Source organism: Solibacillus sp. iso_87, assembly GCF_056173085.1.
On record NZ_CM149656.1, the window covers coordinates 2,740,553 to 2,798,223 of the forward strand.

Annotated in this window: 51 protein-coding genes and 1 other annotated feature (1 of these 52 cut by a window edge); of the genes, 12 read left to right on the plus strand and 39 right to left on the minus strand. The window is 38.2% G+C overall.

The window, feature by feature from the left end; translation table 11 throughout:
• From AC0VXV_RS14030 to zapA, 6 genes are all read right to left on the minus strand, one after another.
• Nucleotides 1-1,223 carry the 5' portion of a long-chain-fatty-acid--CoA ligase gene (locus tag AC0VXV_RS14030; RefSeq protein ID WP_475528829.1) on the minus strand. The gene continues 469 nt to the left of window position 1, outside the view, so the window shows 1,223 of its 1,692 coding nt (coding positions 1-1,223); the start codon lies at nucleotides 1,221-1,223; its stop codon lies off the left edge, out of view.
• A 418-nt stretch (nucleotides 1,224-1,641) separates the two neighbouring features.
• A complete protein-coding gene (locus AC0VXV_RS14035; RefSeq protein ID WP_475528830.1) occupies nucleotides 1,642-2,055 on the minus strand; it encodes a DUF350 domain-containing protein in 414 nt (137 codons plus the stop codon).
• Between the two features lie 70 nt (nucleotides 2,056-2,125).
• On the minus strand, nucleotides 2,126-4,492 hold the full coding sequence (locus tag AC0VXV_RS14040) for an endonuclease MutS2 (protein ID WP_475528831.1): 2,367 nt from the start codon (nucleotides 4,490-4,492) through the stop codon (nucleotides 2,126-2,128).
• A 14-nt stretch (nucleotides 4,493-4,506) separates the two neighbouring features.
• Nucleotides 4,507-6,222 (minus strand): DNA polymerase/3'-5' exonuclease PolX, encoded by a 1,716-nt coding sequence (gene polX / locus AC0VXV_RS14045; RefSeq protein ID WP_475531469.1) that lies wholly within the window; start codon nucleotides 6,220-6,222, stop codon nucleotides 4,507-4,509.
• Between the two features lie 215 nt (nucleotides 6,223-6,437).
• Nucleotides 6,438-6,977 carry a CvpA family protein gene (locus AC0VXV_RS14050; RefSeq protein ID WP_339172432.1) on the minus strand — a complete coding sequence of 180 codons (540 nt, stop codon included), beginning with the start codon at nucleotides 6,975-6,977 and terminating at the stop codon, nucleotides 6,438-6,440.
• A gap of 5 nt (nucleotides 6,978-6,982) precedes the next feature.
• Nucleotides 6,983-7,243, minus strand: a complete 261-nt coding sequence (gene zapA, locus AC0VXV_RS14055; protein ID WP_008405018.1) for a cell division protein ZapA — start codon at nucleotides 7,241-7,243, stop codon at nucleotides 6,983-6,985.
• Between the two features lie 263 nt (nucleotides 7,244-7,506).
• Here zapA and rnhC point away from each other — a divergent pair, with 263 nt between their 5' ends.
• On the plus strand, nucleotides 7,507-8,436 hold the full coding sequence (rnhC, locus tag AC0VXV_RS14060) for a ribonuclease HIII (RefSeq protein WP_475528832.1): 930 nt from the start codon (nucleotides 7,507-7,509) through the stop codon (nucleotides 8,434-8,436).
• 37 nt (nucleotides 8,437-8,473) lie between these two features.
• Here rnhC and AC0VXV_RS14065 read toward each other — a convergent pair whose 3' ends face one another.
• Nucleotides 8,474-8,845, minus strand: a complete 372-nt coding sequence (locus AC0VXV_RS14065) for a VOC family protein (RefSeq protein WP_475528833.1) — start codon at nucleotides 8,843-8,845, stop codon at nucleotides 8,474-8,476.
• Nucleotides 8,846-8,940: 95 nt separating this feature from the next.
• A complete protein-coding gene (locus AC0VXV_RS14070; RefSeq protein WP_475528834.1) occupies nucleotides 8,941-10,464 on the minus strand; it encodes a DHA2 family efflux MFS transporter permease subunit in 1,524 nt (507 codons plus the stop codon).
• A 230-nt stretch (nucleotides 10,465-10,694) separates the two neighbouring features.
• Here AC0VXV_RS14070 and AC0VXV_RS14075 point away from each other — a divergent pair, with 230 nt between their 5' ends.
• Nucleotides 10,695-11,588 carry a TetR/AcrR family transcriptional regulator gene (locus AC0VXV_RS14075; protein ID WP_475528836.1) on the plus strand — a complete coding sequence of 298 codons (894 nt, stop codon included), beginning with the start codon at nucleotides 10,695-10,697 and terminating at the stop codon, nucleotides 11,586-11,588.
• A gap of 73 nt (nucleotides 11,589-11,661) precedes the next feature.
• Here AC0VXV_RS14075 and AC0VXV_RS14080 read toward each other — a convergent pair whose 3' ends face one another.
• Entirely contained in the window at nucleotides 11,662-13,107 is a 1,446-nt protein-coding gene (locus tag AC0VXV_RS14080; RefSeq protein ID WP_475528837.1) for a DEAD/DEAH box helicase, read from the minus strand.
• Nucleotides 13,108-13,129: 22 nt separating this feature from the next.
• A complete protein-coding gene (locus AC0VXV_RS14085; protein ID WP_475528838.1) occupies nucleotides 13,130-14,023 on the minus strand; it encodes a LysR family transcriptional regulator in 894 nt (297 codons plus the stop codon).
• Between the two features lie 153 nt (nucleotides 14,024-14,176).
• On the opposite strand from AC0VXV_RS14085, the gene AC0VXV_RS14090 reads away from it, so the two are divergent.
• Complete coding sequence (locus tag AC0VXV_RS14090; protein ID WP_475528839.1) at nucleotides 14,177-15,367, plus strand: coenzyme F420-0:L-glutamate ligase; 1,191 nt, start codon at nucleotides 14,177-14,179, stop codon at nucleotides 15,365-15,367.
• A 138-nt stretch (nucleotides 15,368-15,505) separates the two neighbouring features.
• On the opposite strand, the gene AC0VXV_RS14095 is transcribed toward AC0VXV_RS14090, so the two are convergent.
• The 4 genes from AC0VXV_RS14095 to AC0VXV_RS14110 form a co-directional block, all read right to left on the minus strand.
• A complete protein-coding gene (locus tag AC0VXV_RS14095) occupies nucleotides 15,506-16,393 on the minus strand; it encodes a glycine betaine ABC transporter substrate-binding protein (RefSeq protein WP_475528840.1) in 888 nt (295 codons plus the stop codon).
• Nucleotide 16,394: 1 nt separating this feature from the next.
• Nucleotides 16,395-17,258: an ABC transporter permease gene (locus AC0VXV_RS14100; protein ID WP_475528842.1), complete on the minus strand. Its 864-nt coding sequence runs from the start codon at nucleotides 17,256-17,258 to the stop codon at nucleotides 16,395-16,397.
• On the minus strand, nucleotides 17,251-18,450 hold the full coding sequence (locus AC0VXV_RS14105; RefSeq protein WP_475528844.1) for a quaternary amine ABC transporter ATP-binding protein: 1,200 nt from the start codon (nucleotides 18,448-18,450) through the stop codon (nucleotides 17,251-17,253). Before AC0VXV_RS14105 ends, AC0VXV_RS14100 begins: the two co-directional genes overlap by 8 nt.
• A 226-nt stretch (nucleotides 18,451-18,676) precedes the next feature.
• Nucleotides 18,677-19,327 (minus strand): GntR family transcriptional regulator, encoded by a 651-nt coding sequence (locus AC0VXV_RS14110; protein WP_475528845.1) that lies wholly within the window; start codon nucleotides 19,325-19,327, stop codon nucleotides 18,677-18,679.
• Between the two features lie 318 nt (nucleotides 19,328-19,645).
• On the opposite strand from AC0VXV_RS14110, the gene AC0VXV_RS14115 reads away from it, so the two are divergent.
• Both AC0VXV_RS14115 and AC0VXV_RS14120 read left to right on the plus strand, forming a co-directional pair.
• Nucleotides 19,646-21,040 carry an amino acid permease gene (locus tag AC0VXV_RS14115; protein WP_475528846.1) on the plus strand — a complete coding sequence of 465 codons (1,395 nt, stop codon included), beginning with the start codon at nucleotides 19,646-19,648 and terminating at the stop codon, nucleotides 21,038-21,040.
• A 222-nt stretch (nucleotides 21,041-21,262) separates the two neighbouring features.
• Nucleotides 21,263-21,802: an ECF transporter S component gene (locus tag AC0VXV_RS14120; protein WP_475528848.1), complete on the plus strand. Its 540-nt coding sequence runs from the start codon at nucleotides 21,263-21,265 to the stop codon at nucleotides 21,800-21,802.
• Nucleotides 21,803-21,842: 40 nt separating this feature from the next.
• Here AC0VXV_RS14120 and AC0VXV_RS14125 read toward each other — a convergent pair whose 3' ends face one another.
• Nucleotides 21,843-22,382 (minus strand): hydrolase, encoded by a 540-nt coding sequence (locus AC0VXV_RS14125; RefSeq protein ID WP_340801969.1) that lies wholly within the window; start codon nucleotides 22,380-22,382, stop codon nucleotides 21,843-21,845.
• A 126-nt stretch (nucleotides 22,383-22,508) separates the two neighbouring features.
• Between AC0VXV_RS14125 and AC0VXV_RS14130 the strand changes: the two genes are divergently transcribed.
• On the plus strand, nucleotides 22,509-22,985 hold the full coding sequence (locus tag AC0VXV_RS14130) for a nucleoside-diphosphate sugar epimerase (RefSeq protein WP_475528849.1): 477 nt from the start codon (nucleotides 22,509-22,511) through the stop codon (nucleotides 22,983-22,985).
• Between the two features lie 44 nt (nucleotides 22,986-23,029).
• Here the strand turns inward: AC0VXV_RS14130 and pheT are convergent, their stop codons facing one another.
• From pheT to AC0VXV_RS14165, 7 genes are all read right to left on the minus strand, one after another.
• Nucleotides 23,030-25,435, minus strand: coding sequence for a phenylalanine--tRNA ligase subunit beta (gene pheT, locus AC0VXV_RS14135; RefSeq protein ID WP_475528851.1), 2,406 nt, complete (start codon nucleotides 25,433-25,435; stop codon nucleotides 23,030-23,032).
• A gap of 17 nt (nucleotides 25,436-25,452) precedes the next feature.
• Nucleotides 25,453-26,490, minus strand: a complete 1,038-nt coding sequence (pheS, locus tag AC0VXV_RS14140; protein ID WP_475528852.1) for a phenylalanine--tRNA ligase subunit alpha — start codon at nucleotides 26,488-26,490, stop codon at nucleotides 25,453-25,455.
• A 126-nt stretch (nucleotides 26,491-26,616) separates the two neighbouring features.
• Nucleotides 26,617-26,846, minus strand: a binding site (T-box leader).
• Between the two features lie 68 nt (nucleotides 26,847-26,914).
• Nucleotides 26,915-27,196 carry a cytochrome aa3 quinol oxidase subunit IV gene (gene qoxD, locus AC0VXV_RS14145; protein ID WP_475528853.1) on the minus strand — a complete coding sequence of 94 codons (282 nt, stop codon included), beginning with the start codon at nucleotides 27,194-27,196 and terminating at the stop codon, nucleotides 26,915-26,917.
• A gap of 3 nt (nucleotides 27,197-27,199) precedes the next feature.
• On the minus strand, nucleotides 27,200-27,799 hold the full coding sequence (gene qoxC / locus AC0VXV_RS14150) for a cytochrome aa3 quinol oxidase subunit III (RefSeq protein ID WP_475528854.1): 600 nt from the start codon (nucleotides 27,797-27,799) through the stop codon (nucleotides 27,200-27,202).
• Nucleotides 27,799-29,763 (minus strand): cytochrome aa3 quinol oxidase subunit I, encoded by a 1,965-nt coding sequence (qoxB, locus tag AC0VXV_RS14155; RefSeq protein ID WP_475528856.1) that lies wholly within the window; start codon nucleotides 29,761-29,763, stop codon nucleotides 27,799-27,801. Before qoxB ends, qoxC begins: the two co-directional genes overlap by 1 nt.
• 37 nt (nucleotides 29,764-29,800) lie before the next feature.
• Complete coding sequence (qoxA, locus tag AC0VXV_RS14160) at nucleotides 29,801-30,688, minus strand: cytochrome aa3 quinol oxidase subunit II (protein ID WP_475528857.1); 888 nt, start codon at nucleotides 30,686-30,688, stop codon at nucleotides 29,801-29,803.
• A 603-nt stretch (nucleotides 30,689-31,291) separates the two neighbouring features.
• Nucleotides 31,292-32,053, minus strand: coding sequence for a TrmH family RNA methyltransferase (locus AC0VXV_RS14165; protein ID WP_475528858.1), 762 nt, complete (start codon nucleotides 32,051-32,053; stop codon nucleotides 31,292-31,294).
• A 124-nt stretch (nucleotides 32,054-32,177) separates the two neighbouring features.
• Between AC0VXV_RS14165 and sspI the strand changes: the two genes are divergently transcribed.
• Nucleotides 32,178-32,387: a small acid-soluble spore protein SspI gene (sspI, locus tag AC0VXV_RS14170; RefSeq protein WP_079528326.1), complete on the plus strand. Its 210-nt coding sequence runs from the start codon at nucleotides 32,178-32,180 to the stop codon at nucleotides 32,385-32,387.
• A gap of 269 nt (nucleotides 32,388-32,656) precedes the next feature.
• On the opposite strand, the gene argF is transcribed toward sspI, so the two are convergent.
• The gene (gene argF, locus AC0VXV_RS14175) at nucleotides 32,657-33,622 is read right to left on the minus strand and encodes an ornithine carbamoyltransferase (protein ID WP_475531470.1); all 966 of its coding nucleotides are present in this window, start codon (nucleotides 33,620-33,622) and stop codon (nucleotides 32,657-32,659) included.
• A 281-nt stretch (nucleotides 33,623-33,903) separates the two neighbouring features.
• Here argF and AC0VXV_RS14180 point away from each other — a divergent pair, with 281 nt between their 5' ends.
• Nucleotides 33,904-34,356, plus strand: a complete 453-nt coding sequence (locus AC0VXV_RS14180; protein ID WP_475528860.1) for a CoxG family protein — start codon at nucleotides 33,904-33,906, stop codon at nucleotides 34,354-34,356.
• Nucleotides 34,357-34,405: 49 nt separating this feature from the next.
• On the opposite strand, the gene AC0VXV_RS14185 is transcribed toward AC0VXV_RS14180, so the two are convergent.
• The 9 genes from AC0VXV_RS14185 to AC0VXV_RS14225 all read right to left on the minus strand — a co-directional run bounded on the left by AC0VXV_RS14185 (nucleotide 34,406) and on the right by AC0VXV_RS14225 (nucleotide 48,633).
• Nucleotides 34,406-34,924, minus strand: a complete 519-nt coding sequence (locus AC0VXV_RS14185) for a 4'-phosphopantetheinyl transferase family protein (protein ID WP_475528861.1) — start codon at nucleotides 34,922-34,924, stop codon at nucleotides 34,406-34,408.
• A gap of 20 nt (nucleotides 34,925-34,944) precedes the next feature.
• A complete protein-coding gene (locus AC0VXV_RS14190; protein ID WP_475528862.1) occupies nucleotides 34,945-37,902 on the minus strand; it encodes an amino acid adenylation domain-containing protein in 2,958 nt (985 codons plus the stop codon).
• Between the two features lie 108 nt (nucleotides 37,903-38,010).
• The gene (locus tag AC0VXV_RS14195; RefSeq protein WP_475528863.1) at nucleotides 38,011-39,756 is read right to left on the minus strand and encodes a methyl-accepting chemotaxis protein; all 1,746 of its coding nucleotides are present in this window, start codon (nucleotides 39,754-39,756) and stop codon (nucleotides 38,011-38,013) included.
• 385 nt (nucleotides 39,757-40,141) lie between these two features.
• Nucleotides 40,142-41,272, minus strand: a complete 1,131-nt coding sequence (locus AC0VXV_RS14200) for a Ger(x)C family spore germination protein (protein WP_475528865.1) — start codon at nucleotides 41,270-41,272, stop codon at nucleotides 40,142-40,144.
• Nucleotides 41,269-42,381 (minus strand): GerAB/ArcD/ProY family transporter, encoded by a 1,113-nt coding sequence (locus AC0VXV_RS14205; protein ID WP_475528867.1) that lies wholly within the window; start codon nucleotides 42,379-42,381, stop codon nucleotides 41,269-41,271. Before AC0VXV_RS14205 ends, AC0VXV_RS14200 begins: the two co-directional genes overlap by 4 nt.
• Complete coding sequence (locus tag AC0VXV_RS14210; protein WP_475528868.1) at nucleotides 42,378-43,982, minus strand: spore germination protein; 1,605 nt, start codon at nucleotides 43,980-43,982, stop codon at nucleotides 42,378-42,380. The genes AC0VXV_RS14205 and AC0VXV_RS14210 overlap by 4 nt, the downstream gene beginning before the upstream one ends.
• Nucleotides 43,983-44,258: 276 nt before the next feature.
• On the minus strand, nucleotides 44,259-46,283 hold the full coding sequence (locus AC0VXV_RS14215) for a bifunctional diguanylate cyclase/phosphodiesterase (RefSeq protein WP_475531471.1): 2,025 nt from the start codon (nucleotides 46,281-46,283) through the stop codon (nucleotides 44,259-44,261).
• Between the two features lie 694 nt (nucleotides 46,284-46,977).
• The gene (locus AC0VXV_RS14220; protein ID WP_475528870.1) at nucleotides 46,978-48,066 is read right to left on the minus strand and encodes a M42 family metallopeptidase; all 1,089 of its coding nucleotides are present in this window, start codon (nucleotides 48,064-48,066) and stop codon (nucleotides 46,978-46,980) included.
• A gap of 84 nt (nucleotides 48,067-48,150) precedes the next feature.
• Nucleotides 48,151-48,633, minus strand: a complete 483-nt coding sequence (locus AC0VXV_RS14225; protein ID WP_475528872.1) for a dUTP diphosphatase — start codon at nucleotides 48,631-48,633, stop codon at nucleotides 48,151-48,153.
• Between the two features lie 90 nt (nucleotides 48,634-48,723).
• On the opposite strand from AC0VXV_RS14225, the gene AC0VXV_RS14230 reads away from it, so the two are divergent.
• The 3 genes from AC0VXV_RS14230 to AC0VXV_RS14240 all read left to right on the plus strand — a co-directional run bounded on the left by AC0VXV_RS14230 (nucleotide 48,724) and on the right by AC0VXV_RS14240 (nucleotide 50,925).
• On the plus strand, nucleotides 48,724-49,104 hold the full coding sequence (locus AC0VXV_RS14230; protein WP_350477946.1) for a sigma-w pathway protein ysdB: 381 nt from the start codon (nucleotides 48,724-48,726) through the stop codon (nucleotides 49,102-49,104).
• 88 nt (nucleotides 49,105-49,192) lie between these two features.
• A complete protein-coding gene (locus tag AC0VXV_RS14235) occupies nucleotides 49,193-49,870 on the plus strand; it encodes an ABC transporter ATP-binding protein (RefSeq protein ID WP_475528874.1) in 678 nt (225 codons plus the stop codon).
• A gap of 2 nt (nucleotides 49,871-49,872) precedes the next feature.
• Nucleotides 49,873-50,925, plus strand: coding sequence for an ABC transporter permease (locus AC0VXV_RS14240; protein WP_475528876.1), 1,053 nt, complete (start codon nucleotides 49,873-49,875; stop codon nucleotides 50,923-50,925).
• 37 nt (nucleotides 50,926-50,962) lie between these two features.
• On the opposite strand, the gene AC0VXV_RS14245 is transcribed toward AC0VXV_RS14240, so the two are convergent.
• From AC0VXV_RS14245 to infC, 5 genes are all read right to left on the minus strand, one after another.
• Entirely contained in the window at nucleotides 50,963-51,553 is a 591-nt protein-coding gene (locus AC0VXV_RS14245; protein WP_475528878.1) for a peroxidase-related enzyme, read from the minus strand.
• A gap of 128 nt (nucleotides 51,554-51,681) precedes the next feature.
• Entirely contained in the window at nucleotides 51,682-51,942 is a 261-nt protein-coding gene (locus tag AC0VXV_RS14250; protein ID WP_475528879.1) for a DUF1294 domain-containing protein, read from the minus strand.
• Nucleotides 51,943-52,075: 133 nt separating this feature from the next.
• Nucleotides 52,076-52,435 carry a 50S ribosomal protein L20 gene (gene rplT / locus AC0VXV_RS14255; protein WP_079528354.1) on the minus strand — a complete coding sequence of 120 codons (360 nt, stop codon included), beginning with the start codon at nucleotides 52,433-52,435 and terminating at the stop codon, nucleotides 52,076-52,078.
• Nucleotides 52,436-52,510: 75 nt separating this feature from the next.
• Nucleotides 52,511-52,711 carry a 50S ribosomal protein L35 gene (gene rpmI / locus AC0VXV_RS14260; protein WP_008407727.1) on the minus strand — a complete coding sequence of 67 codons (201 nt, stop codon included), beginning with the start codon at nucleotides 52,709-52,711 and terminating at the stop codon, nucleotides 52,511-52,513.
• Between the two features lie 35 nt (nucleotides 52,712-52,746).
• The gene (gene infC, locus AC0VXV_RS14265; protein WP_139377776.1) at nucleotides 52,747-53,250 is read right to left on the minus strand and encodes a translation initiation factor IF-3; all 504 of its coding nucleotides are present in this window, start codon (nucleotides 53,248-53,250) and stop codon (nucleotides 52,747-52,749) included.
• Nucleotides 53,251-53,707: 457 nt separating this feature from the next.
• Between infC and AC0VXV_RS14270 the strand changes: the two genes are divergently transcribed.
• Nucleotides 53,708-54,541, plus strand: a complete 834-nt coding sequence (locus tag AC0VXV_RS14270; RefSeq protein WP_475528880.1) for a manganese catalase — start codon at nucleotides 53,708-53,710, stop codon at nucleotides 54,539-54,541.
• A 68-nt stretch (nucleotides 54,542-54,609) separates the two neighbouring features.
• Here the strand turns inward: AC0VXV_RS14270 and AC0VXV_RS14275 are convergent, their stop codons facing one another.
• Complete coding sequence (locus AC0VXV_RS14275; RefSeq protein ID WP_475528881.1) at nucleotides 54,610-55,434, minus strand: manganese catalase; 825 nt, start codon at nucleotides 55,432-55,434, stop codon at nucleotides 54,610-54,612.
• A 131-nt stretch (nucleotides 55,435-55,565) separates the two neighbouring features.
• Complete coding sequence (thrS, locus tag AC0VXV_RS14280) at nucleotides 55,566-57,497, minus strand: threonine--tRNA ligase (protein ID WP_475528882.1); 1,932 nt, start codon at nucleotides 57,495-57,497, stop codon at nucleotides 55,566-55,568.
• Nucleotides 57,498-57,671 lie beyond the last annotated feature (174 nt).

Below are 57,671 nucleotides of genomic sequence, written 5' to 3' on the forward strand. Positions count from 1 at the left end.
ACCGCTATTTCGCCGATTTCACCTACAGGCAACACTTCCGATTCACCTGAACGTAATATAACCGCTTCTGTATTCGGCCAAGGTAAGCCGATTGAACCGTTAATACGGTGATCCCAAATTGGATTGGCATGTGTAACTGGAGAAGTTTCGGTTAAGCCGTATCCTTCTACTAAACGCCCGCCTGTCAATTCTTCAAACTTTTCCTGAACTTCCAGTGGCAATGCAGCAGAACCGCTTAAACACGCTTTAATTGACGATAAATCATATTTTGCTAAATCCGGGTGATTCAACAACCCAATATACATTGTTGGGGCGCCGGGGAATAAAGTTGGTTTTTGTTTATCAATTGTTTTCAACGCTTGCTCTGCATCAAATTTCGGAAGCAATACCATCTTGCCTTGCTGCATGACAGATAAAATTAATACCGTTGTCATACCGTATACATGGAAGAATGGAAGTATTCCTATAATTGTCTCTTCACCCTTTTTACATTTATACATCCATGCATCACACATTAATGTATTTGCAATCAAGTTTTTATGCGTTAACATAACACCTTTCGGGTAACCTGTTGTCCCGCCAGTGTATTGCAATAACGCCAAATCATTTTCAAAATCAAATTCTTGCTCGATTTTATCCAATTTACCCATTTTCATGATTTCTGTGAACAGGTGATTCGTTCCGCTATGTTCTACCTTTACACTAAAACCGTATTGTTTCTTTTGGATGAACGGATACACTAAGTTTTTTGGGAATGGCAAATAGTCTTTAATTCCTGAAACAATGACATTTTCAATATTAGTCTCATGTAATATTTTCATTGCCCTTGGGTATAAAATATCCATCACTAAAATTACTTTTGCTCCGGAATCCGCCATCTGATATTGCAGCTCCCGTTCTGTATAAAGCGGATTCGTCTGTACGACAACCCCACCGGCATACATCGTACCATAATAGGCGATGACTGCTTGCGGACAGTTCGGCAGCATAATTGCTACTCGATCCCCCTTCTCCACCCCTAGAGAATGCAGGTAGTTCGCAAACTTCAACGCTGATTCATAAAGCTCTTTGTACGTAAGCTCGCGCCCCATGAAGTGGATTGCCACTTTATTAGGCATTGACTCAAATGCTTGTGTTAAAAACTTGTGTACAGGAATTTCCGGCAGCTCAATAGAATGTGGTACTTCTTTCGGATAGCTTGCCAACCAAACCTTTTCTGTCATAAAACTCCTCCCCTTTGCTAAAGCTTTACTTGTTTACATCATTATAATGAAAATTGGAAATGGTTTCAAACTATTTTCATAGATATACACATTATCTTCTCGTTTATGCACATATTTCCTCATTATTTGTTTTGACTTTTATAGTATTATTGAATTTAAAACATATAGGACTATTCGTTTAGTATGGAAATATACTTTTTCAAAAAAGTTTTTAAATAGTTTAAATTTGTTAACAGTCTAAATAAAGATTAGATTATTCGTTTGATATAATCAGCTGATGAAAAAAGCAAATGAACTAACTGAATGCTAGTTCATTTGCTTTTATGTTTAGAGTGTCATCATGTAGTAAATGCCGACTGCCAGAAAGATGAAACAGACGACGAGTAAGATTTTCGATAATGTTTCCATGTGTATGCTCCTATGAAATACTTGCTCCGATAACAAATGACAAACCGAGAGAAATTGTAAATGAGATAAATCCAACTGAACGGTTGTCAGCAGCAATCTCCTCATCCACATTAAATCTTGGTGTTAAAAACTCAAATAAAAAATAGGCAAAAATCAATAACGTAAAACCAAACAAACCCCAACCGAGCATTTCAATAAATGATGTATGCTGATTAATTGAATATCTGAAAATATTACAGACGCCTAAAATTTTTCCTCCAGTAGCTAAAGCGACCGCGACATTTCCCTTTTTTATTTCATCCCAATTTTTATACTTTGTTACGACCTCAAATAAAATCATCGATACGAATAGGCAAAGGACTACCACACTAAAATAGCCTGCTGTTTCTACGAGAGGATGGTGCCAAAAGTCTGATCCTAGCAATCCATTTTACCCCCTTTAGTTATTTTCTTTCTATGTTTAATATTAGCGCATCATTTAAAAGGAGCAACAACTATTTTAGTTCTACGACTGTAACACCGAATCCGCCTTCGCCCGCTTCACCATATCGGTATGATTTTACACGCTTATGGTTTTTCAGGAAGTTTTGAATCCCTTGGCGTAATGCACCAGTCCCTTTACCGTGAATAATCGATACACGCGGATAGTTCGCTAATAACGCATCATCCAAATATTTTTCTGTGCGAATAAGTGCTTCTTCATATCTTTCTCCACGTAAATCAAGTTCCAGTTTCACGATACTGTTGCGATTTTTCACATTCATCATCGGACGAGTAGCCTGCTCTTTTTCTGGTTTCACATACTCTAAATCAGATTCGGGCAGTTTCATTTTCAAAATACCGATTTGAACAACCCACTCATTTCCTGCTTTTTGCAGAAGTGTACCTTTTTGACCGTAGCTTAATACTTTCACTTCATCGCCCACTTGCAGATTTTGCTTACGCTCACGGGCAGCGACAGCCTTTTGAAGCACTTTATTGTTATCAATCGGTGCTGCATTATCTAGACGCTTCTTAGCATCGATTAACTCATGCTCTTTCACCGATAATGCGGCATTTTCTTTCATCTTTCTTAACTCTGCAATAATCGATTCCGCTTCTTTCTTCGCCTCATCGACAATTTTGCGAGCCTTATCTTTCGCTTTTTTCTCCAGGTTTTCCTTTTTCTCATCATAAATACGAAGACGTTCTTCCAGCTCTGCACGGATTTTTTGTGCGTCTTCCAGTAAAAGATGAGCTTCGTCCGCTTCACGTTCAGATCGTAATCTGCTTTCTTCAAGTGAAGCAATCATAGACTCTACTTCATGACGGTCAGTACCCGTAAAGGATTTTGCATGGTCAATAACATTTGAACTTAATCCAAGGCGTTTGGAAATTTCAAATGCATTTGAACGACCCGGCACTCCAATAAGCAATCGATAAGTCGGGCTGAGTGTTTCAATGTCGAACTCTACACTCGCATTGACAACAGATGGACGGTTATAGCCATATGCCTTCAGCTCCGGATAGTGAGAAGTCGCCATAACACGCGCACCGCGATCGACTGTTTCATCCAATATAGCAATTGCGAGTGCTGCACCTTCCTGCGGATCAGTACCTGCGCCAAGCTCATCGAATAAAATTAACGATTTTTCGTTAAATTTGCTTAAAATGTCTACTATATTCACCATATGAGAAGAGAAAGTTGATAATGACTGTTCAATTGACTGTTCATCACCAATATCAGCAAAAATTTGTTCAAACACGGCCAATTCTGAACCATCCAGTGCCGGAACAGGCAGTCCGCACTGTGCCATGATTGTACACAGACCCACTGTTTTCAATGTTACTGTTTTACCGCCGGTGTTTGGTCCCGTAATAACAATTGCTGTAACATCTCGTCCAAATTCAATTGTATTTGCAACTGCTTCTTCAATTGGCAATAGCGGGTGTCGTGCACGGACTAGTCGTGTATAACCATCTTTATTCATTTTTGGCATTGTGCATTTATTTGCTTGTCCGTATTTCCCTTTTGCTAAAATAACGTCCAGTTCCCCAAGTAACTGCACAAGAACAAATATTTCATGACCAACTTCCTGTACCTTTAATGTAAGCTCGGATAAAATACGCTCGATTTCAGCCTTTTCTTTCACTTTTAGACGCTGTACTTCATTGTTCGCTTGAATGACTGCATCAGGCTCGATAAACAATGTTTGGCCTGAAGCTGACTGATCGTGGACGATCCCGCCATAATGTGAACGATACTCTTGTTTAACAGGGATTACAAAGCGGTCATTACGAATCGTAATAATCGCGTCAGACAGCATTTTTGTTGCATTCGATCCACGTGTGAGACTTTCCAGCTTTTGACGCACTTTAGATTCTTCTGAACGCAATGACTGGCGAATTGAGCGTAATGCAGGACTCGCTGAATCAAGCACCGTACCATTATCATCGATACAATCATTAATTTCGTGCTGCAATGCCGTCAAGACAGGCATTTGTTCTTTACGTTCGATAAAGTGAGGGATTTCAATGATATTTTCTGATTCGATATCTTCAATGAAATTCCGTAAAATACGGCTTGCTCGTATTGTGCTTGCGATTTCCATTAATTCCATCGGGCTGAGCATACCGCCGATTTGTGAGCGTCGTGCATGTGGACGTACATCAAAAATGCCGCCCAACGGCACATTGCCTTTCACACGCAAAATCGCGAGTCCTTCATCCATTTCTTCCAGGAGTTCGACAACTGTATCGTAATCTGTTTCCGGTACAAGTTCATCGATCGCTTGTTTTCCGATAGAGTTTGTACAAAATGCCGCTACTTGCTCGCGTACTTTATGAAATTCTAGTGTTTTCAATGCTCGTTGTTCGATCATGAGAACACCTCCTATTACTTTTCTTTATTTTTCGCAATAAATGCTTCGAACTTTTCCTTTGACCATGTGTTGACGATCAGGTCTTTTTTCAGCCATGCTTTTTGCGCGTACTTGACACCGATGTCCATAAAGCGCAGTTGGTCAATTGCATGGGCGTCTGTATTGATGGCGATTGGTACATTTTTCTCCATTGCCAGCATTAAATATTCGATGCTTAAGTCCAGGCGGTATGGATTAGCATTGAGTTCCAATATTTTGCCATGTTCTGCTGCCCATTCGATCAATAACGGTACGTCCGGGTCATAGCCTCCGCGCTGCCCGACGATACGGCCTGTCGGGTGAGCAATCATATGGACGTACGGATTTTCTACCGCTGTTTTTAAGCGCGCCATAATTTTGTCCTGCGATTGTGTAAAACTTGAATGAATCGATGCAATAACAAAATCCAGTTCTTTTAAAACATCATCTCCAAAGTCTAATGTTCCATCTGGCAGAATATCCATTTCCGTACCTCTGTATAGTCGGAAATTTGGATTTGCTTCGTTAAATGCATAAATATCAAGCTTTTGCTGCTCAAGTCGTTCAGGTGTTAATCCATTCGCCACTTTTAAATATTGAGAGTGATCGGTAATGACTGCATGTGAATATCCGATATCCATTAAAGCTTGCCCCATCTCGCTGACTGAATGCGCGCCATCTGACCAAGTTGTATGCATATGAAGATCCGCTACGATATCTTCCAGCTTCACTAACCCGCTTAGCTCATCCAAACGATCCAGCTCTTTCCCGCTTTCCCGCACAGTTGGAGGAATAAAAGGTAAGTTAAAATGCTCAAAAAATGCTTCTTCCGACTCAAATGTTTCGACAGTGCCGTCTTCCTGCTCGACACCATATTCACTAATTTTCTTACCCATTGATTTTGCAAGCTGACGCATGCGTACATTATGGTCTTTCGAGCCAGTGAAATGATGAAGTGCTGTTGCAAATTCTTCTCGCGTCACTAAACGGAAATCTACACTTACCGGTTCTTCACGGTCCAATATGACGGACACTTTTGTATCCCCTGCCGCAACGGTTTCCAATATTGCGAGGCGCGTTAAAATCGCTTCACGTACAACTTCATATTCCTTCGTTGCCACGATAAAATCCACATCTTTACTCGTTTCCGCAACTCGTCGAAAGCTCCCTGCAACCGAGAACAGCTCTACTTCAGGCAAACCTGCTAAAAGCTCGTTAACTTCCAATACGACAGGCTCAAGCTGCCAAATAGGTAATCGTTCAGCGCGGGAACCAAATGTTTCAAGTTCTTTTAAAATTTTCTCCTCTGTTTTTGCCGCAAACCCAGCAAGCCCTCTTACTTGTCCTGCCTCACAAGCTGCCTTTAATGTGGTTGCATCAACTATGTTCAGTTCCTGATACAATTTGGCAAGCTTTTTACCACCTAAACCCGGTAGTTTCATCAACGGAACAAGCCCTTTCGGTACGACTGACTCCAGCTCTTTCAATACAGTAGATTCCCCGATTTCCATCAGCTCTGTAATAACCGAAGCAGTTCCTTTTCCGATCCCTTTAATTGCTGTAATATCATCTATTTCGCTTAGGCTTCGCTCATCTGCTTCAAGTGCCGCTGCCGCTTTTCGGAAGGCGGATACTTTAAACGGATTTTCTGCCTGTAACTCCATATATAAAGCTATTTTTTCTAATGTACGAATAATAATTTTTTTGTTCATCATTGTCTCTCCTTTAAAAAAGCTCCTCCCGAAAATCGAGAGAAGCATTCGCATGATTTTCAAATCAATTACGCCTCGGCATAATGGTGTCCTGAACCGGCTAAAGATCCACGGTGCGCGGATAAGTCAGCTGTTTTAGCATAATGCGATGCTTTTAGGTTGACTTCTTTCTTTAGTAACTCCTTTTCCGAATTTAGGACACCCGCTGAAATAAGTTAATTTTTTTGAATATACCACCAATTTTGGAACATGCTCGTAATAAGCGGTGTATGCTCAAGTATGAGTCCTGCCAAAATTGAGCTGTCGATGAATGTTTGAATCGATTCCACCGGCAGTAATGCCACAACATACAGTCCAATAAATAGTACAAGATACATTTCGATAAATCCAAGAACTGCACCTAATACGTAGTTTAACGAACTCAATACAGGTAAATACGTTAAAAAATCAAACATTGATCCGACAATTTGGAGGGCAATCTTCACTGCAAAGAAAATAATGGCAAACGCAAAGACCCGATAAAATGTACGGTCAACATCGAGTGAATCCAGAACGAGCGTCATTGTTGAACCTTCTGTAAATCCAGGATACGGAATCCATAAAACAAACTTTTCTGCTAGCGGCTTATAATAAATAATCGCTACAATGAGGGCAATAATAAAACTTCCGATATTAATAAGCTGAACAACGAACCCTCGTTTCGCTCCAACTATAAGACTAATGATAAAGACTGCGAGAATAATTAAATCCAACATGTATGTCAACCCTTCAAATGTTTCAATTGTATTTCTAGTTTTTCAAATTGCTCTTTTAATAATAGATAGTCGTGCACAGAATTAACGGCTGTTAATACAGCTAGCTTCGCTGTATCTAAAGATGGATTATGGGCACTGATTTCCCGCATTTTGTCGTCCACTAATGAAGCAACAAGACGCATATGGACCGATGATTCTGTTCCTACCATTTTATATGTATTACCATATATTTCTACGGAAATGCGATTCTTTTCTTGCTCAGCCAAAATAATCCCTCCAGAAAAAATAAGTGAACAGTAACGAATAAACTTTTTTCGTTCTTTGCCCAATAAAAGATTGAAAGCAAACCTGATTGATTCTATTATATAACGATGCCATTTTCCTATTGTACATCATAACATTTCCAATTTCACTATCGCAACACCATGTCCCGAATGTTCCAGTGAAAGAAGCATACATATGTGAGTTCCCCTTTCTTATTCAAAAAGCTATACTACATAGTAATACATTGTTTTTGAAAGGATCGATTATGACAAATATCGTTTTACTTTGCACTGCTGAACAACAGCAATCAATTCAACATTTCTATAAAGACGCTCTTATTGAACGAAAGGCTCCTGGCGTTATTTTTGCGGTAAAACTTGCCGATACGGCCATTACTGCATATAAATCAGGAAAAGTCATGTTTCAAGGGGCTGGTGCAGAACGTGAAGCCGCACGCTGGGGGCAAGCAGATGCTCCAAGTACTAAAATCGCCTCCACTAAGGGCGATACACTTCCGGAAAATTTTGCGGCATTATCTGTTTTAGGCTCAGATGAGACTGGAACAGGCGATTACTTTGGTCCTGTAACTGTTGCCGCTGTCTATGTTCCCGCAGATAAAATAGCGCTCGTCCAGGAACTTGGTGTAAAGGATTCGAAACAATTGACTGATGACTATATGCGTCAAATTGCTCCGGATTTAATGAAAGTGTGCGTTCACAGTATTTTGACGCTCCGCAATGATAAATACAATGCAATCCAGGCACGCGGGTACTCGCAGGGGAAAATAAAAGCGCTGCTGCACAATCAAGCATTAAAGCATGTGTTGATAAAAATAGCACCGGAAACCCCTCAGTATATTTTAATCGATCAATTTGCAGAGCGCGGAATTTACTATAATCACATAAAAAATGAAAAAGAAATTGTCCGCCAAAATGTCCTGTTCTCAACTAAAGCGGAAAATCTGCATGTAGCAGTCGCTACTGCCTCGATTTTGGCGCGTTATGCATTTCTTAAAGAAATGGATCGTCTTGCAAAAGTGACAGGGTTCCCTCTTCAAAAAGGAGCGAGCGGCAAAGTCGATGAAATGGCCGCTAAAATTTGGTTAAAGCATGGCGAAGAGACACTTCGTTCTATGACGAAATGGCATTTTGCCAATACTGAAAAAGCACGCAAACTTCTGCAAAAGAGAAAATAGAAAAGGAGCTGCCGCCATTATTGGCACAGCTCCATTTTTATTTTTCCATAATTGCAAAATAATTTTCCTCATCATCGGCAAAGTTGAACACTTTCCCGAAAGGCATCTTCATGAACTCCCCAACCGTAATTCCCTTTGCTTTAAAATCTTCATACAGTTCCTCTAAATTTTGTGCATAAAACATTAATGAAGGCGTAGATAAATTCAATTCAGGAGACATTTCTTCTATTTTCTTTTTATCATGCAATACAATGCTTGTCTGCACTTCATCTTTTGGTGCAACCGTAATAATTCGCATGCCGTTATTGATGTCGGAAACTACAGTAAACCCTAATTTTTCAGTCCAAAACTTTTTTGACTGTTCCTGGTCTTCTACATACAACATGACTTGCCCTAATTGTTCAATCATTTTTCGAACTCCTTTTTATACAGCGTACTTTACCTTACCCAAGTATAACAAATAAAAAAACGGCAGGAGATAAAATCTCCCGCCGTAGCATTATTTTATTTTTCTTCTGGTACATTTCCCATAAAGTCTTCACGTTTCGTTACGTCTACACGCTTAATAAATAGCGCTAAAATTAAAGCTACGACTGTAATACCTGCTGCTACGAAGAAACTGAAGGTAATCCCGTCAAGCATTGCCTGTTGCATTACTTGTGCTTGGGCTTGTGCAATTTGCTCAGCAGTCGGTTGTACTGCAGATGAAGCATTCGCTTGCATATCTGCTGCAATTTCAGCTGCTCGAGTTTTTGTATGTGAGTTGAAAACTGTTACTAAAACAGCTGTACCAATTGCCCCGGCTACTTGCTGAGCTGTATTGTTCATCGCTGTACCATGCGGATTTAAACGGTTTGGCAATGCATTTAAACCGTTCGTCATAATTGGCATCATAACCATTGAAATACCTAACATACGAATTGTGTAAACCGAAATAATAAATAAGTAAGATGAATCAACTTCCAAATAACCTAATCCGACAGTTGCTAATGTAGTAATCGTTAATCCGATAACAGCTAAAATACGCGGTCCGAATTGATCAAATAATTTCCCTGTAATCGGTGACATAATCCCCATTACTATGGCACCTGGTAACATCATTAAACCTGCTTCAAACGGTTCGATTCCGCGAACATTCTGCACATAGGCAGGTGTTAAAATCATCCCAGAGAACATCGCTACAGATAATACCATTGATACGACAGAAGCTAAAGCATATGAAGGATATGTGTAAATACGTAAATCCAGTAAAGGCTGCTCTAAACGGAATTGTCGAATGATAAACCACGCCAAACCAATTGCCCCTACAGTAATCGTTCCCCATACTTCAATTGCTGACCAGCCAGCTGAACTAGCTGTACTGAAGCCGTATAATAATCCGCCAAAACCGATTGTAGACAATACAATTGAAAGTATATCGATTTTAGCATCACGGTTTGGAAGGACATCTTCCAATTTCCAAACTGCCAATAATAGTGATAAAACGGCAATCGGAAGAATCATTTTGAACAGTACGCTCCAGTCATAATGTTCAACAATCCATCCAGATAAAGTCGGTCCGATTGCTGGTGCCAATACCATAACTAGTCCGAACATCCCCATCGCCTGCCCGCGTTTTTCAACCGGGAAGCTGATCAGCATAACGTTCATTAAAATCGGTGCCATCGTTGCTGCACCAGCTGCCTGAATCATACGACCTGCTAGTAAAAATCCGAAGGTAGGCGCAAATGAAGCCAATGCTGTACCGATAACGAAAATTGCCATAGATAAAATGAATAAAGGACGTGTTCTGAACTTCGTAATTAAATATGCAGAAGCCGGAACCAATACCCCGCTCACTAGCATGTAGCCTGTCGCTAACCATTGTACTGTCGAATAATCTTTAATATCAAAGGCAGCCATAATAGATGGTAATGCTACGTTTAATAATGTGTTATTTAAAAATGCTACAAACGCCCCAACAAATAATACAGCTATCATTAAATATGGGGGTTTTTTAAATGTTTTTACATCTTGTGTCTGTTCCATAATTTTATTTCCCTTCTTTAATCTTTCAATCTTCCTATTTCTGTACTCGAACTATTTTATACTCAGAGTCCAATAAATTCAACAATTTTATACTCGCAGTCTAAAAACGTTGCGAATACGCGCTTTAAACAGTAGAATGAGAGTACAATTTGGAGTATACAGTATAAAAAAATTCACTTTTATTACGTTATATGCACAGCAAATCGTTTTAATTGTTATGGAGGAAGTTCATGAATCAACGAAAAAGACAGGTGCTTGATAGTGCATTGCAGCTTTTTATCGAAAAAGGCTTTCATGAAACATCAATACAGGACATTTTAGACAAAGCGCTTATTTCAAAAGGGACATTTTATAATTATTTCTCATCTAAAGTGGAATGTTTTAAGTCGATTATGGAACAGACCCGATACGAAGCAAGCTTATTGCGCCATGAAATGCTGCTAAATCAAGATATTACCGATGAAAACTTATTATTGGAACAAATTCTCGTTCTTATGCAAATCAATAAAAAGCAAAACTTAGTATCCGTGTTCGAAAATATCTTTCAATCGAATGACAAGGAGCTCCGTCAATTATTGGAACGCTATCGCCTATTGGAAATTGAGTGGGTATCCAATCGTTTCATAGATATTTTTGGCGAGGAAGTCCGCCCTTATTCTCTTGAGATTGCCATTTTATATTTTGCGATGGTTCACCATTTAACCTATTCCCACCGTCTCTTCTACAGTGAAATGATCGACCACAAGAAAATATTGCAAATTGCATTACGGAACGTTAAAGCAATTTATCCTATTATGTTGGAAAATGGCGAAATCCTCATTACACAGGATGCACTTCAGCTAGTCGAAGAGAAAAAAATTTACCAGTCGATTACGAAGCACGATTTAATCGAAAAGGTCCAAGGTTTCCTTGACCAGTTAAAACTGGATACTGACAATGAGGTTGGGGCTCAATTCACTGAAAGTATTCTGGACGAACTGCAGCGTAAAGAGTTACGTCTCGCTGTTATCGAAACTTTGCTTAAGCCTTTCCGTGAAGCTTTTATTAACACACCGCATGCCGGAGAAAATGTCGAACTTGCAAATTTATTATGGTACTTTATCAAAAACGGGTACCAGAAATAATACCCGCATCTGATTCCCTCACCAATTAAAAAAAGTCGTATTGAACGGTGATCTGGTTCAATACGACTTTTTATTAGTTATTGCTCGTTGAGATGTGCACTTTCAATTGCTTGCCCTTAATCGGCGTTGTTTTCATCGCTTTTAACACGAGATTACCTTTACCATTTAGAATTTCCACGAATGTAGACGTATCCAGAATCGTAATAATGCCGATATCTGCCGCGGTCATACCCGGAATTTTTGCAATCGTTCCGACAAAATCAACAGCACGCAGCTTTTTCTTCTTACCGCCATTAAAATAGAGCTTCGTAATGTTTGCATCGACTTTGGCATTCTTTTGTTTTTTCTTTTGTGGTCGGCTTTGCATCTTTTTGTCAAACGCCTCGGCCTTTGCTTCTACTTCTTCATGTGTCGGCAAGTCCATCTTTGGAATCGTAAATCCGATCAGTTCCTCAATCCCCGTCAGGAAGTCATGTTCATATGGGGTCACAAACGTAACAGCCTTCCCTTCCTTGCCGGCACGTCCTGTTCGACCGGTACGATGTACATACGCTTCCTTTTCCATCGGTAAATCATAGTTAATTACTAAAGAAATGTTCTCGATATCAATACCGCGCGCCGCAACATCTGTTGCCACCAAATAGCGGAAGTCTCCGCGCTTATAATCATTCATGACAAGTAGACGAGTTGACTGTTCCATACCGCCATGCAGCTTATCGACACTGTATTCTCGGTCATATAAATAATCGTGCAGGGCATCGACACGATCTTTCGTACGACAGAAAATAATGCACGTATCCGGATTTTCCACAACCGCAATTTTTTCGACAGCAGCTGTTTTTTCCTCGTTCTGTACTTCAATAACCGCATGCTCAATTTTTGGCACAGCCTCTTCTGAATGGACTTCGATATCAATCGGGTCTTTTAAATAATTGGATGCCAGTTTTTTTATCGTTTCAGGTACTGTCGCTGAAAACAGCATCATTACTTCACGATGTTCCACATGAGCCAATATCGCTTCAACTTGCTCGATAAAGCCCATGTTTAGCATTTCATCTGCTTCATCAAGGACAACATAGCGAATTTTATCAAGCTTCAATGTTCCCTTTTCGATATGGTCCAGTACGCGTCCCGGAGTACCAACTGCAATATGTGTTTTCTGTTTTAATTCGTCCTGCTGATAACGGAATGGCTGTTTTCCGTATAATGCGGTAGCTTTAATACGTTTGTAACGTCCAATATTGGTAAACTCTTCTTTAACTTGGACAGCCAATTCACGTGTCGGTGTTAACACTAGTGCTTGTGGCTTGTTTTCAATCCAATCGATATTTTCGCAAATCGGAATCGCAAATGCAGCAGTTTTTCCGCTTCCTGTTTGTGCTTTAACAATTAGATCTTGTTCTTTTAATGCATGGGGCAACACTTTTTGCTGAACTTTAGTCGGTGTGCTGTAATCCAAATCTTTAAGCGCACGCTGTAATTCAGGTGATAATAGATAGTCGTTAAAATTAGTTGTCATATTTATTCCTCATTTTCTTCTATTAATGAATGATTCCCGGATCAACAATAGCGATAAATTTTCTTGTTGCTTTTGAAAGTGAAACATTTTTTAAATGGACAATTCCTAAATTGCGCTTAGGAATTGGCTGTTGGAGCTCAATTTCATATAAAAGCCCTTTATCAAAGTAATCGGTCGCAAACTCCTTTGTTACACTTGCGACACCTAAATTAATTTTTGCAAATTCCAATACTAAATCATGTGAGCCTAACTCGAATTCAGGTGAAATTGTATAGCCTTGTTCTTTTAAATAGTTTTCCACATAATTTCGAGAGTTTGCCTTTTTCTCCAAAAAAATTAACGGCAGCTTCATGAGCATATCAAGGCGAATTGGCTTTTTTGATAAATTTTTATATTTTTGTCCGCAGACAAATATATCATGAATTTCCTTACAAGGGATAACTTGAAGTTGTGGATCATGAATCGGCAAGTTGCATATGCCCAAATCCGCTTCCCCTGATTTAATAAAAGCTAATATTTCATTCGTTGTACCGTTTAAAACCTTTAGTTTAATGCCAGGATATTTAATATGGAATGCCTCTAGATAAGGCAGTAAAAAGTATCTTGAAATCGTATCCCCAACCCCGATGCGTAAAACGCCTGTTCGTAGATTTTTAAATTCGGCAATTTTTTCTTCACCCGCGTCTAAAATGCCAAGAGCGGAGTTGACATATTCGTGTAACAATTCGCCTTCTTCAGTTAATGTTACCCCTTTTGGTGTTCTGTTAAATAAAACAGTACCAAGTTCTTTCTCAAGTTTTGAAATAGACTGGCTAACGGCCGGCTGTGTCATATATAAAGCAGCTGCTGCCTTTGAAAAACTTTTACTTCGACTTACTTCATTGAATATGCGATATGCTTCCAACTTTATAATCATATAACCCTCACTTATATCTGATATTAGAATTATTAATTTCACTTATATCACATGAACAGGTTATAGTAAACATTGTGAGATTACTTATGTTTTGCTTAATAGTAAGCAAAAGCAATTAAAATATAACTTACAGCTATTGAAGGAGAGATTATTTTGGAACGTGTAGTAGGGACGGTTGTACGAGGTCTTCGTGGCCCAATTATTAATGAAGGGGACGATATTGTTCAAATCGTTGTTGATACAGCGTTAAATGCTGCAAAAACAGAAGGCTTTGAAATTGAGGATCGTGATATTGTGACAGTGACAGAATCTGTTGTTGCACGTGCACAAGGTAACTACGCTAAAATTTCAGATATTGCATCTGATGTAAAATCAAAATTCGGTGATGACACTGTTGGTGTGATTTTCCCTATTCTTTCGCGTAACCGCTTCTCTAACATTTTAAAAGGAATTGCTGCAGGTACAAAGAAAATCGTTCTAATGCTAAGCTACCCATCTGACGAAGTGGGCAACCATTTAGTATCATTGGATGAGCTTGATGAAAAAGGTATCAACCCTTGGACAGATGTGCTGACAGAAGCTGAATTCCGTGGTCATTTCGGTTTTAACAAACATACATTTACAGGTGTGGACTACATCGAATATTATAAAGAATTAATCGTTGAACAAGGTGCGGAAGTTGAAGTCATCTTCTCGAACAATGCAAAAACGATTTTAGATTATACGAAAAGCATTTTAACTTGCGATATTCACTCTCGCTTCCGTACAAAACGTATTTTAAAAGCTGCTGGAGCAGAAAAAGTTTATGGCCTTGACAATATTTTAGCTGAATCTGTAAACGGATCTGGTTCTAACTCTAATTACGGATTACTTGGATCAAACAAATCGACAGAAGATAGCGTGAAATTATTCCCGGATAACTGTCAACCGATCGTTGATGACATTCAGGCAAAAATTTTAGCGGCTACAGGTAAACTTGTAGAAGTAATGATCTACGGTGACGGCGCATTTAAAGATCCAGTAGGCCAAATTTGGGAACTTGCAGACCCTGTTGTATCACCTGCTTACACGCCAGGTCTTGACGGTACTCCGAACGAAATTAAGTTGAAGTATTTAGCGGACAATGATTTCGCAAACTTGCATGGTGAAGAGCTGAAAGAAGCAATCAAAGAATATATCAACAACAAAGAAGAAGATTTAACTGGTAATATGGCTGCGCAAGGTACAACACCTCGTAAGCTGACTGATTTAATCGGTTCATTATCTGACTTAACTTCTGGTTCAGGCGATAAAGGAACTCCAATGATCTACATCCAAGGCTATTTCGATAACTATACAAAATAAAAACAAAAAGACTCAATTTCCGTTAGCGGAAGTTGAGTCTTTTATTTCGTATTTAAATAGATAAAAATAAAACGGTGCAAATTTCAAAATTTGCACCGTTACTTTATTTAAGCTAAGTCTTTTATAGACTGTATTGATTTACTTCTCAATACCTTCTGTCCACCTATTCACAACGTCTTGGTTTTCTTTAACCCATTGTTGTGCTGCTTCTTCAGGTTTTGTTCCTGAGTAAATGTTCAGCATGACTTCTTCGATATCTTCTGTTGTCCATTCAAAGGCATCTAAAATCTTGAATGCATCAGGTGACTCTTGTTCCAAGTTTTGACGTACAAATGTGTGAATGCTTTCTTCTCCGCCAAATACACCTTCAGGGTCTTCCAAATATTTCAAATCATAGTTGGCAAATTTCCAGTGTGGGCTCCAGCCTGTCACAACGATGTCTTCCTCATTTTTAATTGCCTGTTCTAAAGCTACTGTCATCGCACCTGATGAAGATGGTTGTAATGACCAAGATTCTAGGTTTGGATATGTTTCAAGTGCTCTTTCTGCAGCCGCAACAACACCTGCACCTGCTTCAATACCTGTAATTGTTGATGCAGCTTCTGTAGTTAAATCAGCAATTGATGTTGCTTCCATATAACTTGGTACAACTAAGCCGATTTTTGCACCTTGTAAGTTTGGTCCTAAATCTTCTACATCTGCACCGTATTTTTCATACTGTGAAGCATGTGTAGCAGGTAACCAGCCAGATACCATTGCATCTGCTTCACCTTTAGAAACTGCTTCCCACATGATGGCATTGTCCAATGGTGTAATGTCAACTTTATAGCCGACACTTTCAAGTACTTCTGCCACTACATACGTAGAAGCAACCTCTGAATCCCATTCTACATAGGCTAACTCAATTGAACCTAAATCTTCTGATGATGACGTTTCTTTTTTCTCTGTTGTATCATCTCCACACGCAGCTAATAATAGCGCTGCGCTCATTGCTGTTGCTGCAGGCATCCATTTCATTTTTTTCATTTTACTTTCCCCCATTTGATTTTTGCTTATTTAAACTTTGTGTTAAACGGTCTACAATAATAGCGAAGATTACTAGACTTATCCCCGCAACAAATCCATTACCGATTTGTGCTCGTTGTAGAGCAGATAAAACTTCACGACCTAAACCTGGTGCACCAATCATTGATGCAATAACTACCATTGATAGCGATAATAGTACCGTTTGGTTAATACCGGCCATAATCGTAGATTTTGAAAGTGGCAATTCTACTTTCACTAATTTTTGAGTGAATGTACTACCATAAGAATCCGCCGCTTCGATTAAATGGGTCGGAACTTGACGGATACCGAGATTTGTAAAACGTACAGTTGGTGGTAATGCGAAGATAACTGAAGCAAATACACCTGGTACTACACCAATTCCGAAAAATGCTACGGCTGGAATTAAATAAACGAATCCAGGCATTGTTTGCATAAAGTCTAAAATTGGTTTTAAAATTTCTTCTACTACTTTTGATTTCGACATCAGAATGCCAAGTGGTATACCAATTACAATCGCGATTAAACTAGAAAATAGCACGAGTGTAAATGTATTCATAAGCTGATCCCATAAGCCCTGGTTTAATATGAACAGTAAACCAATGATAGAAAAGATGGCTAAGCCGAATTTTTTGCCTGTTGCAAAAAATGCTAGCACGGCAATGATTAAAATAAATACATACGGCGGAATAGCTGTTAATGCGGATGTAACAAGATCCATCATATCTTCACCGTTGTTTTGAATGAAACGGAATTGGGCTGAAAAAGTGTCTGTTACAAGATCCATCAAATCTTCTACTTTTTCCGCTACCGGTAATGGGGTTGCTAAATTTAAAATTTTACTCATTGTCTACACCTCCGTTTTTTTCAGAGGCTAACGACTCTAAAACAACTCCACGGATTAGTACACCGCGCAGTTTCCCCTCTTCGACTACAGCAACTGGTGTCGGAGAATCGGAAATAACCGACAAAATTTCCTGTATAACTGTAGATGGTTCAACAATCGGCATATCATTGCGTAAAATTGATTGCAGTGATTTTTCACCGGATTGCGCAAGCTCCAGTGCCTCATTTGCAGTAATATAGCCTAAATATTTTCGGGCTTTATCTACTGCCAGCAGGACACTTACTTTATCTTCTCTCATACGCTGCAACGCAACTTTTGGCCCTTCATGGTCAATTTGAATTGTCATTGGACGAATCATTGCATTTTCCGCCGTCAATACTTTCGAACGGTCTACATCTTCCAGGAATGAACGGACATACTCATTTGCAGGGTTAGTCAAAATTTCTTCCCCTGTTCCTACCTGCATGATCTTTCCATCCTTCATAATGGCAATACGATCACCAATACGAAGGGCTTCATTTAAATCATGTGTAATAAAGACAATTGTTTTTTGTAAATTAGCTTGTAACTCCAATAGCTCATCTTGCATCTCTTTACGAATGAGCGGATCAAGAGCAGAAAAAGCTTCATCCATTAATATGATTTCTGTATCATTTGCCAACGCCCGTGCAAGTCCTACACGCTGCTGCATACCACCTGATAATTGTTCTGGATACTGGTCTTTATAGGAGAGCAACCCTGCATTCTGTAAAGCCTTTTCTGCTTTTAATCGTCTTTCCTCTTTTGGAACGCCTCTTACTTCCAGGCCATACTCTGCATTTTGTAAAATAGTACGTTGCGGGAATAACGCGAAGTTTTGAAACACCATGCTCATTTTTTCCCTGCGAACAAGCTGCAGGCTCTTTTTATTGAGCTTTGTAATATTTTGATCATCTATATAAATATCACCACTCGTTGGTTGAATGAGACGATTGAGTAAACGGATTAATGTAGACTTCCCACTTCCTGAGAGCCCCATAATTACGAAAATCTCACCCTCTTCAATTGTCAAACTAGCTTCATATACACCTACAGTAGCATTTGTCTCTTTTAATATCTGTTCTTTGGATTTTTCTTGCTTCACTAGCTTTAATGCCTGTGATGTATTTTTTCCAAATACTTTAGTGACTCGGTCAATTTTAATTTTCCCCATAATCCACTTCCTAATATAATTAATTTCACGCTAGTAACAACTTTATATTTATCTCGGGTTGTTAAAAGCAACAACTTTTATATTAATGTACGTTGTTACTATTGTCAAATAAGAATTGATTTTTTTGCTCCTACACCTAGAAATAAGGTCCCTTAAACAGAAAAAACTACTCCCGAAATACAACGAGGGAGTAGTTTGTTTTTATTATAAATTTGACGACCTTTATCTATTCTGATCGAAAGTTGTTACTTTCTAGCTGTAAAAAGTGTTTTACATTCGAATAACATTCTTCTTTACCAATAAAAAATAATGTATCTCCAGCAGAGAGTGTTGCGTATGGACCAGGCGAAACAATTAGTTCATGATCTTTTTTGATGCCAATTATTGTAGCACCCGTTTCCTGCCAGAAATTGATCTCGCCAACATTTTTCGATAGAAATGGGCAATTTTCAGTAATATCAATTTGAAAAGGTACAAACGGGTTTATCGATTGATAGCGGCTAGTCCGGTTGACCATTTCTCCTAAAGTATCCTGGAAATGACGCAACTCATCAATTTGGCGTTCAATACTGTCGGTTAATTGTTTTTGTAAATCTCTTATCGATTTAACGCCTGTTAACCGTTGAATGTATTTAGCCGCGTTTTCATAGGAAACGATGACAACACCGCTTCCCTTTGTCGCTTCTACTATATTTAGATCCTGCAGAACGGCAATCGCTCGTCTCGCTGTTTCCGATGAAACACTGTATTGAGATGCCAGCGATGAACGGGCATAAATCTTTTCCCCGACAACATATTTTTTTTCAACAATTTTAGCGGCAATATCTTCTGCTATTACTTGATATTTAGGCTGCTTAATTTGGATTTTCTTCTCCATTATTTGCACTCCTTTGTGCTGTGTTCAGTATGCATAAGCGAAGTTCCTATATTTATACTATATCGAAATTATATACCTTTTTTTAAAAACAACAAATAGTTCGCTGATTTTATACAGTTTCCTTTAAATACACTTCATTAAATTTAGGTATTTTTTTCTGTTAAATACTAACAATAACATTATTATCTTTTTATTCGAGTTATTTCTCATTTTTTCGACAAAACCAATACTTTAGCACTTTAACTTAATAAACTTGTTTATTATTCAGGAAAATGATGATAAAATTTTGATTATTGTAAATTAGAAATAGGTGTAAAAATGGAAAAATTATTTAGAAAAAAACCAATTAATGACCTTTTACTTAAAAGTGGAAACATGCAGTTACCTAAAACAATCGGTCCTTTTGATTTGATTATGTTAGGTGTCGGTGCCATTGTCGGTACTGGCATTTTCATTTTACCCGGGACGGTCTCTGCGCTTCATGCAGGCCCCGGAATTGTCTTCTCCTTTACGATTGCTGCAGTCGTTTGTGCATTAGCCGCACTATGCTATTCTGAATTTTCTTCTACTGTACCCGTTGCAGGTAGTGCCTATTCATATAGCTATATCGTTTTTGGAGAAATCATAGCTTGGCTTGTCGGCTGGGCATTATTATTGGAATACGGTCTCGCAACTGCTGCTGTAGCAACAGGCTGGTCAGGTTATTTCGTTTCACTGCTGGAAGGGTTGAGTATCCATTTGCCGGTCGCTTTGACAGGGGCATTCAGTCCTGAAAACGGTACTTATATTAACTTGCCTGCGATATGTATTATCTTTGCAATAGGTGCTTTACTGTCATTAGGAATGAAAGAATCGACACGTTTCAATGCATTATTGGTGGCAATTAAACTTGGCGTTATTTTATTGTTCATTGTAGTAGGTGTCTTTTATGTGAAGCCGGATAACTGGACACCCTTCCTTCCATTTGGAATAAGCGGTGTTTTCACAGGTGCCGCGCTCGTATTTTTTGCTTACTTAGGGTTTGATGCCGTCTCTTCTGCTGCCGCGGAAGTAAAAAATCCCCAGCGGAATATGCCAATCGGAATTATCGGTTCTCTGCTTGTCTGTACAGTATTATATGTTGTAGTTTCACTTGTACTGACAGGGATTGTTCCATATACAGACCTGAATGTAACCGATCCTGTATCTTATGCGATGCAAGTAATCGATCAGGAATGGGCAGCGGGAATTATATCAATCGGTGCTGTCATAGGCATGATGACCGTTATATTAGTCATGATGTACGGCGGGACACGATTGTTGATGGCATTTGCACGTGATGGCTTAATGCCTAAAATGCTGGCAAAATTAAGTGAAAAGCGCAAAATGCCTGCAAAAAACACTTGGCTGTTTACAGTGATTATTTCATTTTTTGCAGGATTTGTTCCATTGGATTTGTTGGCGGAACTTGTAAATATGGGTACACTGGTCGCATTTATTTTCGTTTCTGCCGGTATTTTATATTTGCGTAAAAATAAAGACTTGCCGCTAGATCGGTTCAAAGTACCTTTTTATCCCGTTTTACCAATCTTATCATTTATTTTATGTATTTTTCTGATTACACAACTTTCCATGCACACATGGATTGCTTGCGGTATTTGGTTTATCATCGGTATAATCGTTTATTTTACGTATGGAATAAAACATTCTACGATGAATTTTAAATCTAAATAGTAGAACAGAGTTGGAGCAATAGACGCTCTATATAAAAAGCGCAGCAAATTAGTTCCCATAATTTGCTGCGCTTTTATTTTTTTGAGAAATTCCCCATCGTATTTGAGAAAAGCAGTATGTAAATTTTCTGACCTTATTAAATTGTTTGTTTTTGGACCTTTTACAGATGCCAACGAATTGCTAATATGAGAGATAATTTCAAGCAAGGGAGCGTCAATTATTATGGAATCATCACGAACAATCACCACTTCATCAGAGAAAACTAAAGATTTAATTATTACGAGCCTACTAATTTCACTCGTATTCGTAGCCACATTTTTTATTAATATCCGTTTGCCGATAGCTGCAAATGGGGGGCTCGTGCATTTAGGTTCTGCCATGCTTTTTATTATCGCAATTTTATTTGGTCCTAAGAAGGGTGCAATGGCCGGAGCATTCGGTATGGCACTGTTTGATATTTTATCTGGCTGGACATTATGGGCACCATTTACATTCATTACACGGGGTTTGCAAGGCTATATTGTAGGTAAAATTGCTACAATGCATGGAAAAAATGGTGGAAGCATTATTTACAACTTTGCGGCTATCGTTATCTCGATTCCATTTATGCTTGGCGGTTATTATATTTGTGAACGTGTTCTCTATGGAAACTTGGTCATTCCACTTGCTTCAATTCCAGGAAACCTCGTTCAAAATGCAGTAGGTCTTCTCATTGCACTACCTGTATGTATCGCTTTGAAAAAACTGCCTCTTTTCAAATAAAAAATTGGTTAGCGCTCAATTGCCGCTAACCAATCTAATTTTATTTTACTAACTTGCTGATTGCTTTAAATGTATCGCCTTTTGCTACTTGTTGCATTTCGAATAATGCCATTTCTACACTAGTTACTTGAGCACCAAGCTGCATCATTTTTTGGATGCCTACTTCTCGGTTACTTGCAGTTCGTGATGATACACAGTCTGCCAGCACTTCGACTTCATAACCGTTTTCCAGTAATTGAGCAGCTGTTTGATATACACAAATGTGGGCTTCAATTCCGGCCAAAAGAATCTTTTTACGTCCTGTTTGCTGTAATGCTTGTACAAATTCCTCAGTATCATAAGCACTGAATGTAATTTTCTCAATCGGTTTTTCATCTGTTAAATGCTCCGCAACTCGCTCATCTGTCGGACCAAGCCCTTTCGGATATTGCTCAAGCCATAAAATAGGTAATTCCAATAATTTTGCACCTTGTACCATTGTCGCGATATTACCTACAACGAGTGCGCTTTCCTCAACAACTTGCGCCAATTTCCCCTGAATATCAATCAGTACTAATACTGCTTCTTCTTTTTTTAACATGAATATACCTCCCCTAAGTTGCCTTCTTCTCTATTATACTGAACTTTTCCACTAAATGAATAGTAGATCCTCCATTGAAACGAAATGCATGACAATGTATAGTGAAAAGAGAAATGGAGGATTTACATGTTGCGTCTTAGTTGGCTCATAAGTATGGGCATCAGTTTGTTTGGAGTATTAATCATTCAGCACTTTTTTACGGTAAAACCGGACGATGTTGCAAATGGAGGAAATCTTGGCGCACTAGGTTTAGCACTAGTTGCACCATTTATTATACTTAGTTTATTTATTACGTTTCGCTTCTTTACTGAATGCGCAAGAAACGCCAAAGATCAACTTATGCGTATGATTTATTTAGTATTTGGAGTTGCGCTGTTAATCGCGTTCATCTATTATGCCATTGATTTTTCAAACAATGTGTATGCATCCCTTGGCGGTGATACGAAGATACCCGGTTCCACAATCTATCGTTTCCCCCTATTAAATGAGTATACGAATCACGTTTTTCTTAATTTTTATACGTTTGGAATTGTCCATACATTAAGTGCTTTAGTCGGTGCTGCTACAGGAATGGTCAAGCCTGCCAAACAATCCCCGCAATAACAAAACCCGAATGGTCATTGAACCATTCGGGTTTTTATTGTTAATTAGCGTACTTCTGCACCAGCTGCTGCTAATGCTTTTAATACTTTATTGTGCGCTGCAACTACTTCTTCGTCTGTTAATGTACGCTCTGGGTCGAAGTATGTCAATGAGAAGGCAACTGATTTTTTACCAGCCGTCATTTTCTCCCCTGCATAAACATCAAATACTTTTACTTCTTTCAATAAAGAAGTTCCTGCACCTTTAATAATGCTGACAATTTCACCAGCTGGATCTGCTACATTCAATTCTAATGCGATATCACGACTCATTGCCGGGAAGCGCGGAATCATTGAATAAACAAGCTCTTCTTGTGTTGCACTTAAAATAGCATTCAAGTTCAATTCAGCTACATAAGTTTCTTTTACATCATATGCTTTTTGTTCTTGCGGATGAAGTTGGGCAATGACACCCACTTTTTCGCCATCTAATAATACATCAGCTGTACGACCAGGATGTAAGCCGTCTACTTGCGCTTTTACATAGCTTACGCGAGATGTTAAGCCTAATTTTGCAAATACCGCTTCTACAATACCTTTTGCAACGAAGAAATCAACATTTTTCTTTTCGCCCTGCCATGTATTATCAATCCATTTACCTGTTAACACAAGTGCTAAGTGCTCTTCTTCAAACGGTAGCTCTTCAGCAGTTTGTCCAAGGAATACTGAACCAATTTCATATAATGCTACTGTTTCCGCTTGACGGGCTACGTTATAGCTTGCTGCCTCTACTAAATGAGGAATTAAGCTTTGGCGTAATGTTGAGCGTTCTTCAGACATAGGCATTAATAATTTTGTCGTCTCTTCAGCTTTTAATGCAAACTTTTGAGCGTGCGCTGCTGAAGTTAATGAGTAAGTTACCGCTTGATATAGACCGGCACCTTCCATAACGTTGCGTACAATACGGCGTCCTGCTTGATATGGCGTTAAGCGGCCAACTTGATCACTCGCCGGTAAGCTTACAGGAATCTCATCATAACCATACATACGTGCAATTTCTTCAACGATATCTTCCGGAATTTTAATATCTTGACGTCGCGTCGGAGCATCAATGATCAATAAGCCATTTGCTGCCTCCACATCAAATTTTAAACGCTCTAAAATAGACAGCATATCCTCTAAAGAAATCTTCATACCTAAACGACCGTTAATAAAGTCAGGTGATACAACAACACGAGCAGCTGATTTATCGAGTTCATCAACTAGCACTGTACCTTCAAGTACTTCCCCGCCTGCTAATTCAGCAAGTAATTGTGCTGCACGCTCTGCTGCAGGAAGGACACGGTTCGGATCAACACCTTTTTCAAAACGCGCTGAAGAATCCGAACGTAAGCCGATTTCTTTTGAAGTACGACGCACAGAAGCCGGATTGAAGTATGCAGATTCGATTACTACTGTCGTTGTAGTATTTGATACTTCTGATTTAGCACCGCCCATAACACCTGCAACCGCTTCAGCTTTTTGACCATTTGTAATGACAAGATTGTGGCTAGCCAATTTACGCTCCTGATCATCAAGCGTTGTCATCACTTCGCCATCATGAGCCATACGCGTCACAATTTCACCAGTTGCCAATTTATCGTAGTCAAATGCATGTAATGGTTGACCGTATTCCATTAATACGTAGTTTGTAATATCAACTACGTTATTATGTGGTCGTACTCCTGCAGACATAAGCGCATGCTGCAGCCATAATGGAGATTCTTTTACTTCAATATTTTTTACAACTTTTGCTGCGTATATCGGGTTGGCTTCTTTATCTTCTACCGTTAATTTTAGAACGTCTTCCGCTTTTTCAGCTGAAGCTGTATAATCGATTTCCGGTAATTTTACATCTTGGGATAAAATCGCAGCTACTTCATAAGCAACACCAAGCATGCTCATTGCATCCGAACGGTTTGGTGTTAAACCAAGCTCAAGCACTGTATCACGTAAGCCTAAAACTTCCAATGCATCTGTCCCTGGAATTGAATCGGCAGGTAATACATAAATCCCATCCGCATAAGCTTTTGGCACAAGACGGCCTTCAATGCCCAACTCTTGAAGTGAACAAATCATCCCGTTTGATTCTTGTCCGCGTAACTTCGCTTTTTTAATTTTAATGCCGCCTGGCAATTTTGCCCCTGGACGCGCTACGATGACTTTTTGACCAGCATCAACGTTTGGTGCGCCACACACGATTTGTTGAAGCTCTTCTTCCCCAACGTCCACTTGACACACATTTAATTTATCTGCTTCCGGATGTTTTTCTTTTGATACAACATGACCAACAACAACATTTGACATGCCTAGTGAACGGTCAATTACTGCATCAACTTCAATCCCCGCACGCGTAATTTTTTCTGCTAATTCATTTGCTTCTAAAGAAGAAATGTCTACATATTGACTTAACCATTTTAATGAAACTAACATTTATATTGTCCTCCTTCTTACACTTCTGCCTGGTGGAATTGTGATAAGAAGCGTGTGTCATTTGTATAGAAATGACGAATATCATCCACACCGTATTTTAACATTGCGATACGTTCTGCACCGATACCGAAAGCGAAACCTGAAAGCTTAGTTGAATCGTAGCCAGCCATTTCAAGTACGTTCGGGTGTACCATACCGGCACCTAAGATTTCGATCCAGCCAGTTTGTTTACATACATTACAGCCTTTTCCTGAACATTTATGACAAGAAACGTCCACTTCTACAGATGGCTCTGTGAATGGGAAGAATGATGGACGAAGACGGATTTCGCGTTCTGCTCCGAACATTTTCTTCGCTAATGCATCAAGAGTTCCTTTTAAGTCAGACATGCGGATATTTTCACCGATTACAAGGCCTTCAATTTGCATGAATTGGTGTGAGTGTGTTGCATCGTCTGTGTCACGTCGGAAAACTTTACCTGGACAAATTACACGAATTGGTTCGCCTTTTTTAGCTTCCATTGTACGTGCCTGAACTGGTGACGTATGCGTACGTAATAATGTTTCTTCTGAAATATAGAAAGAATCCTGCATGTCACGGGCCGGGTGACCTTTTGGCAAGTTCATTGCTTCAAAGTTATAGTAGTCTTTCTCTACTTCTGGTCCTTCTACGATTTCGTAGCCCATTCCTAAAAACAGGTCTTCGATTTCTTCGATTACACGTGTTAACAGGTGACGGTTTCCTGTACGCACTTTAGCGCCTGGTAACGTAACATCGATTGACTCGTTTTCAAGCTGCGCTAAAATTGCTGCTTCTTCTAATACAGTAACCTTCTTCTCAAGTTCGGCTGTTACATTTTCGCGCACAGTGTTAACTAGTGCACCCATTTTCGGGCGTTCTTCTGCAGAAAGTTTCCCCATTCCTTTTAGTAAGTCCGTGATTGGTCCTTTTTTACCTAAGTACGCAACTCGAACGTCGTTTAATGCTTTTAAGTCAGCTGCATCGGCAATTTTAGCTAATGCTTCTTGCTCCAATTGCTTTAATTGTTGTTCCATTTACAAAGTCCTCCTAAATAAAATTCAGCGTCATAGTGCCTGCTTTGACCCCGTTGCTTTAACAAATTTACATATACGCACTATAATAATCACCATTTTTGAAAATAAAAAATCCTCGTCCCCTAAGAAAGGGACGAGGACGAGTTTCGCGGTACCACCCTAGTTATTGCATAAAGCAATCACTTCATTGGAGCTAACGACTATGTCTAGCCGGCAATCCTTTCACCACAAGTGGATCCCGGATGCTGCTCGCGGGGTGAACTTCACTATACAATTTGTTAGCAAGCTTTCAGTCATTGGCTTGCATTCCCTAAAACAAATGTTGTATACCTACTCTTCCCGGTCAACGCATTTCGTAATATATTCTCCAACTAGTTTAATGTATTTTTGTACATTTATCAACTAGCTAAAGTGCTTTTCATCATTACATATCCCAAAGAAGGATTAATAAAGAACCTAAAACAGTCAATACTACTAAACCGATTCCGTATACGATGTTCGAGTAGATAGCCCACTTGTCATTTGTTTCACCAGCATGCATGAATACCATGAACTGTAAACCTGCTTGAATGAATGCTGTTACTAAAAGGATAACCATTCCAGTTGTGAATGACATATCTGTGAAGTAAACAAGCATTGCAATCACTGTTAAAATCAGTGAAAATACGAAGCCCATAATTTGGCCGATTGGAAAGAACTTAGCCATAGATTACATCATTCCTTTCAAGTAAATGAAACTGAAGATGAAGATCCAAACAACATCCAGGAAGTGCCAGTATAGTGAGAATATAAATGTTTTCCCAGCTGTTACTGAGTTAAGTCCACGTTTAGCGATTTGGATCATAATGAAGATTCCCCAGAATAAACCGAACGTTACGTGAAGACCGTGTGTTCCTAACGTTGTTAATAAAGCAGATGTGAAGGCACTAGTTGTAATACCTGCACCAACATGTACGTAGTGTATAAATTCATATACCTCTACAGAAATGAACGCTGCACCAAGTAATAATGTAATACCCATAAATGACAATGTGGCTTTTTTACTGCCAAGGCGCATCGCATGAATGGCTAAACCGATTGTAAAACTTGATGTTAAAAGAATGAATGTCTCTGCCAATACTGGACCGATTTCGAAAATCTCAGCAGGAGTCGGGCCATTACCTGTACGACCCGAAAGGACAAAGTATGATGCGAATAATGTACCGAATAACATAATTTCCGCACCTAGGAAAGTCCAGAATCCGAAGATTTTCAGGTTATTTTCCTCTGTTGAATATTCCAATGGAACATTGTTATTAACTTTACCCATTATTTCGCACCTCCTTCTTTTTCATATTTTTTCTCGATTAATTCAACTTCTTCTTTATGGATATGGTAGCCATGGTCGTCTTCTAGAGAACGGTAACCCATGCAAGCTAAAATACCGATTAAGCTGATGATAGCTAAAGTAAACATACTGAATACTAGAGCGAAACCACCGATGAAGAAGAACACTGATAAAATAAATGTTTGACCAGAGTTATTTGGCATGTGAATATCTTGAATTTCACCTTTGAATAACTTTGTGCCATTTTTCTTAGAATCCCAGAATGCTTCTGAATTTGAATCAGTTACGTCTGGAGTAATTGCAAAGTTATAGTGTGGAATTGGTGTATGTGTCGCCCACTCAAGACCACGTGCATCCCATGGATCTGAACCGATGTCGCGTGGAGAGTTTTTGAAACTGTACCAAATGTTCCATACTAGCATTATGAATGAAACAGACATGATTCCGGCACCGATGAACGATACCATGTTTAATGTACTGAAACCTGAAGCTTCAGAGAAAGTGTACATACGACGTGCTTGACCATCTAAACCAGTGATATACATTGGAATGAATGCAAGTACGAAACCGAATGACATTACCCAAACTGTTGCTTTACCAATACGTTCGTTTAACATGAAACCGAACATTTTTGGCCAATAGAACGTTAAACCAGCTAACATCGCGTAAACAACACCAGGGATGATTACGTTATGGAAGTGGGCTACTAAGAACATTGTGTTGTGATATTGGTAGTCTGCTGCTGACATCGCAAGCATAACCCCAGTTACACCACCAAGTGTGAATAAAGGAATAAAGTGCATTGCATATAACATTGGTGTTGTAATAACAATTTTCCCTTTATAAAGTGTGAATAACCAGTTGAAAATTTTAACCCCTGTCGGGATCGCAATTGCCATTGTTGTGATCGAGAAGATCGAGTTCGTGAATGCACCTTGACCCATTGTAAAGAAGTGGTGAGTCCATACAGCGAACGAGAATACTGAAATTAAGATCATTGACCAAACCATTGATGTGTAGCCATATAAGTTACGACGTGCGAATGTCGAAATAACTTCAGAGAAAATACCGAATGCCGGTAAAATTAAGATATAAACTTCAGGGTGACCCCAAACCCAGAACAGGTTGGCCCAAAGCATGTCCATACCACCGTCGCCGATAGCAAAGAATTTAGTATCCCATATACGATCCAACGTACCCATAGCTAATGCTACTGTTAATACCGGGAACGCGAATACGATGATTAAGTTTGCAATAAGTGCTGACCAAGTGAACATTGGCATTTTGAATAATGTCATGCCTGGTGCACGCATTTTCATGATAGTCGTAATGAAGTTAATACCTGTCATTAACGTACCAAGTCCGGCAATTTGCAGAGCCAGCATGTAATAGTTTGTACCAACCGATGTGCTGAACTCATTATCCGCTAACGGGAAATATGAAGTCCATCCAGCATCAGGAGATCCACCAACGATGAATGAGATATTAAATAATCCCATACCCATGAAGAATAACCAGAATGCCAAGTTGTTTAAACGTGGGAACGCAACGTCACGTGCCCCGATTTGTAAAGGTACTAAAAAGTTAAAGAAGAATGTAATGAATGGCATTGCCATGAATAAAATCATGACTACCCCGTGAGTTGTAAATACTTCGTTATAGTGCTGTGCGTCTAAGAAACCGTTTTCTGGAACAGCTAGCTGTAAACGCATCATTACGGCATCGACACCGCCGCGGAATAGCATAACCAAAGCGACGATTAAATACATGATACCAATTTTTTTATGGTCAACAGTTGTAATCCATTCACGCCATAAATAGCCCCACAATTTAAAATAAGTAACGATCGCTACTAACGCGATTGACCCTAAAACTATAGAAGCCATTGCGATATAAATTAATGTGCTTGGGTGTGGAACTGCAAACTGTGCAAAGAATTCCGACATAGTAGTACTCCTTTCGAAAAGTTGTTACTTTCAAAAATTAGTGTGAAGAGTGATCCTCTTCATCTTCTTTTTCTTCGTCTGAAGATTCATGGTTGTGTTCCGGAGCTGGTGAGAACTCTAGATGTGTACCAGTATAAGTTGATTTACCAAGATGACCTGGCTCTAATAATTCGTCAAACTTCTCTTCTGTTAATGGAGCAGCCGTTTCATGAACTTCTGTTACCCATTCATCAAATTCAGTTTGAGTTAATGCTGTTACATCAAAAATATTTTCTGCTGTACCACGACCTGAGAAGTTCGCGTTACGTCCCCAGAATTCGCCTGGGTTATCAGCAGCTAAGTGTAATGTTGTTACCATGTCTGCCATTGCGTATTTCTGACCACCAAGTTGTGGAATCCAGAAACTTGTAATTGGACCATAAGAATAAAGTTTGAATTCAATTGCACGTCCAGCAGGAATGTATAGGTAGTTTACTGTTTCAATACCTTGTTCTGGATAGCTGAAGTGCCATTTCCAGTTAGATGATGATGCATAAATAACTAAAGGTTCCTGATCTTCATATTCTTGAGGAACATTCTCAACAATGTAGTTACTCTTAACAGAAACAAATGATAAGAAAATAACGATGATTACAGGAATACCAATCATAATTGTTTCTACAAGCCAGTGACCATGAATATGCGGTGGCTCGTAATTTGGACTTTGTTTTGATGCACGGTATTTAAATAACATAAACACCAAAATTGCTAATACTGCTAGAACAATCCCTGACATTAGGTAAATTAATAACATTGTGTCATCGGCTTGTCTTTGAGCTTGAGGACCTTTAGGATCAAGTACTGCTAACTTATCGTTACAGCCTGCTAATAGGATAGCACCTAGTCCCATGAAAGAGAGTAATGTTCCCTTCATATTTACTTTCATAGTTGGACTCCTTTCCAATTAAATAAAGCTTGTTAGATTTTGCTTAAGCGCTTTCATGTGAGAGCGAAAATAAAATAATGACGATAGTGCTACTACGAATGAATAATTTCACTTATTACCATTTACACTATGCATATAGTGGCAAATAGCCAGACCATCAATTCATCACCATTTAGAACCTTTAAATTGAATCCATAATTAACAGTTTGCTCACTATTTGAAAAAGCATTATTTTATTTTTTTGTTGTGACAACTTAAGGCGCCTGTCTAACCTACTTAGATTTTAGTTAAACATCAAATAAGTGTCAAAACATCAAATTGGAAAATACCCTTATTTCTGCCATTTTTCGAGCGATTCTTTTTTAATATTTTAAAATAATGACAACAAATGCAGTAAAACAAAGCAATTACGAGCTAAAAGGTGCTTTCATTTCAAAAATGACATTTCTATGAACTCGTTAAAGTTCATATTTTGCGACTAATCAGAAAGCGCAATATGTTTCATATTATGGGTTTTATTTCCGCTTTTTACCTATTAATTTAAAAGAAATGGGATTTTATAAGTACTTACTTACAAAATCCCCCGTTTAACTTTTCACCTGGTTATTTTACAAATGCATACAATAAAATTCCTGTTGCCACCGCAACATTCAGTGATTCTGCGCCACCGAAAATAGGAATGATGACGTTCTGGTCTGTTTTTGCCAAAATTTGCGGATTAATGCCACTTCCTTCATTACCCACAATTAATGCAAATGAATCACTTGGCTCCAATTTTTTATAAGAAATCGATTCATCCAATGAAGTACCATATACACGAACACCATCAGCCTGCAGATTTTCCACCCATTCCAACAAGTCACCACGTACGACTGGAATATGGAAATGAGAGCCTTGTGCAGAACGCAAAGATTTCGGGTTAAATGCATCGACACTGCCTTTCCCTAATATAACTGCATCAATTCCAGCTGCATCTGCAGTTCTAATCATTGTGCCGATATTTCCCGGATCTTGAACCGCATCGACTAAAAGCACTTTGCGCCAATTGAATTGTTCATCTTCGGAAATTTGGCGTTGCTTACAATGAGCAAATACCCCTTGGGAATTTTCAGTTTCCGCAATTTCTTTTGAAACTGCATCATTTACGTGTACTAATACCACTTCATCTATTGCCCATAATAATGGCAGATCAACACCATCACGTACAATGATTTGCACGATTTGATCTTTATGTTTTAACGCTTCTTCCACTAGATGAAAACCTTCTACTATATACTCTCCTGTTTTTTCACGTTCTTTACGTTGTGTAACAAGCTTTTTCCAATGCTTCACTAGCGCATTTTGTGTCGATTCGATTCTTTTCATAATTTCCCGTCCTTTTTTTACGTACTCGATTGTATATTTTATCACAATTATTTTGTAATCCATAATGCAATGCCATGTATAAAGTTTATTATTTTGAACAAAGTATGGGAAAAGGAGGTTTCATATGGATTTTCAAATTCGACAAGCAATTACTGCCAATGTAATGGGTTCAGATGCCGCTGAATTTCAGGATATCGTCAATGATGCAATTGCACGGGGCGAGGAACATTTACTTCCAGGCCTTGGTGTATTCCTGGAGAAATGGTGGAACGGTGCAAGCGAAAATGAGCGAAATGAATTTTCACAAAAACTTGCAAAACAATTTGTCAGCTAACTTTTAGCGTAACCACCCATCATTCAATTATGATTCCAGACAAAAAAGCAATCCAGCGTCTCCCGGATTGCTTTTTCTATGTAGTGATGGGGCATTCCATCTTGAATACAGACATCACTTGTAGTTCTTCACGAATCGTCACAGCGTCTCCCGTTGTTATTCATGTTGGACTACTACATTATTTATTTGCCCTTCCTGCCCACAAATAATGTATGGTTCACAGCGGCGACTACAACCCGTAGTATAAAGCCAACTGCCTGTTGCTTGTTTTACGCCAGTAAAGATACTAAAACTGCTTTTTGTGCATGCAGGCGATTTTCTGCTTGCTCAAATATATAAGAATTTGGGCCGTCAATAACTGACGTCGCAACTTCTTCCTCTCGATGTGCCGGTAAACAATGAAGGAACATATAATCCGGCTTTGCATGGGCAACCAATTCATCATTAATCTGGTATTTCGCAAAATCCTTCAGTCGTTTTTGAGTCTCTTCTTCCTGCCCCATAGATGTCCAAACATCTGCATAAACAGCATCTGCATTTGTAACAGCTGCTACTGGGTCATTCGTTACAACAATTGTACTGCCGTTACGAGAAGCAATCTCTTGTGCTTTCTCAATAATACGCGTATCGCATTCATATCCTGGTGGTGTTGCAACGGCTACATGCATACCAACATGTGCTGCAGCAACAATAAGTGCATGTGCTACATTATTGCCATCACCTACATAAGCAATTTTTAATCCTTTCAATTCCCCTTTATTTTCGGCAATTGTTTCAAGATCAGCTAATGCCTGACATGGATGATCAAGATCCGTTAACCCGTTAATGACCGGAATCGATGCGTTATCAGCCAATTCTTCAACCATCGTATGAGAGTTGGCACGAATCATGATTCCGTCTAAATAACCTGACAATACTCTTCCTGTATCGGAGATTGGTTCACCACGTCCAATTTGCATATCACGTGCATTCATATACATGCCATATCCCCCGAGCTGCTGCATGCCTACTTCAAAAGATACACGTGTACGCGTTGAGCTTTTTTCAAAGATCATGCCGAGTGTTTTACCTTCCAATAATCGTGGACATTTGCCCGCTTTAGTTATTGTTTTCAACTGTGTCGCAAGTTCCAGCAGTTGCTTCACTTCTTCACTCGTATAGTCAAGCAGTGTTAATAAGTCTTTTCCTTGCAAACTTTCAACGGGCTTTAATTGCACCTCTTCTAATAACTTCATCATTACACACCTCTGTGAGCTTTATGTTGGTTTTATTATACAAATGAATAAATATAAAATCAAGTGAATTATTATAAATTTTTCAAATTAATTTAATTGTTCAATAATTACACCATTCCTATAATACGAAAATTTCACTTAAACGATATTTTTTTCTGTTTATTAGAGAAAATTTTCGTTTTATATTGAATTCCCATTCATTTTTTAGCATACTATTTACAGCAGTATTTTTTGGAAATAATTTACTTGATATGCTAATTGATTTTTTAGGAGGAATTGTTATGCCGAACGCTATCCATACAGTGGAATTACCATTATCAAACGATGTAATTTGGAATTTTCTAAAGGACTACAATAATTGGGCACCATTAATCCCAGGTTATATCGAGCACGAAGCACAACATGATACACAGTTCATTTGGACTTTACTGGCAGATTTAGGGTTCACGAAAAAAAAGATTACACTTCAAGTCGATATTACAGATTCTATTGAGCCAACTGATGTAAAGTTTAACATTAAAGGATTGTCCGACAATTTTGACGGTAATGGCTATTTTAACATTGCAGCAGGCAATAACGAATCCGTTCAAGTTACAGGAAGCCTGGATCTATCTGCCGGCGGTTTTATGGGGATGATGATCAACCCTGTATTGGAAAGTTTCGTACCTAAAGCGACGACCGATTTGACTAACTCAATTGAAACAAAGCTTACTGCACTACATGATGTAAAATAAACAAAAAACCATTAACTTTCCCGATAACCGGAAAATTAATGGTTTTTGCTCATTTTATTTGACGTTGGCATATGATGCACTCAATTTCCTCATCATATTCACTGCAGATACTAATACAAACTTCATCCATAAATAATGTAGTCACAGTAAATTTCGTCTTTTGATAACTGCTAAACTCATTCATCTTTTCATGAATGCCTTCTCCCGTACATTTTAATATAGCTTCTTTTCTCGTCCAAACTTCTGAAAACGCCGTGCCGTTACCTATACTTCTTTTTTCCTCTTCATGTAACACCCAGTCATGAAGGTGTTCATCATAAAATAGATTTTCTTCCTCTATATCCACACCAACTTGACCTCGATCGCTTAAAACATAGACAAGTGTTGTATCATTATGGGACCAATTGATATAGTAAGGGGCATCCACAAAGTAAGGTTTACCAGTAGCGCATTTTTTAATTGTAAATAAACCTAATTGTTCTTCAATCAGCGATAGTGCCCATGTGCTTTTTGCACTATTTCGGTTCACTTTTAATGTCCAATTATGAATTATATATAGCTTCAACATACATTTTCATCATGCCAAATTTATACAAGCACAGCCTCTTTGATAAATTGCTGTTCATAAGCATATTCGATCAGCTTTCCAATATACGCTTTATTTACAGTTGGCAAGTTTTTAATTTTTAGAAGCTGCATCGTTTTCCGGCTGTCAAAGATAGCATTCGAATCGTTCGCACCGTCCCCGTCCAATTGTGCAATGGCAAGGTTTTTTACTTCCTCGGTCATGCCGTCACTTAAAATATAACTTTCGTAATAATCTTTATCGACCAGTTCAATCTCTAAATCAAGCTCATTTAAGAGTCCCACAAATTCTTCAAACGGAATCGGTTCCGTATGACATACATGGTATACACGAACAGACTGCTCTTTGGCTACTACGGATTTCACGATTACATCCGCAGCAAAATCAACTGGTGTGAAATCCACCATCCATTGAACTTTTGGTGCTTTATTAACTAAAATCATCAGCTTCAGCATACGATAAAATGCATTTTCATGAATATTATTTTGGAATTGTCCGTCACTATATCGTCCCGATAGATTACCCATACGGTAGACGAAGACTTGTTTCCCTGCATTTGCCTGATCTAAAATCCACTTTTCCGCCTTCAATTTTGTATCTGTGTAGACACTTTCAAGCTCCAATTGTTCCTGGATTTCTTTCATACCCTTTACCTTTTCCCATTTTCCCTCTGTTAGTAAATCCTGGACAACCCCAACAGTTGAAATATGGTGGAAAACGATAGTTGAATTAAATTCGACAAGGTCAAAAATATTCTTCGTTCCTTGTACATTTACTTTTTCAAAATGTTCTCGGTCACCGAAGTGTCGAACATCCGCTGCCGAATGGATAATGGCATCGAGATTTTTTGAAAGCGCAGAAAAGGCTTCTTTTGATAAACCTAAGTACGGCTTTGTTAAATCACCGTTAACAATTGTCAGTTGTGCACTGATATCACGGTTAAAATATTGCAGCATTATTTGCTTGATGCGCTCTTTTGCATTGTCGCCACGAACTACTACATAGACATTTTTTCCTTCCTCCAGCAATTGATAAGCGATATGACTTCCTAAAAAACCTGTCGCTCCTGTGACCAATACTGTTTTCACTTCGTGCAATTTTTCATCGATTGACATAACTGGCCATTCTGTTAGGTTTGTAAATTCGCCAGTAAACTGCTCTACTTCATTTATTGTGCTATGAAGGACTTTTTCGGCTAATTTTTCAACTGTTTTTAAATCGAAGAAATCTTTAATCGTTAATGTCGGATAGATTTGTTTTACGTTCGCCAATATTTCAATAATTTTAAGCGAGTGCCCACCTATATCAAACAGATTATCTGTTACACTAATTCCATCGATTTTCAATACCTTTTCCCATACCGCGACAAGGTCTTTTTCGACTTGGTTACGCGGGGCGATTATTTCCCGAGAACTTGTTAAAGAGACGCGCTCCGCCTCGATTTTTTCCAGTGCTTTACGGTCTACCTTACCAGTCGGCGCAAATGGAATATCCTCTAGCTGTTTGAGCTTTGATGGAATCATATAGCTCGGTAAATCATTTTTTAACGAATCGATAATTATTGTATAGTCCATTTGTTGTACTGATGTGAAGAAGGCTTTCAAGTTTTGATCGTCGCCTTCTTTTTCAACAACCACAACCGCATTGTTTACAAACTGAATTTCATTCATCTTAGTTTCAATTTCCGCAATTTCAATTCGATGACCGCGTATTTTAACTTGCGTATCCTTTCTTGAAACAAACTCGATATTGCCGTCACTTAACTGCTTCACAAGATCCCCTGTTTTATAAACAATTCCTTCATAAAGACCTTTATCAAATAGATTTTCAATAAACACTTCATTTGTTTTTTCTTTATTATTCAAGTAGCCTAAAGAAATCCCGACTGAAGCTACCCATAACTCTCCGATTTCATTTTCAGCGCAAAGCTGTCCCTGTTCATTGACGATATATACTTTATTTCCTGGTAATTGCTTGCCGATTGGCACACTATATACATCTTGCGCAAGGTCTCTCGGCACTTCATAAGCTGTTGCCATTACCGTAATTTCCGTTGGGCCGTATAAATTGAAAAATCTTGTCCGATCACCTACTACCGATTTAAAGTTTCTCGCTAAATCTCCTGTTAGAAGCTCCCCTCCAACACCTACAAGTTTAACCGAAGCAAATAAATCCGAGTTTTCAGCTGTTAAATGATTCACAATCCGGTTAAAGAATACAGTCGGTAATACTGGAATGATTGTAATACCCTCGTTTTTTACTACATCCAGGAAATTGTTTTCGGACATTCTTTCTTCGTCATCGATTAAGTATAATAATGAACCTGTTAATAACGATAAAAATGTATCTAAAACAGATGCATCAAAACTGTATGTTGCAAACTGCAAAATTTTATCTTGTTTCATAACTTGCCAATCATTTTGCATATAATCGACCAAGTTCAGAATTCCTTGTTGGCGGATCAACGTACCTTTTGGCTTCCCTGTTGTACCAGATGTAAAAATTGTATAGCATACATCTTGCGCCTGGTCCTGTACCTCTTTATATGATTGTGGCAGAGTTTCGCCGTTTAATTGTTCTAAACTTAAAATATGTATGGATGAAACAAGTTGTAATGTATGCAAATTTTGTTCCGCGCTTGCATTCGTAATAATAAATGATGTTTTAATATCTTCAATAATATAGCTGTTCCGTTCATTCGGATGAGATGGATCCAATGATACATATACTCCGCCTGCTTTAATAACACCAAGGATTGAAATAACAGTATCAATACTTCTCTTTAAATAGATTGCTACAAATTCGCCTTTTTTAAGTCCGTTTTCGATTAAATAGCTCGCTATCTTATTCGACTCTTCCTGTAATTCCGTATACGTTAATTGACGGTTTCTTTCCTTTACTGCAACAGCATCTCCTTGCTGAAGTACTACCTTATTAAATTTGTTTAATATCGTATTCATCTAAATAACAACCTTTCATCAAAATTTTTTTGAACTACACAATTGGTCAAGGGGTGCATTCAAAATATTTCAAATGCCCCCCTTGTATTTTTTATGCAATTGATTTCGTTAATTTTTTATTGTACTTACGACTTCTTCCAGCTCTTCAGAAGTAATTTTCAAGTTCTCGGACATGCTGCGGATATTACTTAATGTACCGCGTTGGTTTTCAACATTGATCGCGATGCCTTCATATCCGTCAACAATTTCACTGGCATTTGTTGATAATGTAATAATCATTGCTGCAGATTCTTCCACCCCAGCAGAAATTTCCTCAGTTGCAAATGATACGGATTGCAACCTATTCGTAATTTCCTTATTGAATTCGTAGATTTTATTGAACATTTCATTTGTTTGCTGTGTAGAAGCTTTACCGCCATCAACGCCTATTTTTATGCTTTCCATAAACTTCTGGGCTTCAGTTACGGCTTCACGCACACGCAAAATCAGTTCCTGAATACCTTCTGTTGATTTTGCTGACTGCTCGGAAAGTTTCTTTACTTCCTGTGCTACGACGGCAAATCCTTTTCCATGCTCACCTGCACGCGCTGCTTCAATACTTGCGTTTAATGCCAATAAATTAGTCGCATCCGAGATATCGGTAATGACTTGTAAAAACTTACCGATTTCATCTGACAATTTTACAAGAGTGCCGATATTTTGATTTGAATTTTCGACATTTGCCACGATTACTTCCATTTGATCTGCTACTTCTGCAGTCGACTTACTTCCATCTTTTGAATATGATGTAACCTCTTCTGCATATTTGTATACATCTGTTACATCTATTGCGATTGTTTGAATTTGACTAGACATTTCTTCCATTGACAATGCTGCCTCTTCAATTGAAGTTTCCTGCCCTTTTAAATTCGTTTTCATATTCTTTACTGCACCTGTAATCGTATCGAAGCTTTGGAATGTCGATGTAAAGGCAGATTCCAGTTGAACCGAGTCCTCTTTTACTTTGCTAGAAGAATCGTTAACACTGTTTACAATATTTCTTAATGAGGCAATCATTTCATTAAAACGTGCATTTACTGTACCCAATTCATCTTTTCCTTCAGGCAGGCTTACTGTTAAATCACCTTTGCTTGCTTTATTAATGCCATCCAGTAAAAAACTTAATGGTTTTAATTGTGACTTAATGACGAAATATTGGACAATTATTGCAATGGCCAATAAAACGATTAATATAATTGAAGACCATTTTAATAAGCCCATTTGTCCTTCGCCAACACTTGATGCATCTACATCAATGGCATAATAGGCAATTAAATCATTTTGGGGATTAAATATTGGATACATAATAGTTACCCATGTTCCGTATGCATCTTTATAAATATCCGTAAACTGGGTTTCACCCGTTTCTTTTAAAACTTTCAAACCTTCTACAACTATTTCCGGTTGTTCGTATAAAGTACCTGGTTGCAGGCCTTCCCCTAAAAACATTTCCCAAATTGCATTATCAAAAGATATTAAAGTAGTTTCATTATTTTTTTCACCTGACAATTCCACACCGTAAATATACCCTTGTGCTACGATTGGATTGTATTCACTCATTTTGTTGAACATATCAGTATACTTAGTATGTAAGTCACTTTGAACATCTGTATCCTGCATTAATTGTTCTACTTCATTTCCGTCTAGCTTTTCATACCATGATTCAGAAATTAGCTCAGTCTGTTCTCTTAACTGCTCTTTAAGTAAATAACCCTGAACGAAATAACTGATACCGATAAGTATGGTTCCCACACATAAAATGGACAGTATTGTTACTAAAATATTTTTTGTGAAAAATGTTAGATTCCGAAACATTTTTTACCCTTCCTTTTATCTAATTATTTTGTTTTTCATCCTTATATAAATGCCATGAAAAGGAAACATTGGTATATGAATAAAATAACACCGGTAAAAACTATATCATTTAACCTACTTTATATCGAGTGAATATAGTCACCTTGATTTGTCCCATTTCTTTATATCCGCTACTTTATTTAGTAAAATATACCCAAAACAGTTGCAGGATTTTCAGTTTATACTTCATCGAATGTTATTTCAATTAAATTTTAATAGTAAATTCTTTATCCACTTATAAATAATCATTAGTCCAATGCATCAAACTCGCCAATAAAAAAAAGCTGAAATTCTATCATTCAGCTTTTTGAATCGGTTTTTCTTATTAAAATTTGCGCTAAATCCTTTACTGAAACACACCATCTCGGACAATTGTAGTTTTTACAGTAACGTTCACTTTCATTTCCGGATACATTTCATTCCATATCTCTTTATCGATATCCGCATTTCGATGCTGTGCTTTATAATATTCGCCAAACTGGAGTATATCGGTATCGATTTCATGGCTATATTGTATAATTCGATTTATTTCACTTTCAATTTTCTTGTTGATTTCTTTCTCAAGTTTACGAATGACATCTGCTCCTTCAGTGCTTACTTCTGTATCCACTTCCAATAGCCTGCATTTAATTTTAATCGTCAGATTGAATTCAGGCACATCTGAATCCACTAAGTTGATCGTCCGCTTAGAATTTATGGAGTCGATGGCTATTGGTATTTTTTCCGAAGGATCCGAGGGGGATTTCTCAAATGTTGTTATAGGTACTTCCAATTCAAGCGTTCCTCTATGAGTCTTCCCTTTAACCATCAATATATATATTGCTTCCTCTGCCGGGAGATTGCCGACTATTTTCCCTTCATTAAAAAAAGCAATACCTGAAATTTTGACATTTTCCTCTTCTCTTTTTAATATCGGCATCGAATAATTGCCTATAAATGAAAGTTTATCTCTGTTGATTTCATGGAGGGTCGATGAAATCATATACTGCTTGTCTACATTATATTTAATTAATTGATAAATATGTTGGCCTAGATCTGATATGTTTTCATACTTATACTTCAATAAATCGTTCAAATCTCCTTCTACAGTAGCCATATATGTTGCGTTGCTGATTTCCGAATTCATTTTTAAAATATGAATGTTCTCACTTAAACCCGCTTTCGACAGCTCTTCACCGAATAGCACAACCCGTAATTGCCCTGAACCAATAATCTTCGATGTTTTTAAATCAATTTTTGCACGTGCCCCTCTACTTGTTGAAGCAGTTGCGGATTGCAATTCAATTTTACTTTCTAAATCCGGATTAATTTGCCGGATAACCGCAGTGGCGGCCAACTGATCCTCTTCCGCTTTATCGAAGCCTACCAGTGTCGTTAAACTGATTCTTTCAAGAATTTTCTGTTCTGCACAACCAGCCAAAATGATAATACAGGCAAACAGCAAAATCAGTTTTTTAAACGTAATCAGCTCATTCATTCCCTTCTAGCCTGTCGTTTAAAGATTTTTTTCTTTATGAGCGCAATGAAATATAATAAGACAAGATAAACAAATACGATATAAAATGCATAAAATCCGAAATAGTTATTGAACGCATTAATCTCAACTCGTGTCTCCACAAGCAAAGATCCTATAAATATACAAAGGGAGAAAATAAAAATAAACTTCTTGTCGGTTATGTTTATTATTCGACTAGCCCCCCGATAAGCAGACCATGCAAAAAAACAAAGGTTCGGCAAAATAATCATCATCCAGTAACAGACGGTTATAAGTTCAATCCGTTCAAGAAAAGGCAAACGGACAATGCTGAATAATGATAATGTTGCCCAAATCGTTTTCTCAAGCTGTTCCCCGCTAAAAAAAGTTAGGGTAACCAACATAACAAACAAATAAATGGCCAATGTGAACAGCAAGCCAAAGTGTACATATTTTTGCGCTTTATTCTTTTCCTTGACGTAAGGATACATTGCATTAATTATTTCAAAGCCTACAATGGTAAGCGTCATCGAGTACGCTCCTTTGAGTAGACTTATAAAATCATTATCCAGTACAGGCAACAAGTAATTAATATTCGAATATTCAATCGGAAATAACAGTACAATTAAAATCCAGAGACTTAAAAAAAAGCTAAAAAAACAAACTCCTATTATTACTCGTAGTCCGCCCGTAAAAGCATAACTTACAGTAATAAGCAGAGTAATGGTAATAAACGATGAACTTAAACCCGGAAATACCCATGTATTAATAACATCTGTATAATTTTTAATTATTGCAAAATATGCTAATCCGCAATAAACAATATAAATTAAATTAATAAAATTGCCTAAGTATTTACCAAATAAATCCAAATTAACTCCATATATATCATTTGATTCGTACAATTCCAATGTTTTAAAAATAATAAAGACGATAAAATGTGCTGCAATAAAACTGATAATGATGGAAATCCAAGCATCTTGTTTTGCTTCTTTATAGATAATGCTTTGAAATCCATGAACTCCTACACCTATTTGAGCTGAAGAGATGATGAAAAAGAGAAGAGGGGCATTGAATGTTTGAGTAGGATCAATTTGCAGCTTGTTCTTCACTTTTTCACCTTCTTCTTATCACCCTTAAGATTTACACGCATCTTTGAATAATCCGGATTTTCCACTCGCGCATTTGCCGATTTCCGGATAATAAACGGGTATGGCAGACGTATGAGGCTATCGCCCAAATCTTTAAGTCTAGGCGGGTAAAATGGCGCCATATAAGGAGCACCTAGGCTTGTTTGTCGTAATAGATGAATTATCAGAATACAAAAGGCAAGCATTATACCATAGTAACCCCAAAACCCAGCTAAAATGATGATGGGAAAGCGAAGTAATCTAATTACATTTCCCATCATATAACTCGGTGTAATAAAGGAAGACAGCGCACAAAGAGCGACAATAATAATCAGAATATTACTCGTAATCCCTGCCTCCACTGCTGCTGTACCAAGTACGATCCCTCCGACAATTCCAATCGTTTGGCCTATTTTTGTCGGTAATCTTGCCCCAGCCTCACGAAGGAGTTCCATAATCAATTCCAGAAAAAGCGCCTCTAGTATTGGAGGAAACGGTACTTTAGCTCTTGATTCACTAAGCGGTACTAACAGCGGCTGTGGAATCACTTCATAATGGAAAGTTAATGATGCTACATACAATGGGGTAAAAAAAATGGAGATAAAAATTGCTGCAAATCTTAGCCATCTCACAAAGGTTGCAATTGGCCACCGCAAGTTTTTATCTTCTCTACTTTGAAAAAACTCAATAAAAGAGTAAGGACAAAGTATCCCCATTGAACTGCCATCAACAAGAATACCTATTTTCCCACCCAATATACCGTCGCAAAATCGATCGGGGCGCTCCGTTAATAACATTTGCGGGAATATAGACATGGAGCTGTCATCGATTAATTCCGCGAGTTCCGCACTATCGATCAAATCTTCAATATCAAGAGCCTGTATTCTTTGTCGGACAGTATTAACATTTTGTTCTGTTGCAACACCAGCTATATAAATTATAGAAAGCGCCGTATTTGTTTGATTCCCAACCTTCAGTTTTTCGTTACTAAGATTTTTGCTTAAAATATACCGCCGAATAAGCGAGATATTTGTGGAAAGACTTTCATTAAAACCAACTTGTGCACCGATAACTTGCGATTCATTTTCAGGTGCGGACAATCCACGGGATTCTCTTGCTGGAATAATGACCATAGCGACCTGTGCATGTCCCGCAACATGAATGATAACAGCACCTGTTAACATGATATCGATACTTTGACTCATTCGATCTGCTACGTTTACTTGTGGAAGAGGTAACTGACTATGGATACTACTTGGCGTTGCATCTTCCATATTCTGCAAAACAGGTAATATTTTTGTATTCAATATGTCTTCTTTTACTAAATTATCGATATATAAAATAGTTATTGAATCTGTTACATATCGAATGACTAAATCAGCCGGAGAATGAATCTGCTCTTTTACATCTTTTATAAAAATCTCAGTTGAATCGGAAATAGGCATCTGGTCATCTGTTTGGGAATTTCCTTCGCTAGTTGATGGAGTGGATTGTTTTTCAACCATATTCTTTTGTGAAGGCGGTGTTAAATTTCCAGTTTGCTTTTTAAGTGATGCCTCCTTATTCTTTTTTCCAAAAAACATAAACTCCCCCCATTTTAATAGTAAGATTTCTTTAATTTAAAGTTGAAAAATTTGCACTTATCAACCTGGTCTATTGTATATTTCAACAGTCTAGCTAATTAATAAGTTCATCATTCCCATTTTTTAGTCATATATTCAAAAAATCCTTACTTTGATGAAGAAAAGCAGAAAATAAAAGACAGTCGAGTGTCTAGTTGAATTAGACTTTCGACTGTCTTATTAAACGGATTTTAACAATCCATTTTAAGTATTAGAATAACCATTTTGCATTTGCTTCTACTCCTGCTGACAATTTAAGTTATTGCTATGTTTGTTAATCCATTCCTCAGCCTCTTTAGCTTTCATAGGTTTGCCATAAAAATACCCTTGCATTAAATGGCATCCAAGCTGGGTTAAGGAATCAATCTGTTCTTGACTTTCTACACCTTCCGCAATAACCTCTAATCCGAGATTTTCCGCCATAAAAATAACAGCACTTATAATAGCGCGTTTACTGTCCTTTTCTAAATCATTCGTAAATACTCGATCTAATTTAAGTGAATCAAGCGGCATGAGATCGAGTAAACCGATGGAAGAATAACCTGTCCCAAAATCATCCATAGAGATTTTTATTCCTAATGAACGAATACTCTCAAGTTGGAAAATTACATCATCCATATCATGCAATACCATAGATTCTGTAATTTCTAATTCAAGGAGCTGTGCGTCAAGGTTCACTTTTTCTAATACAGAGGAAACCCATACCGCTATGCTGTCTAACTGAAAGAGCCGTTTGGAAAGATTGACGGAAACTGGATGACTCACCCCTTGTTCCTGCCATTCCTTGATTTGTAAACATGCTTCCTCCAATGTCCACCGAGTAATGGGTATAATAATACCGGTTTCTTCTGCAATTGGAATAAACTCGCTTGGTGGAATCGTACCAAGTCGAGGGTGTTCCCATCGTATTAATGCTTCAAATCCGCATAAATGATTCTTTTTTACATTCCATTTCGGCTGGTATACTAAATAGAACTGCTTATGTTCCAGTGCTGTTCGTAAATCTTTCTCCAGCTCCATTCTTCGCAGCTCTTTTATCCCCATTTCTTCGTTATATACGAAATATTGATTTTTCCCTAAATCTTTCGCCTTATACATCGCTGTATCTGCTGATTTAAGCAGAAAGGAAGGATTACTTTTTTTAACCGAACCAATACTAATTCCGATACTCCCTGTAACATATAATTCATGGCCTTTTATATAATAGGCCTTCTTATTTATCTGCAAAATTTGCTCTGCCAATTGTTCTGCGCGGTTTGGATTACAATCTTTTATAATAAATAAAAACTCATCTCCGCCAATCCGAAACGCCTGCTGGTCACTTTTTACAAACTGGTTCAGTCGCACACCCACTTCTTGTATAAGAAAATCTCCTATATCGTGCCCTAATGTGTCATTGATCGTTTTAAACTGATCAAGATCGATAAATAACACACCAATGTTCTCATTATCTATCAGTCTTTCAAAGAAACGATTCATTTCATGACGGTTAGGTAAACCTGTAAGCGCATCCCGGTATGCCATTTTTTCAAACACATTTCGATCAAAAAACATTGCTCCCCAAGATACACATAAAATAATTAAAATTATTAATGTCACACCATACAGCAAAAAAGGATCCATTGGTTGATCATGAATCATTATTTCAGAATGAAAATGGAACTTTGCTGCCTTCATTCCCGTGTAGTGCATCCCACATATAGCAATCCCCATTATGATTGCAGATATCCCTTTTATCCAGCTGGAAGAAGATTGATCCTTAAAACGAAGAAACAAAAATAGTGCGGCATAAGATACAATAAAAGCAATGATTACAGATAGCGCTACAATTAATTTATTGTAGGATAATTCAAAAGGCATAATCATCGCCTTCATGCCAATATAGTGCATCGCTGTAATCCCGAGCCCCATAAAAAAGCCGCCTAATGCAATGTGATATATATTAATATTTTTCGGCAGCGTAATGTAAAGTGCGATAAACGATGAAATGATACTCACTACTAAAGAAAGCAATGTGATCCATACATTATATTTCATGCTTATATTTAAATGAAAAGCAAGCATTCCAATAAAATGCATAGACCAAATCCCGCTTCCCATTACAAAAGAACCAGAAAACAGCCAAAAGTACTTGTGCTTCCCATTTGCGTAAGTAATTTTTGCTGTTATATTTAATGTAGAATACGATGCTAATATTGCTACAACGATCGAAAGCGCCACAATATAGTAATTATAACTACCTTCTATTATCAAATTTTCCACTCCAAAACTATATACACTGAACGTTTTGTTCAATTTTATTAACAAACTTCTTTTTCTCTTTTCTTTCTACAAACGACTAGTTTATATGCTATGATAATCATCTATTCCAGTCTAGCTTCCTTCCTATAACAGATTCTGTTCAATAACTGAGTCTATCACTATAATATGCCGTAGATTTCCATTCCGGTACGCATGCTTATACGCAGCATAGACAGAAAATATTACTGTTCACCGCATAAACAATGGCCTCTTCCAATGAAATTACTAACCATTACTATTTTAACAGGGCGCAAGGTGTTCGGCTACAAATAGTAATATTATAGAGTATGCATTTAAAATCCATTGAAATATCACCAATTTTCAAAATGCAATCGATTGTACAAGAACATTGTTTTAAAAATGAAAAAATGGGAGATTCACAGAGGAGTGCTTTGTGGGGAAGAAGCTTTCTTTCATTGGCATTGTAATAAATGAAGAATTTATTCTCAAGTAAATAAAATGAGTTGGGCGAAATAGATATGCCGCTTTTCTTTGGGAGAAAAGCGGCATTTCTATATTTTTGCTAAAATTGATTTCCGTTGGGGGTCTGCTTCCAGGAACACGGCTCTACACGAACGCGCCTTTTTCTCCAGCCATCACCCGCTACCCTTCCAGCAATTCTCAAAATACTCTATTTTTTATATTCTTCTCGTAATTAATCAAAGGTAATTTTATTTACTGTCTCGCGGTCTAATCGTTTAATCACTTCTACGATTAATCTCACCGCATTATCATAGTCGTCACGATGTAAAATACCCGCATGGGAGTGAATATAACGAGTTGCAACACCGATTGCCAATGATGGTACACCGTTTGCTGTAATATGGATACTTCCTGCATCCGTACCACCGCCAGCCATTGCTTCGAACTGGTATGGAATGCCCGCTTCATCAGCTACATCAAGGACAAATTCACGTAAGCCTGTATGAGATACCATTGATGCATCAAATACGACAATTTGTGGACCTGCGCCCATTTTTGATGTGGATTCTTTCGGTGTCACGCCCGGTGTATCACCAGCAACACCTACATCTACAGAAAAACCGATATCAGGCTGTACTTTAAATGTCGAAGTTTTCGCACCACGAAGTCCGATCTCTTCTTGTACATTCCCAACACCATACACAATGTTTGGATGCTTTTCGTCTTTTAATGCTTTTAGTACATCAATCGCAATCGCACAGCCAATTCGGTTGTCCCATGCTTTCGCTAATAGATGTTTTTCATTTTTCATCACATTGAATTCGAAATATGGTGTAATCATATCGCCAGGACGTACGCCCCACTCCATCGCTTCTTCTTTTGAAGTGGCACCGATATCAACGAACATTGATTTAATATCCACCACTTTGTTTCGTACATCAGCCGGTAAAATATGGGGTGGCTTTGATCCGATCACACCAATGATTTCTTCCCCTTCACGCGTTGTAATAGTCACACGTTGGGCAAGCATTACCTGACTCCACCAGCCGCCTACTGTTTGGAAGAAGACGAACCCTTTATCATCGATGCGTGTAACCATGAAACCTACTTCATCCAAGTGACCCGCAACCATAATTTTCGGACCGTTTTCATCGCCTACTTTTTTTGCGATTAAACTGCCCAAGTTATCTGTTTCTACTTCATCTGCATATGGTGCGATGTACTTTTTCATCACTTCACGTGGTGCACGTTCATTTCCTGGAATGCCGTTTGCATCTGTTAAATCTTTGAACATCTGTAATGTAGCATCGAGCTTTGTCATGTCGGTTTTCCCCCTAATAATTACTCATCTTTATTATAGCGACAATATTTCGAAATGTGAAATAGTTTCTCGACTCTATGTAAATTAATAGCCATTTCGTTGGCGCTCATAATTCTTTTCATTTTTTAATTCATACGCTTGCAAAACATCATCGATTGTAAAATTCAGATTGTAGGCAATTATACTGTATTTTTTCCACATAGCACTGTAAGTTTCTTCTGTTTGGTGCTGCAAAAACGTCAGAATCGTCTGTGTCGTATTAAGAAATGTTTCAGTTAACTCTTGCTTCTCTTTTAAATAGGGCCACTCCTCCAATAGAAAGCCTCGCATATTTCCAAGTGAAAGCATAAAGTGAACCGAATCTACAAACTCTTCTAATAGGACAGCTCTTTCCGATGGTCCTTTCGTTGACCAAAACTTGAAACAGCGTGTTTCGTTAGCAAGTTCGCTTAGCTCAACTAATAATGCGAGGCCTTTTTCGGCAAACACATCCTTTTGTACTTGTTGGTTTTCTTCAATAAATCGATCAAGTTGCCGCTGCTTTTCAAATAATTGACGAAATTGCATTAAAACATCCCTCTTTTACAAAATAAAATGAAACTTTTTATACTACTCAATCGTATAGGAGGGAATCACCGTAAGCAAGGAGGAAGTTTCATGGCTATATTGTTACGAATTGCCATCATCCTTCTCATCATTTACATATTTTATAGAGGGGTACGCTACTTAATCGACCCAAAGCGTAAATTGGATGAGGCCTATGAAAATGGACAATATTATTTTTATGATGATGTGAAAAACATTCGGAAAAACTTTTTCATTTCGTATAAGGGAGCATTATTTGAAGGAGAAAAGTATTTAGGTACGACTGACAACGCATTTGAAGTCGTAAGTATTTTCGTCTTTGTCCATGATGCGATGAAACTTCAAGGGTTTACGAAAGAAGATTTTTTGTATTTGGAAAATGAGATTCTTATGAATTATCCAAACGCCTCGATTAATTGGAAAAATCCGATTGAACAACTGATGAAAGATTAACTGGAGATAGCGAGCCTCATGATTGTGAGGTTCGCTTTTTTGAAACTTTTTACTCTTATTACCGTATAAATGGATGAGGTGAAATATTATGGAAGTATATATTAAAAAAGCAGGTTACATACCAAATAAATCAAGTATCGAACAAATCGAATTTTCGATGCAACCCGGCACAATCATTGGTTTAATTGGAGGAAACGGCGCAGGAAAAAGTACTACAATTCAATCAATGCTTGGTGTTATTCCTTATTTTGAAGGGACACTCACCATCCCCTCCTACGGTTATGTTCCAGAACGTCCATTATTATATGAGCATTTCACACTGCGAGAGCATCTTCAATTTTTGATTGATGAATATAACGACAATACACTTTGGGAAAAAGCAAAGCAATTACTTACACTCTTTCAAATTGATCTGCGACTGGATGATTTGCCGATCTATTTTTCAAAAGGGATGCAACAAAAAGTGATGCTTGTGTTGGCTTTTTTAATAGAACGTCCACTCTACATACTGGATGAACCATTTATGGGTCTAGATCCTCGGGCTATGCGGGAATTGCTAGTTTTAATTGATGAACGCAAACAGCAAGGTGCATCCTTTTTACTTTGTACACACCAATTAGAAATGGCTGAAATGCTTTGTGACTATTACATTCTCCTTCATGAAGGAAATATCCAAGCTAAGGGTACCTTGAGTGAACTTCAACAAATGATTGGACAGCCTATTTCTTTACTGGATATCTTTTATGAATTGCAAGGCAGGTTATAACTATGTTTACTAAGCGTCTTTATAGCTCTTATCAATTTAATTTTAAACTGATTAAATCAATTACAGATTGGACAGTCCTTCTATACCTTATAGTGCCCAGTGTCTTTATCGGCTTTTTCTTATATCGCGATATTGCGGGTAATTTTCAAGTATTGGAACTTCAGCAAATTCCCTTACTCCTTCTGTTATTTGGAATAAGCTTCTTCTTAGTTAAACCATCTTTACGCCTCTTTATATATGATGCAGATCTGCTATTTTATAAGCAGCAGGGAAGGAAAATTCATCATATTAAACTATGGGGTTATAGTTATTCATTTTTACTTTATAACTTTGTACTTGTAATTCTATTATTGCTCGCTTCGCCCTTTATCATATTCCCATTTTGGAAAGTCCTTTTCGCTTTAAATATAATAAGCGTACTTCATATATGGATTCAGTATAGATGTCAAAAGTGGTTTACAAAATGGCCGTTACTATTTATTATTCATGCACTCATTATTTTTTGCCTCAACATTTTACCATTATGGGGATTTTTCATACTGCTTCTTGCTGTTCATCTATTTTTACTAAATTGTGTACTAAGCAATCGTTACTGGACAATTGAAACACGCTGGGAATATGAGGCCTTTTACAGTTGGATGAAGCGAATTTACCAATTTAGCTTGGAAATGCGTTATTATATGCCTGCTAAAACGAAGCAGCCGCTTATTTTAGTTGCGAAAAAGAAAGTATTAAGTACACATCGGATCGATAATTTAATTTACAAAACAATATTGAGGAAACTGAATTACTTGAAATCGCCTGTTCAACTCATTCTCATTAGCATTGGTCTTCTCTTCGTTCTACCTATATGGGCAAAAGCAGTTGTCCTCATATTTTCTTTTATCGGTTTAAACGTTGCCCTTAGTTCTATCCTCAATGAAATTAAACAAGCTCCTTTTTTTCAATTAATGTCCGTTCATGAAAACGAGTGGCTTCAGGCAAAAAAACGTATCAAGTACCGCTTTTTTGCTCCAATAAGCGTTGTCATGATGCTCCTATTTTTTATCATTTAATATAAAAACAGATGCTGCATTTACTGCAGCATCTGTTTTAACGATTATGTCCGTAATGGCCAGGATTTGCGACTGCCCCAATCGTACTTACCCAGCGGTTTGTATAATTGAAGAATCCGGCAACATATGCGGCTTCCAATATTTCGTGATCATTAAAGCCAGCCTCACGTAGTAAATCGACTTCTTTTGTCGTTATTTCATTTGGATATCTCGTAACCCGGTAGGCATAATCACATAACGCACGCTGCTTTTCCGTAAGTTTTGCAGAGCGGTAATTGTATGTTAATTGGTCAACCCATCCAGGATTTTTTGTTATCCCTCGAAGGACATCACTATGTGAAGTGAGGCAATAATTGCAATTATTCGTCGAAGAGACAACAAGCCCGATCATTTCCTTGTCTGCTAACGACAAATACGTTGTTTCTTCGTTGAACAAGGAATATTTAAATTCCAAAAACCCTTTATACTGAAGCGCATTTAATGGAAGAATTTTAAATAAATTATTTACAAACCCATTCTGCTCCAGCTGCTTTTCAACATGTTGATCAAAAAGTTGCTGTACATCTTCCGGTATTTCCTCTTCATTTGGCTTTTGTAAATAAGACAACTGCTCTTCGTATTTGACCATTTCACTACTCCTTGCTTTTGAATTTACTGAATTTATTATAAATTACAACTATTAATCTAACAAATGAATAATCTACCTACCTGTATAAAAAAAGCATAGACAACCTTAGTCTATGCTTCGAAATGATATTAAAATAACTGAACGAGTAAGAATACATGAATTGCTCCAAGTAAAGGAAAGCCAAATGCAAATTTGTTGTGCTTTGTTTTATGACGGAATAAGTACATTCCTAAAACACCGCCAAGGGCCCCTCCTAGAACGCCTAATGTTAATAATGTCCGTTCAGAAATACGCCATTCCATCTTTTTGGCACGTTCTTTATCTATGTACATGTATACACATAATACGAGTGAAACAACTGCAACATATGAAAGTGCTGCTAATTCCATCTGAATTCCCCCTAGTCAAAAAAAGACTGATAAGGAGCAAATCCCTATCAGTCTTTATTATATCTTCAACTAAATATTTTGCACTTGTCGCTTACGCTTTCGGTGCAGAAATAGTTTTTGACAAAGTCAAAAATTATTTAGCAACTGCTTTTTTAGCTTCTTCAGCTAATTGAGCGAATGCTGTTGCGTCAGTTACAGCTAAGTCAGCTAACATTTTGCGGTTAACTTCGATACCTGCTACTTTTAAGCCGTGCATTAAACGAGAGTAAGATAAACCGTTCATGCGAGCAGCTGCATTGATACGAGTGATCCATAATTTACGGAAATCACGTTTCTTTTGACGACGGTCACGGTATGCATATTGACCTGACTTCATTACTGCTTGGTTAGCTACTTTGTATAACGTGTGTTTTGAACCAAAGTAACCTTTAGCTAATTTTAAAACTTTTTTGCGACGAGCGCGTGTTACTGTTCCGCCTTTTACGCGTGGCATAGTAATTACCTCCTGCTAATTCTTTCGAATGCTTAATTTTATTTTTGTTATTAATAATCTTTTAAACGGTCAAGATTATTTCATGTAAGTTAATAATGTACGGATACGTTTGAAATCGCCTGAAGTTGCAACTTTTGCTTTACGTAAGTGACGTTTTGCTTTAGTTGATTTGTTAGCGAATAAGTGAGAGCCATAAGCACGGTCAAATTTTAATTTACCAGTACCTGTTTTTTTGAAACGTTTCGCAGCTCCACGGTGAGTTTTCATTTTTGGCATGTCGATTTCCTCCTAAACTTGTTTCTACATACGTATTATTTCTCTGTCTTCGGTTGAAGAACTAAGAACATGCTTCGGCCTTCCATCTTCGGTTTTTGTTCAACCGTAGATACTTCAGCACAAGCTTCAGCAAAGCGATCTAGCACACGCTGACCAATTTCTTTGTGTGTGATTGCACGACCTTTAAAGCGAATTGAAGCTTTAACTTTATCTCCTTTTTCAAGGAACTTAATCGCATTACGTAATTTCGTTTGAAAATCATGTTCATCGATTGTTGGGCTCAAACGAACCTCTTTCATCACGATTACTTTAGAGTTTTTACGAATTTCACGGTCTTTCTTTTGCTGTTCAAACTTAAATTTACCATAGTCCATGATACGAGCGACTGGTGGCTTGGCTTGAGGGGCCACAAGGACAAGATCCAAGTTAGCACGAGCGGCAATTTCCAACGCTTCTGTACGCGTTTTTAGACCAAGCTGATCACCATTGTGGTCAATTAGACGAAGTTCGCGCGCGCGGATGCCTTCGTTTACATACATGTCTTTGCTAATATTAATCCACCTCCAAGTGTTTGTCGCGAATACATGAGTTGGTGTAAAGTATAACCCTGTCGAACGGTACACCTCTGCGTGATGTCCATATGTTCTTCTTGTCTTTACAAACAAAAAGGACGGACATTTGAGATGTCCGCCCGCTATATGTGCATACGCATTCATGCGTAAAACAATTCAACGTTTCTAATACCTGCACGTAACTTATATAAAAGCACTTGTCAGGTGAGAAGCGGGCAGCCTCTACTTTCAAACTTTTGTATTCATAACCTAAATAATCTTAACACGAGTCCAAAACTACGTCAAGCGTTTTTATATGATTAATTTTATTGTTTCTCGTTTTCAAAAAAATAAATGAGATTAATTTTCAGTTCCAGGTTTTACTTAAAAAATACGTGGTATCTAATTAGGGACTCACATTTTATCGATAGGAGGAATTTTTAATATGTTCAGACATCAAAAAGAATTACAATTTGAGGTAAAAGTTGAAAGACCAGATCCATTATTAGCGAAACAAATTCAGGAAGTTCTTGGCGGTCAGTTCGGTGAAATGAGTGTCATGATGCAATATCTTTTCCAAGGTTGGAACTGTCGGGGCGAAGAAAAATATAAAGACTTATTAATGGATATCGGTACCGAGGAAATCGGTCACGTCGAAATGCTATGTTCTTTAATTAGTCAATTACTTGATGGTGCATCACCGGATGACCAGCAAAAAATTGCACAAGATCCGATGATGAATTCAATTATGGGCGGCATTAATCCGCAACATTTAATTGTTAGTGGTTTAGGAGCTACTCCAAAAGACTCTAACGGTGTACCATGGAATGCCGGTTATATTGCAGCGAGCGGGAACCTGCTAGCAGACTTCCGCGCAAACTTAAATGCAGAATCACAAGGCCGTTTACAAGTTGCGCGTTTATACCATATGACAAAAGATGAAGGTGTACGTACTGTATTCAGAAAAATGCTGGCACGCGACCGTTATCACCAATATCAATGGATGGCAGCAATTAAAGAGCTTGAAGAAAAGAAAGGCTTCGTCGTTCCTGCTTCATTCGCACCGGAAGACGAGTTGGAAGCTCAGCCGCATGCCTATGAATTATGGAGCTTGTCAGAAGGTACAGTATCTAAAAATGGTCCGTGGGCACAAGGCACAGCACCAGACGGAACTGGGGAATTTGTATTCTTGGATAACCCGGCACCAATGGGACAAGTACCTATCCCAGCAGTACCACCAACAACTTTACACCATGATATCGATGTAGATAAAAAATAGTAATCTACTATAAAAACTGTCCTCGACTTGCTATGATTTACATACAAGTCGAGGACAGTTTTTTTGTTTTACATCATATTAGCAGGTGTATCGAATATAGTTGGCGGAGCTGCACGTAAAACAGGGGCCGGCGCAAAAGGTTGCGGGTGTTCCACATAATTAAAGACACCTTCCCCGTCCATACTCGGTCCGTGCGCCCAACGCCCATGCGCACTTTCATTTCCACGTGAGAAGTTAAATAATGTATAGGCTACTTCTCGTCTTTCCAGTTCTTTAGGGAAAGTACTTGGCACGACAATATTTTCCTGTGCCTCTAATTCTTTAATCGCTGCAACCCACTGATTTTGATGCATTGTATCTCTTGCAAGCAACCATGAAAACATATCTCGTACCCCTGGATCATCCGTTTCATAATAGAGACGCGCTACCTGTAGACGTCCTTGTGATTCGGCATTCAGATTCGCACGGAAATCTGCCAGTAAGTTGCCGCTTGCTGCAATATAGCCGGCATTCCATGGTACGCCATTGGAATCCTTCGGTGCAGCCCCTAGACCACTAACGATTATATGTTGCGGGTTACTGCCCCCTAAAATTGCTGCTATCAGAGGGTCCTTTGCAGCCTCATCTAATAATATCGGTTCTACCCCATCCAGCAATCTCGCGATCATTGTTGAGATCATTTCTATATGAGCAAGCTCTTCCGTACCCGTATCCATCAGTAAGTCACGGTATTTTTCATTGCCTCTCGTATTCCAGCCTTGAAATAAATATTGAAGTGCTACCGACATTTCTCCAAATTGACCTCCGAGAATTTCCTGCATTTTTCGGGCCATAACCGGATCCGGTTTACACGGCTTGGCTTCATACTGAAGTTCCTTTATGTGATAAAACATTTATTCACTCCTTTTATATTTCCTACTATATGCATTTACCTAAAAAATGCATTTAAAAATATAAAATTCGTAGCTTTCATTTTTGAAAACCAAAAAAGGCTGCCCACAAAATGAGGGCCGCCTTCTTCTTATTATTTCTTCACTTCTGCAGTAATATCTGCAAGGAACTGTTCAAAGCTGATTGTTTCTGAATCCTTTGAACCGTAACGGCGGATATTTACCGCATTTTCGGCTACTTCTTTATCTCCAAGTACAAGCATGTACGGAATTTTTTGCATTTGTGCTTCACGGATTTTGTAACCTAATTTTTCTTCACGGTCATCCATTTCCACACGGATACCAGCTGCCGCTAATTTCTCTTGTACTTCACGCGCATAATCATAGTGCACTGCATTTGATACAGGAATAATTGTTGCTTGAACCGGTGCCAACCATGTCGGGAATGCCCCTTTGTATTCTTCGATCAAGAATGCTACGAAACGTTCCATTGTCGATACAACTCCACGGTGGATAACAACTGGGCGTTGCGGCTGACCATCTTCACCAATGTAAGAAAGGTCAAAGCGTTGTGGCAATAAGAAGTCAAGTTGTGCAGTCGATAAAGTTTCCTCTTTACCAATTGCTGTTTTTACTTGAACGTCTAGTTTTGGACCATAGAATGCTGCTTCATCTTCAGCGATAAAGTAGTCATATCCAAGCTCATCCATTGCTTCTTTTAACATTGCCTGTGCAGTTTCCCACATTTGATCGTCATCAAAGTATTTTTCAGTGTTGTTAGGATCACGGTAAGAAAGACGGAATGAGAAGTCTTTTAGATCAAAGTCTTTATATACTTCTAAAATCAGTTCCACTACTTTTTTGAATTCTGCTTTAATTTGATCCGGACGTACGAAAATGTGCGCGTCATTTAAAGTCATCCCGCGTACACGTTGCAGACCAGATACCGCACCACTCATTTCATAACGGTGCATTGTGCCAAGTTCCGCGATACGGATTGGTAAGTGACGGTATGAATGCAGACCGTTTTTGAATACCATCATATGGTGAGGACAGTTCATTGGACGTAAAACAAGTGTTTCATTGTCCATTTCCATCGGAGGGAACATGCCGTCTTGATAGTGCTCCCAGTGTCCTGATGTTTCGTATAACTTTTTCGAGCCAAGCACTGGTGTGTATACGTGTTTGTAGCCTAAAGATAATTCTTTATCTACGATGTAACGCTCAATAGTACGGCGGATTGTCGCACCGTTTGGTAACCAAAGCGGTAAACCTTGACCAACTGTTTGGCTAGTCATGAATAAATCCAATTCTTTACCGATTTTGCGGTGATCACGTTCTTTTGCTTCTTCAAGCATTTGAAGATGGTGTTTCAACTCGTCTTTTGTGAAGAATGCAGTACCGTAAATACGTTGCAGCATTTTGTTATCTGAGTTACCGCGCCAGTAAGCACCAGCTAATGATAATAATTTGAACTCTTTTAATTTGCCTGTAGATGGTACGTGTACACCACGGCAAAGGTCAAAGAAATCGCCTTGGTAGTAGATTGATACTTGGTCATCTGCTGGAATTGCTTCAAGTAGTTCCAATTTATACTCGTCGCCAACTTCCTCGTAAATTTTTTGTGCTTCATCACGAGAAACGTTTTTGCGCTCGATTTCGATGTTTTCAGAAATGATTTTTTTCATTTCTTTTTCGATTGCTGGTAAATCTTCGGCAGTAATCGGTGTTGGTGAATCGATGTCATAATAGAAGCCTGAATCGATAACTGGACCGATACCTAATTTTGCGTCCGGGTAAAGACGTTTTACTGCCTGTGCTGTTAAGTGGGCAGTAGAGTGACGAAGAATTTCTAATGCTTCGTCTGATTTGTTTGTAATGATTTCAATCGCACCATCTTGTTCGATTCCTGTTTTTGCATCGATTAATGTGCCATTGATTTTACCTGCTAAAGTTGATTTTTTAAGACCTGGGCTGATTGAGCCTGCAACGTCCAATGTAGATGTTCCCTTGGCGTATTCCTTTACTGCGCCATCCGGGAATGTTAATTTGATCATTTCTGACATGTTGTTGTCCTCCTTGTAAGGTTTAATTTATTTGAGAGTGGCAAAGTTCCAATTCCTCTATCCGTTGATTTCCGTTTCGGGCGGACGCTTTCCGCGGGCGTGGCCTGAGCCTGTAGTCTCAGGCGTCACGCTTTTCCCGCAGGAGTCGCCGCCCTAAACTACAATCAACTAATT

Coding starts and splice junctions, on each gene's coding strand:
- AC0VXV_RS14040 (WP_475528831.1), bottom strand. CDS start 4,492: ATGATCGAACAACGAGCATTGAAAACACTAGAATTTCATAAAGTACGC.
- polX (WP_475531469.1), bottom strand. CDS start 6,222: ATGAACAAAAAAATTATTATTCGTACATTAGAAAAAATAGCTTTATAT.
- AC0VXV_RS14050 (WP_339172432.1), bottom strand. CDS start 6,977: ATGTTGGATTTAATTATTCTCGCAGTCTTTATCATTAGTCTTATAGTT.
- rnhC (WP_475528832.1), top strand. CDS start 7,507: ATGACAAATATCGTTTTACTTTGCACTGCTGAACAACAGCAATCAATT.
- AC0VXV_RS14065 (WP_475528833.1), bottom strand. CDS start 8,845: ATGATTGAACAATTAGGGCAAGTCATGTTGTATGTAGAAGACCAGGAA.
- AC0VXV_RS14070 (WP_475528834.1), bottom strand. CDS start 10,464: ATGGAACAGACACAAGATGTAAAAACATTTAAAAAACCCCCATATTTA.
- AC0VXV_RS14075 (WP_475528836.1), top strand. CDS start 10,695: ATGAATCAACGAAAAAGACAGGTGCTTGATAGTGCATTGCAGCTTTTT.
- AC0VXV_RS14080 (WP_475528837.1), bottom strand. CDS start 13,107: ATGACAACTAATTTTAACGACTATCTATTATCACCTGAATTACAGCGT.
- AC0VXV_RS14085 (WP_475528838.1), bottom strand. CDS start 14,023: ATGATTATAAAGTTGGAAGCATATCGCATATTCAATGAAGTAAGTCGA.
- AC0VXV_RS14095 (WP_475528840.1), bottom strand. CDS start 16,393: ATGAAAAAAATGAAATGGATGCCTGCAGCAACAGCAATGAGCGCAGCG.
- AC0VXV_RS14100 (WP_475528842.1), bottom strand. CDS start 17,258: ATGAGTAAAATTTTAAATTTAGCAACCCCATTACCGGTAGCGGAAAAA.
- AC0VXV_RS14105 (WP_475528844.1), bottom strand. CDS start 18,450: ATGGGGAAAATTAAAATTGACCGAGTCACTAAAGTATTTGGAAAAAAT.
- AC0VXV_RS14110 (WP_475528845.1), bottom strand. CDS start 19,327: ATGGAGAAGAAAATCCAAATTAAGCAGCCTAAATATCAAGTAATAGCA.
- AC0VXV_RS14115 (WP_475528846.1), top strand. CDS start 19,646: ATGGAAAAATTATTTAGAAAAAAACCAATTAATGACCTTTTACTTAAA.
- AC0VXV_RS14120 (WP_475528848.1), top strand. CDS start 21,263: ATGGAATCATCACGAACAATCACCACTTCATCAGAGAAAACTAAAGAT.
- AC0VXV_RS14125 (WP_340801969.1), bottom strand. CDS start 22,382: ATGTTAAAAAAAGAAGAAGCAGTATTAGTACTGATTGATATTCAGGGG.
- AC0VXV_RS14130 (WP_475528849.1), top strand. CDS start 22,509: ATGTTGCGTCTTAGTTGGCTCATAAGTATGGGCATCAGTTTGTTTGGA.
- pheT (WP_475528851.1), bottom strand. CDS start 25,435: ATGTTAGTTTCATTAAAATGGTTAAGTCAATATGTAGACATTTCTTCT.
- pheS (WP_475528852.1), bottom strand. CDS start 26,490: ATGGAACAACAATTAAAGCAATTGGAGCAAGAAGCATTAGCTAAAATT.
- qoxD (WP_475528853.1), bottom strand. CDS start 27,196: ATGGCTAAGTTCTTTCCAATCGGCCAAATTATGGGCTTCGTATTTTCA.
- qoxC (WP_475528854.1), bottom strand. CDS start 27,799: ATGGGTAAAGTTAATAACAATGTTCCATTGGAATATTCAACAGAGGAA.
- qoxB (WP_475528856.1), bottom strand. CDS start 29,763: ATGTCGGAATTCTTTGCACAGTTTGCAGTTCCACACCCAAGCACATTA.
- qoxA (WP_475528857.1), bottom strand. CDS start 30,688: ATGAAAGTAAATATGAAGGGAACATTACTCTCTTTCATGGGACTAGGT.
- AC0VXV_RS14165 (WP_475528858.1), bottom strand. CDS start 32,053: ATGAAAAGAATCGAATCGACACAAAATGCGCTAGTGAAGCATTGGAAA.
- sspI (WP_079528326.1), top strand. CDS start 32,178: ATGGATTTTCAAATTCGACAAGCAATTACTGCCAATGTAATGGGTTCA.
- argF (WP_475531470.1), bottom strand. CDS start 33,622: ATGAAGTTATTAGAAGAGGTGCAATTAAAGCCCGTTGAAAGTTTGCAA.
- AC0VXV_RS14180 (WP_475528860.1), top strand. CDS start 33,904: ATGCCGAACGCTATCCATACAGTGGAATTACCATTATCAAACGATGTA.
- AC0VXV_RS14185 (WP_475528861.1), bottom strand. CDS start 34,924: ATGTTGAAGCTATATATAATTCATAATTGGACATTAAAAGTGAACCGA.
- AC0VXV_RS14190 (WP_475528862.1), bottom strand. CDS start 37,902: ATGAATACGATATTAAACAAATTTAATAAGGTAGTACTTCAGCAAGGA.
- AC0VXV_RS14195 (WP_475528863.1), bottom strand. CDS start 39,756: ATGTTTCGGAATCTAACATTTTTCACAAAAAATATTTTAGTAACAATA.
- AC0VXV_RS14200 (WP_475528865.1), bottom strand. CDS start 41,272: ATGAATGAGCTGATTACGTTTAAAAAACTGATTTTGCTGTTTGCCTGT.
- AC0VXV_RS14210 (WP_475528868.1), bottom strand. CDS start 43,982: ATGTTTTTTGGAAAAAAGAATAAGGAGGCATCACTTAAAAAGCAAACT.
- AC0VXV_RS14220 (WP_475528870.1), bottom strand. CDS start 48,066: ATGACAAAGCTCGATGCTACATTACAGATGTTCAAAGATTTAACAGAT.
- AC0VXV_RS14225 (WP_475528872.1), bottom strand. CDS start 48,633: ATGCAATTTCGTCAATTATTTGAAAAGCAGCGGCAACTTGATCGATTT.
- AC0VXV_RS14230 (WP_350477946.1), top strand. CDS start 48,724: ATGGCTATATTGTTACGAATTGCCATCATCCTTCTCATCATTTACATA.
- AC0VXV_RS14235 (WP_475528874.1), top strand. CDS start 49,193: ATGGAAGTATATATTAAAAAAGCAGGTTACATACCAAATAAATCAAGT.
- AC0VXV_RS14240 (WP_475528876.1), top strand. CDS start 49,873: ATGTTTACTAAGCGTCTTTATAGCTCTTATCAATTTAATTTTAAACTG.
- AC0VXV_RS14245 (WP_475528878.1), bottom strand. CDS start 51,553: ATGGTCAAATACGAAGAGCAGTTGTCTTATTTACAAAAGCCAAATGAA.
- AC0VXV_RS14250 (WP_475528879.1), bottom strand. CDS start 51,942: ATGGAATTAGCAGCACTTTCATATGTTGCAGTTGTTTCACTCGTATTA.
- rplT (WP_079528354.1), bottom strand. CDS start 52,435: ATGCCACGCGTAAAAGGCGGAACAGTAACACGCGCTCGTCGCAAAAAA.
- rpmI (WP_008407727.1), bottom strand. CDS start 52,711: ATGCCAAAAATGAAAACTCACCGTGGAGCTGCGAAACGTTTCAAAAAA.
- infC (WP_139377776.1), bottom strand. CDS start 53,250: ATGTATGTAAACGAAGGCATCCGCGCGCGCGAACTTCGTCTAATTGAC.
- AC0VXV_RS14270 (WP_475528880.1), top strand. CDS start 53,708: ATGTTCAGACATCAAAAAGAATTACAATTTGAGGTAAAAGTTGAAAGA.
- AC0VXV_RS14275 (WP_475528881.1), bottom strand. CDS start 55,434: ATGTTTTATCACATAAAGGAACTTCAGTATGAAGCCAAGCCGTGTAAA.
- thrS (WP_475528882.1), bottom strand. CDS start 57,497: ATGTCAGAAATGATCAAATTAACATTCCCGGATGGCGCAGTAAAGGAA.